Raw genomic sequence first — 57,671 nt, forward strand, 5'->3', positions numbered from 1 at the left:
ATCGACCGGCGCAGCTACCAAGCCACCACCAGTATCGACATCGTCATCCCCGACCCTTGACGACCACACCAACCACTTAACTGAACGGCGTTGCTTCTAGTTCTGCATCGTCGGCGGCCAAGACCCGGACCCGACGATTCCATCGTGGGATGTCGTCGAGCAGGTCGGCTGCGATGGTCGCTTCGCGGTAGCTGCCGACCAGGAGAAGAGCTCGCCGACGGTTGTCATCGCCGATCTGGCGAAGTTCGTCGTCCAGCGGGCTCGATTGGGTAGCGGTCGACTTTCCCAACCGGGTGATCATTTGGCGTAAGACCGCCGGACGTGTCTCGGTGGACGCCCCCGACAATGTCAAGGCCCTGTCGCCGTCGTAGAGGAAGTGGGTCCGGAAACTCGTCTGGCGGATAGCGTCCAGGGCGTCGTCGTGAGGTTTCAGGATGGCTTTCACCGGGACGAGGATGTGCGCGCGGGTCGATGTGCCGGCCCAGCTAGTGCCGGACATGAGGACCACGTGTGGGCCGGATCTGCCGTTGCCGGGATCGGACCCGAGGGCGGACAGATTCAGCAGTAGTTCTCGGCCGACGCCTGCGCAGCGGAAGAACCGCAGGATGCCGCTACGCCGGTCGTCTTTGCCCGGTTCAGGATCGTCGGTCAGGTACTGGAAGCCCAGCACGTTTCCCATGGGGGCTTCGGGCACGACGGGTGCGTAGTCCAGCGGTGGCCGGCGGGCAAGTTCGTTGTCGGTGGAGTCGAGGTGTAGCGCGGCTTCGACCTGCGGCCATAGGAATGTGACCCGGTTGAGGCGGTGATGCAGCGTTGCTAGCAGGAGTGTGAACTCCAGCCGCAGCGCGGTGCGTTCGAACCAGGGCTCGGTTCCCCAGATATCGACCGGGTCGGGGTCTGCCTCGCCCGGCTTGGGACCGGGTTGGGTGAGCGAGTCGTCGAGGATCGGAGCGCCGGTGAGGAGAAGGTCGAGCATGGTACGGACGCGCTTGCGGCTGGCGCTCGCGTCGAGGGTGTGCATGAGGTCATGTGCGCCGGCGATGAGGGTCTGGGTACCAGGTTCGCGGGGTCCGTGGTCGCCGAGCGGATCGTCGCGGAAGGCGTCGAAGATGGCGATGACCTCGCGGCGCCGCCCGGCCCACGGCTCGGTGTCGGGTGTGGGCAGATCAGCGGGGTTCTCGTCGGGGTCCAGTGGGTCGGCTGTTTCGTAGACGTCGTTGTCGGTCTTGTCGTCCCCGGGTGCGGACGGGTCGGTGTGCTGCTCGGGGAACCACTCGGCCATGAGCTTTTCTTGCAATGTCCAAGCACTGAAGTAGTCGGTGTCGGCCCAGTTGCGTAGTGACTCGTCGTTGATGAGCATCGCGTAGATGCGGTTGGTCGCGGAGCTGACAACGTCGAGGGCTTTCGCCCAGCGTTCGACGTCCTCGTCCGACAGCGGCAGGCGGCCCTGGCGAGCGAGTTCGTTAATCTTGTGGGTGTGTAGTTTGTCGAGCCAGGACTCCGGACCGCGGGTGACCAGTGTCGCCGACGGGGCGAAGGCAGCGTCGAGCTGCATCTGAACGCGATCGGCCTCGTCGACGAAGACGATGTCGCTGCGTAGGCATGCCAGCTCCAGCCGGCGCAGCCGTTCTTCGTTGAGGTGGTAGGGCACGCCGCTTTGCAGGAGGCTCGCGGGGTTGGCGACCCAGATCAAGGCGTCGACCATGTCCCGGTCGATGCTGTGGCGGGCGCATTGGTTCCAGATCGGGCATCCGTGGGCCGGGATGCGCTCTTCGTCGGTGTCGTCTCGCGCGGGCGCGCTGGTGAGATAGTCGGTCACGGGATAGGTTTCTGGCAGTTCAGACTTGCCGTCCGGTGACTTCGGCGGGGCGACTGGCCGGAGGCTGACGCAGGGCGCGTCGGCGTAGCGCAGTGGCTCGGCGGCCTCCAGGCCGCGCAGCGCGTCGATGACACATGCGGTGCTCAGGTCATCGAACCCCGGGTGATCATGAGCAAGCAGGGAATTCGAGCCGCGGGCGGCGAGCCGGCGGTGAAGCCGGCCGGTGTGCCGCTCTCTGGTTGTCCCACCCAGGACCGGTGCGGCGCTCAGCCCGAAGTTGCGGAACAGGGTGGTGAGGGTGAGCTGTTCGGCGACGTCTCCGACGACCAGGGTCGTGCGGAGACCCTTTCTCGCGGCCCAGACCGCGACCATGATCATTAGGGTGCTCTTGCCGGCACCGACCATGCCGACGAGGTGCAGCATGCGGTCTAGGCGAAGGATATTCGAACGCTGGAAGGACTTGCCGTCTGCGTTGAGAGTCTCCAGATGGACGTCCTCAAGTCGCTTGACCCAGTGGCCGGACGGGAGCCCGAGCTCGCGTTCGGTGTTCTCCATCCACTGGGCGGTGGCGTGAAGCTCGTCGCGTGAGATGTCCAGAGGCCGGCCGGCGGCGCGGGGTATCACGGACAGGTCGTGACCGGGCATGACCGGGAAGCGCAGCTGCTCGGGAATGTTGACCGAGGTCGGACGTCTGCGATCGCGGAAGAGGTTCGGGCCTGCCGGGGCTAGAGGCAACGCGTGTCGATCGAAGTCGGGAAGCTTCGACAGCGCCTCGTCGTACCGCGTCAGGCGGTCTACGACGATGGTGGCGGCGCCCGGGTAGGCCGTCTTCAGGTCGGGCGAGACGCGGTAGGCGCGTAGCCTTTCGGGCAGGGCACGGTATGCCGCCAGGCGCTGCAGCCAGGTCCGGCGGCGACGCAGCCTCCACAGCAGATGACGTGCGTTCACGATCATGGCGAGCTGTTGAGGATTGGATGCCAGGCCGGTGGCTGTGGCGAACGGGTATCCGCCTAAGAGGGTGTAGATACCGTCCGCGCCGGCGACGCCCGACGCCGGGTCGGCGTCGACCTGGAGGCGCTCCAGCAGCCGCAGGCCCAACTCGACCTGGCACAAGACCGCCGGCTTGAGCGCTGTCGACTCCTCGGGCCATACCCGTCCCAGCTCTTTGGCTATGGGTTGGTACCACCTGCTGCTACTGCGCATCGTAGGCTCCGTTGTCCGGGTCAGGTGCTGCCAGATGTACGCCTGTCTCGCCGCGCAGCCTCGCGTGTACTCGGGCGATCAGGTCACGGTCGGTAAGCAGCGCCAGTCCGGCGGCTTCGGGTGCGCGGTTGCGGTAGAACATGGCCACGTAGCCGCGGTGGGCATCGGCCTGGGCTTGAGGGACGACCCAGCACGCTTCGTCGTAGGGTGGATCGGGTCGCACGGCTCTGGCCGCCCGTCCGAGCAGCCCTGGGTGTTTCCAGTCCTTGACGTCGATGGCCCACACATGCCCGTCCGGGAAGGTCACTCGCAGGTCGTAGGCGTCGAATCCCGGCCACATCCCGATGTCCACCGACGAGCCGCGATGCCGTAGCTGCCCGAGCCGGTTTTCGAGGTCGACCTCGGCACGGCCGGGCCCGGTTACGAACTGCCGTAACGGACGAACCAGCTGGAGCACCTCGCCGGCCTCGGCTTCGACCAGGATTCGGCCCGTAGGCGCGGTTCCGGTACGGCGGCAGGCGTCTCGCTCGCACCACCAGCGTCCGCCGGAAAGCGGGGTGAGCAGGGTGAGGCAGCGCCCACAAGTCCGGTATGCCCCGTCCCTGCGGTAGGCCACAGGTGCCGAGGTGTAGCAGTGACCGATCAGTTCGGCGACTGGCTCGAGGAGCAGATCGGTCGCGACCTGGAATCGTTCATCGCTGTTGAGTACCGGCTTGGCGACCAGGAGTCTGCGGAACGCCGTATAGGACTCCGGTGACGACGCCTGCGAGCACAGCCGCATGGCCGCTCGGACGACATCGCGGTCGAACTTGGTGGCGGCACTGTCGCGGCTCTGCACCCACCACTCGTGACACAACTGGGTGGGCACGAACGCGTCGGGGTCGATGAGGTAGTCGTCGGGGCCGAACGCGTCGGGGGGCAGGTCAAGTGGCCAGTCCTCCAGCGGTCGGGTCCGGCACCAGAAGAGCAGGTCAGGCAGACTGCGAGGGGTCTCCTGCACCCCAGCGAGCAGGCACGCCAGGATCAACCGGTCCAGCGCCCGTTGGGCTTCGGCCGGGTAGGGCATGGTGAACGCGGCCAGTCCGGTGACATCGGCGAGGCGAATCACTGCGCTGGCGATGGTATGCAGCAGTGGAACATGAGGATAAAGGCTCCAGTCCTCATGTTGGTTGAAGGTGGTGGGCATCAGCGTTTCCCGTTCAGGTCGTCAGTGCGCCGAGGTGATCTTGGCCTGGCTGGCACCAGTCGAGGGCTTCGCAGCTGGCGCAGGCTGCTCCGGGCTGGGGCTCATAGGTAGTGTCGCGAATCCACGGCTTCGCCAGGTCGTCGATGACCTGGCGTGCCTCGTCGACGACAGCCGGGCGAGCCGGATCGATCTCTTCCAGGGTCACGTCGTCGGGGGTGAGCAATTCCAGCTCCACCCGAGAGTGCGCGACGATGCCGCCGAGTGCGCCCGCGTTGAGCATGAGCACCGCTAAGGCAAGCTGCGGATATTGGCGCAGCAGCGGCTTTCCTTCGAACAGTTTGCTCGCCGACGTCTTGGTCTCACGCCAGATCCAGCCACCGTCGCGGCTGTGCACCAGGTCCGGCGTGGCCGTGAACACGAGGTTCATTTCGTGATCGAAGCACGTGATCTGTGGCTGGATTAGCACCTTCTCGGAGGTGCTGAGACCGTCCAGGGGGCAGAACCAGCCATGGTGTGCCGCCATGCGTGCGGCCGCGTCCGCGTCAATGGGCGGCAGCGAGAACCGGTCAGCCAGCCACATGCTCACGTCCGGCCCGGATTGGGCGCGGCAGGCAGTGCGGTCGCGGTCCGCGTGACGCTCGTTGAGCCACGCGTCAACGGCCCGTCCCCTCCTGATCGCGTTGCTCTCCGGCCGTGTCGACTTGAGTTTCAGTTGGCGCAGGATGTGGTACTTCGCAGGACAGTCCTCGTAGTAGCGCAGGTCCGACACCGACATGTTCATGCGGCGTCCGCTCGGGTGGCCCGCCGTCAGCGACAGCAACCCCGGTGTTCTCGGCAGAACACTGCACCCTGTTATCGCCTTGCAATCCAGGCAACTCGAGCCGGGCTTGGTCTGCATGTCCCCGACTACCCGCGACAAGACCGGGGCGGCATCGGCAGCGAAGTTGTCATCTACCTGCCTACGATTCCAGTCGGCCAGCACGCTGAACGACCCGTCGGCGCATCCGACGTCGATGACCCGGGCTCTCGAGGGATGTTTCGGCTCACCGATTTGCGGCCGCCTCGCCGGAGTCATTTTGTGTGGAGCCTTCCAGCCGCCTACCGCAGAGCCGCCGAACATTGTCACCTTCGCGGCCGCCGCGGTCTCGCCAGCCGGTCGCTCGGTCTTGGCGCGGCCGAACGAGAGCAGCCACAGTTCACGCACCTCACCGTCGGCGGATGTGTAGCGCCGGCCCCATGCCGTCTGCTCGTACGTCCTGGCGCCCCGCGCGTCGGGCTGGCTCAGCTGCCGCTGGATGACCCACTTGACGTCCACCGCCCGCGTCGTTGGCTCGCCTGCTGCCAAGCGCGCCGCCTGATCGGCCTGGCGAGCCGTGAGGTAGTGCGAGATCGCCAGCTCGGTCCACTTCAGCAGACCGGGGTGAGCCGGAGCCCGACGATGGTTCCTGAATGTCCCGCGCGTCTGCCACATCAGGCTCAGGACTTCTGTCTGGCTGAGTCCGAACCGGGGGAACTCGATCCGGTCCAAGGCCGCCATCAGTGGACCGAGCGCGAAGTCGGCCAGCGGAAGGGTCAGCTCAGGAGCCTCCGGGTCTGCGGTCACCAACGGCCGCGCCTCGAGGCTGCGTCCAAGCGGGCAGTCTTCGTCAGCCTCCCGCGCCGCGGTGAGGTTGGTGCGGATAAGGGTGATCTCGCCAGCGGTTCCGTCCGGCCTATGCCAGGTTGACATAAAGTAACCTCGATGCGGCGTAGAGGCTGACCGATGCCAGTCGACCTGTCAGGACACTCACTCAAGCACACTCGGCGATATCTGTAAACTCAGTACACTCACACAGCGCTCTGAGCGTGGTTCACTGTACGGGACTTCGCTCCCGCGGAGCCGATCCGGCGCGTGCAGCACTCCACTCCACATCAGAGGACGGTCATGAAACCAGGCGACGCGCTGAACCACCGGTACGAGCTGGTCGAGCGCCTCGGCAGCGGCGGCATGGCCGAGGTCTGGAAGGCCTCAGATCGGCGGGAACCACGCCTAGTCGCGGTGAAGATGCTGCGTTCGGACCAGTTCCTCGCGTCCTACGCCGGCGACGATGCTCGCCACGCCGACCTACTCATGGCGCGCCGGCGCTTTCGGCGCGAGGCCAATCTCCTCAAGCAACTGCGCCATCCCGGAATTCCTAGGCAGTTCGACATCGGCAAACACGGCGACGATCCGTATCTCGTCATGGAATACGTTGACGGCGGTTCGCTGCATCAATTCCTAGAGACGAACAATCCCAGCATCAGCACGATAGCGTCGATCGTCGTACAAGTAGCCGCTGCCCTGGACGCCGTACACGCACTGCCCGTCGTCCATCGCGACCTCAAACCACACAACATCCTCATCGCCGCCGACGGTACCGTGAAGTTGATCGACTTTGGTGTCGCGAAGATACTCAGCCCCGGGGCCACCCAATACACCCGGCAAGGCTCCACGGTGGGCAGTAGGGGCTATCAAGCCCCGGAACAAATCCTGGAAGAGCAGGTCACCCCTGCCACCGATCTCTACGCGCTTGGCTGCATCGTGTATAAGATGCTCACCGGCCGCCCACCGTTTGAGGGAGACGGCCTGGCGAAGAAGCATCTACACGAGGCGCCAGCACCTCCCACCGTATACAACTCCCGAATATCCGCAGACATCGAGCACCTCACCCTGGGAATGCTCGGCAAGAGGCCGGAGGATCGGCCCGAGAGCGCTCTTGCGGTACTTGAAGTATTCACTAAATATCTTCCCAAGCCGGGTGATCCCGCCCCTTCGCCGAGGATCAATCCGGATCCGACAGCGTACTTCCGCAACGTACGAACCTCGGACACCTCGCAAAGGGCGATGCCCGCGGCGAAGCAGCCGTCGCACCCTCGGGCGGAAGGCCGCCAGTGGCTCAGTAAGCGAGAAGTCGCGGCGTCGCTGGCCCGGCTCGGCACAGATCCGGTCAAGCTACAGGAGGCTTCCGCCGAACTCTGCGACCTGCTCGCAGCCGCACAGCGCCAGTGGGGAGTACGAGAACAGGTGGTGTCCACCGTACGGCAGCAGGCGTCGGATGCCTTGCGGTTGGCTGGCGACTTCGGCCGTGCTGGCGCTCTCTATCAGGACACGATCGACATCGCCGTCGCCGAGTTCGGCGAGGACCACCCCGACGTATGGGAAGGCCGCCTCGGACTGAGCGAATGCCGCATTCCGTTCGGGGACCTGCAACCCGCTATCGGCCTGCTAAGGGAGATGACCGAACTGGTCCGCACGCTACCCGAGCCACCCGCCAGCCATCTGGCTGAACGAGCCATCGCGGTCGCACAGAGTCTACGAGAGGCAGGCCATACCGAGGCCCAGACGTTCATCGACGCCCTGGTTGACTGGCGTTCAGCCAGCTACAGAGGTTGAAGGGCCAAGGTCCGAACTATCTCGGTGGTTCGGGTTCGAGAGTCATGCCGGTGCTGGCGAGGAAGCCGGCGAGGAGATCGGTCCTTAGCCGACAAGCGCGTAGTCAACGTTGACCAGTTCAGCGAGGTGCTCGACGCCGTGGGCGGCGGTGTTGGTCACGCCGCGTTTCATCCAACGCCAGACGCCTTCGGTGAGGTTGAGGTCCGGGGAGTAGGCGGGTAACCGGATCACGGTCAGCCACGGCCGGACGGCGATCAGGGCGTGCATGCGCGGCTGACGTGGGTGTTCAGGTCGTCCCAGATCAGCACTATCGGTGCCTGCAGTCGCTGGTGGGCCTGGTCGAGGAAGGCGATGTAGTCGTCCTCGCTGAAGCTGCCGCGTTCGCCTTTGCGACCACGTGCAGCCGGGTTCACCACATCAGCTGGCCTCGCCGTCCGGGCTTGAGGCAGACCAGACCGGCAATCGAGACCCGTCCGGAGCCCTTGCCGGAGACCTCGACCACCGCCGTGTGACCGCGCCGGGCCCACGTCTTGGCCACCGGCGGTCGCATGACCTGGCCTGCCTCGTCCTGGAAGCAGATCCAGGCGCCCTGCGCCGCCGCTAACCTCCTACCGACGGCCACCGCCCGCGATGCCAGCCGGCGATCGCTTCCGGATCGCGTTCGATGGCGCGACGAGTGGGGACCTGCTGGCTGTACCCGATGCGATGCAGCAGATAGGACACCCCGCGCAGCGTGTAGGAGACGCCGAAACGGCGCTCGATCACCTCGGCCACCCGCGTGAGGGTCCAGCGGGCATCGTCCCAGCCGTGCAAGATCGGACCTTCATCGAGTATCTCGGCCAGCTGTTTCAGCTGCTCAGCGGAGAGTTTGCAGGCCGAGCCGCCCGGCCCGGCCGACGCCAGAGCCTCTGTTCCGCCAGCGGTCCACTGCCGCCGCCACAGACGCACCGACTTCTCGGAAACCCGCAGATCAGAAGCGATCTGCGCGGTCAGTACGGACTCCTCGAACATCATCGCGGCCTCGATCCGGACCTTCTCACGCCGGACCCCGGGCTGCCGCGTTCAGGCCACCACCAGCCGGATACCTCATACCTCCGGCCTACCGAACCCATCGACCCAAATCACGCAAAAACGCCGACGGACGTCAATCTTTCAACAGCGGCCAGCGTCGGAAGCACACGACCGGTCACCTCACCGCTTCGCGATCAAGGTCTGGGCGATCGCCTCAGTACACGTGAGCACGCCCTGCGGAGAGTTGATCACTGATCCTGGTGACCAGGCCTGTTCCGATCTGATGGAGGCCTAGTAGCGTCTCCTCCAGCCGGGCCACTGCCTGGAACGCGTCGCCGTAGGCGCTCTGCTCAGCGAGCGCCAGCTGTAGTACCTGTAGCTTGCGTACATCGATGCGGCCTGAGGATGTGGCATGCGTGCTCGCCTGTCGCGCGTTAGCTGGAGCTCGGAGACAGCCTGCTAGAAACCACGAGTCGAGCAGCTTCGAATTCACCCGCATCGAGTACAGCTGAGGGCCTATGATCAGCGGCTCACCCATGTGCACCCATGCGCGATATGCGCGCTCAACACCCGCCACGATGACGTCGCCTGCCACGGCCATGGTTAGCAGGCCGGCCTCTACCCCCTTGCGGGCAGCCTCCGGTTCAAGCCATCCCCCTGGACGTCCGGTCAACAACAAATCCCTCACGTGCAGCACGGGGACCGCCCCAGGAAAGCCATCCTCAGAGTCAACGTCTGCTTCGACGGGTTGGCCCGTTCGGAGTTTGAGGGCCTCAGCACGATCCAGATCGCTGACGCTTGTCATGCCGACCGTGCGGTGAGGTTCGGCCGAGAACTGAAGCGAGGACAGGCGCCCCGAGTGCGCATCCAATTCGACTAGGATCTTCTTGAAATCGTTCCACGCTTCGCCTAGGTCGACCTGCTCGCCGGCGCTTAAGGGAACATGACGCCCTGGCGTGAGGTCGACCTGCTCGTCCAGCAGCGTCATCACTGAGATGATCCCACACCCGCTAGGCAGCGGCTTGGTCGTACCTGGCCCACGGCTCCTCCCGCCGCGACTTCGAAGTTCATCGAGCATCTGACCGATATGACCTTGGAGGCGTGGCCAGTCGAAGTCCTGCGGCTTGCCGCCTGGCGACGCAATGAAAGCGGAGGTGTCGCACAGGAGGATCTCCTGAACAGCGTTGTCCTGCGCCTCTTCTGGGGGTGCCTGCAGAATCCACAGGTGAAGTGCCACGCTGTATGGCGGGGCGATACCCGGCGGTAGTGCGATCACCGCCCGGACCGTTCCGGCGCGCAATAGCGCACTCCGGATTCGGCGCCCCGCCCGCCGAGACGCTACCGCAGGCGGCAGCAGAAGTACTGCCACACCGTCCGGCGCCAGCCGGCTCAGTACGTGTTCGACCCAGGCAAGTTCCGACTCGGTCCGAGGCGGGACACCGTACTTCCACCGCGGATCGGTGGCCAGTTCTTCATGGCCCCAGTCTCGCTCGTTGTATGGCGGAGCGGAAATGATCAAGTTGGCCTTGATTTGGCTGGGCGTGTCGGTTCGAAGCGAATCTCCCGGACGGACAGCAACCACAGGCAGCTGACCGCCAGCCGCCGTTCGGGGGACGCGATCGTCGCTCTCTGACATGGCATGCCGTTTGCTGATCTCGAGGCCCAGCCGCGCTGACGTCATCGCGACGGACGTGGGATCGATGTCAGTACCCAATAGTGTGCGCCACCCGCGCCTGGCAGCGGCAAGCAGCAGTTCGCCGCTCCCGCACGCCGGGTCCAGCACCGTGCCGTAGGCTTCCAGTCCGACCGGCACCGACGCCATCGCGGCCGTCACCATCAGCTCGGCAAGCTGCGGTGAAGTCACGCTCATCTGGCGGACATAGGTTTCGAGCCATCGACCGAGCAGAAAATCGAAGGTCTTTCTGGCCCCCTCCTCACATGCGATCTCCACGGCTTGGTCCACTAGCGTGACTGCGGCACTGGGCAAATCTTGCGACGGCGCCAATGTCGGCTCGATTTCCCGCGGCAGGAGTTTGAGGCCGAACTCCGCGATCGCCCTGCCACTCAACGCCCGGTCGCCAAGCACTTCGAAGCGCGGCCAAAGTCGCTCGAGGTGGCCTATGTGCTTGAGCTTGCCGTTCGCCAGCAGCCACGACTCAACCTCGATCAACGAAAATTGAGGATTTGCGTCTGTGCCGCCGATAGCGCGAGGAAACGTCGCATGCCGTCGTCGCCAGTTGCTCACGGCGGCGCGTCCAACGCTGGCGATCCGCGCGATCTCTGCGAGAACGACCGGGGTGTCGGTCTCTTCTGGCATCTGCACTCCCGAGTCAGCTGGACGACCGAGCGGTCGCTCAGCGTCGCTTCGCAGCAACATCAATAGACATGACTGCAGCGAAGCATCTGGTTGACACAGTTTACAGCCATCTGCCGTACGCTTGCCCGACCAGGCCAATGCCTGCGACCGCCCCTCCCCTCGTGCCGTCCACCAGGCGCCCGGTTCCGCAGGTCGCCGCAAGAGTCGCCGTCAACCCGTCCTGCCCACAGACCTGCTGCTACAGCTTGCAAAGCAGAAACCGCCGGCGCAGAAGGCGCCCCGCCGCATCGCCGCACATCCGAACGCGCGCCAGCGAAGGCACTGTTCGCCTGCCTGGCTGACCAGCAGGCACGCCGGACCGCCGCGAGCAACTCCGCGCTGCCGGTGGAGAGGATCATCCGACTGCTCACTGACGCCGACATCGGCGTGGCGGCGGCTGCCAACCCGTCCCTCCCGAGGCGGTGATGCGCGAGCTCGCCGCGCGGCAGATTGAGAGGTCGTCTCGCAGACGCCGACAATCCCGGCCCGAGCCGAGCCGTCTCCGGGTTGCTTCTTTGCACACCTACGTGCGTCGGCTGCCTCGACCGGTGCGATCGTGAGCGAGTCGGGTACGTGAACCCGATTCGCAGGATTGCGCAACCACAGCCGACATCCATCGTTCTACGGATGTGCCCCTCATCGATGTCGTCTCGCCGCCATCACCTTCCAGGACGCCTAATACTCCAGCCGTAGTTGCCTGATCTGGAGTTTTAGCAGCTCACCGGCATGATCGACGCCATAGGTGAGCCTGACGCGTAGCTGCGAGTGTCGATGTTATTCGGTGGTAGGTCGTGTGGTCGCACCATCTGTCTGTTGTGGTCAGTCGCAGGGCCGGGCAGGCTCCCGTGCTTGTGTTGATCGATGAGATCGTGGGCTGGCGGGCAGGTTTGGATGATCTGCTGGCGCGATTCGCGCACCGTTTCGGGCGGGCGGAGCCGCGTCGGCAGGCCCTGAGTTACCTGGTTGGGTTGCTGTCGCCGCTGGCGAGCAAGAACGGCTGGACCCTGGCCGAGGCCGCCGGCGACACCACGCCGGACCGTATGCAACGGCTGCTCGACAAGTCAGCGTGGGACCCGGACGCTGTTCGCGACGACCTGTTCGCCTACGTGTCCGAGCACCTCGGCCATGACGACGGGGTGCTGATCGTCGACGAAACAGGCTTCCTGAAGAAGGGGATCAAATCCGCCGGGGTGCAGCGTCAGTACTCGGGCACGGCCGGGCGGACGGAGAAACTGCCAACTCGGGGTATTCCTGGCCTACGCCAGCCCACACGGGCGCAAGCTGATCGACCGGGAGCTGTATCTGCCCCGCGGCTGGTGCGACAACCTCGCCCGCCATGAGGAAGCCGGCATCGCGGCCAGCGTCGGGTTCGCCACGAAACCCGCACTGGGCCTGCGGATGCTCGAACGCGCCATCACCGCCGGACTGCCGGCAAGGTGGGTCACCGCGGACGAGGCATACGGGCAGGACTCGAAGTTCCGGACATGGCTGCAGCAGCAGCGCATCGATTACGTCCTGGCCGTGCCCCGCAACCAGCGGGTCCCGACCACGGTGGGCAACTCCCGCCCTGACGTCCTCGCCGCCAACGCGCCGGCCCTGGCATGGAAGCGTCGCAGCTGCGGTGCGGGGGCCAAAGGACCGCGATTCTATGACTGGACAGTTGCTTCCCTACCCGGCACCGCCGACGGGCACGGCCACTGGCTGCTGATCCGCCGCAGCATTGCCAACCCCCACGGACCTGGCCTACTACCTGTGCTTCGGCCCTGCCGACACCAGCGACGAGACCCTCATCCGGATCGCCGGGACCCGATGGGCGATCGAGGAATGCTTCCAGACCGCCAAGATCGAGGTCGGCCTGGACCATTATCAGGTGCGTCGCTACGACGCCTGGTACCGCCATATAACACTCGTTCTGTGCGCCCACGCCTACCTCGCCGTCACCGCCGCCCACGCCAAAAAGGGGGCACCGAACCCGACCAGAACGGCCTCATTCCTCTCACCCTCGGCGAGGTCCGACGTCTCCTGGCACACCTGATCACCACCACCCGACCCTTCGACCACGTCCATCGACGGTCACGATGGCGACGACGACACCAGTACTGTGCTAAAACAGCCCACTACCAGCGAAGACCCCATCTCTAGCAGGTGCGGCTGGAGTATTAACCGTCGGCAACACCTGTGCGACCTCGCCGCGCAATAGACGGTCCACGGTCATCTCGAGTTCCGTGTACGCCGTCAGGCCAGCTTCCTGATCGAATCCGCAACCACGTCAAGCGCCTCGGCGACCATTTCAGGCGACCCACTCAGATCCACGGGATGGGTGTGCAGGCGCTGGTTACCCCCGACCACTGTGATGACCCGGTCCGGAGCGAGGTCGGCACGGCAGTAGATGAGCATTCCGCGCGGTAGTCGCAGGGCCGTGGTGTAGGCCAGCAGCTGGTAAAAGTCGCTGGTACGCGCTAGACCTCCCCCGGTCAGCTTGTACTTGACGTCCGCAACGAAAACGACCTCCGCGCCCCGCAGGAAGAGCAGGTCGGGGTTCATGGTGACGCGTGGCGAGGCGCTCAGGGGAACGGCCAACTGCTCGAGGACCTCGATCGTGGGGTAGAGCCTCGCACGTAGCTCGTCCCCGATCCACTTCTCGAATAGCTTGTTCATGTCGACCAGGAAGCTCTGCGCTGTCAGGCCCCCCGCGCCCTGGGTGAGGCCGAAGCCCTCGAGGACCAGTCGAGCAAGTGCAAGAGCCGGATAGTAGTGCTCATTGAGCGGTGTGCGTCGGATTAGGTCGCACTCGGTCAACGCGATCGGCGAGTCGCCCACCCCTTCGAGGCGCTGGAGCAGCTCACCGGCCATGCGACGCAGGGCGGGGCCTACTGGCCACCGCACGACATGCCGAACGGCCGCCAGTAGAACCCGGTTCTCGGGTATGTCCGCGGTGAAGTCGTCGAAGCGGCACGGCACTGGCCAGGAGTCCCACGGCCGTGCGACCAGCTGCTGGACGTCCATGCGTCCACGGATCACCGGGAGTCGCTGGTCGACAGCACGGTAGCCGTGGACAAGCCCTCGGCGGGTCGCCCCGTTGATCGCTCGTAGTAACAGTCCCGCGACGCCTTCGACGAAGTCGCTCCGGTCGTACGCCGCCGCGTCGGTTCCCCACCCGACCAGGCCTGCGCCGGAGGTGAACATGGTCAGAACCGTCCGCAGGTCCCGCACCTTGGGCAGGATCTGGATGGTCAGCCGAGGTAGGACCACGGCGCCTACCCAGGAGGTGGCCTGGAGGAAGTACGAACCGGGCTCGTCCGACGGGTTGAGTTCGAGGCGGCCGCCGGGGATGCCGCGGAGCAGGGACACCTCCGCGACGTTGAGAGCTACGGGCCCCGAGGTCTCGTACTCGCGAAGCCTCACTACGCCGGCGACATGCGATTCAGAAGGAAGACTCATCGGAATCGTCCGAGGTGGCATCTTCGGCCGCGCTCCCCGAAGCGGAGGATGGCCCGTACGCGGCGTGCACCTTCGCCCAGGCGAACTGCTCTAGCTGGTCGGGCCGACCGTACAACTGGTCCTCGATGAAGGGGTAGACGTCGTACTCCCAGATGCGTGCGAGCCGCTCGTCGGTGAGATCCTGTCTCATGAAGTGGCTGTGACCGACCTGCAGGTGCGGTCCTTTCAGCAGGACCCGGAGCCGCTCATTCACCTGATCTACCAGTCCGGCGACCCACACCGGCTCCCCGTTCTTCTTCAACCAGTCGGCGAGCAGCGACCGCATCGCTCCCTCGTGCGGCATGAACGGGATGAAATGGAACCGTCGACGCAGGGCGGCGTCCACCATCGCGATCGACCTGTCGGCGGTGTTCATGGTGCCGATGAAGAAGAGATTGCGCGGCAGCTCGAATGGTTCGTCGGGTCGATAGGCGGTTCGTACGGCCTTGTTCCGGTATTCCAGCAGGAACAGCAGTTCGCCGAAGACGCGCGGCAGGTTGGCGCGATTGATCTCGTCGATGATCAGGTAGTGCGGCACTCCGGGGTTACTTTCCGCCTTCTCCGCCATCAGCGCAAGCGGCCCGGAGCGAAGCTCGTAGGTCAGCTGCCCCCGTTCATCGGTGCGTGGCCGGTAGCCCTCGAAGAAGTCCTCGTACGAGGTGGACGGATGAAACTGGACGAGCATCCGCCGTTCTGGGTCCTGCTGCAAGGCGCTGGCCAGCCGGTCCGCCAGATAGGTCTTGCCCGTGCCCGGAGGGCCGTAGAAGATGAGTTGCCCCTTTTCGTGGAGCAGTTCAGCGAGCTCGCGCAGGAACAGTTCGGGCAAGAGGAGATCCCGCGCGGTCCGGGCGATATGGTCCTCCTCCTCGACCGGCTCCACGGCGTCGTGGTTGAGCATCCAGTAGGCGAACTGACCCTGCCCCCAGGGATCGCCGGGCAGCATCTGCTCGAGGGTTGCCCGCAGCCGATCGTTCGCCTCGACGTGCTGCTGACCGCGGCTCAGTGCGCCGTCCGGCTCCGCGAGCCCTAACCGGCGCAGCATGGCAATCTTGCCCATCGGACCCGTCAGCGGGAAGATCGGCAGGAAGCGCCGGGGGTCGGTGACGGCGAACAGCTTCAGCAGCACGCTCTCGCCCAGCCCCTTCGTGCCGAGGTCCTTCCAATCCAGGCCTCGGTCGATGCGGGCGGCAACCTCTCCATCACCGAAGAGGACCTCACGAAGTTTGTTGGCGAAGGCGTCGAGGGCGACCGAGTCCATGCCCGAAAGGCTGGCGTTTAGCACCGACTGGGGACCCGGGTTGCCGTAGCGCTTGCCGTTGACGAGCAGCCGGAACTGGTCCAGGTCGAAGATGGTCAGGTTCTCAGGTGACAGAGCCTCGGCGAACTGCTGCCGCTGTTCGGCATGCCACTCGTCCTTGTCGTTCGGGTAAGGGCGCTCAGCCTTGAACCTGGCGAGCGCCGCCGCCAGGTTCTCCCCCTCGGGGATCGTCGCCGGCACGGCCTCGCCCTGGCCGGCGACCAGCCTCACCAGAGGCTTGAGCCGACCCACCTCTTCGAGTAGGGCACCCCGCAGGGCGAGGCCCGGGGGAACCTCGCACCAGGGCCACCACTTCCCCACCAACGTGCTCCCACCCGGATCGGCGTCGACCGGAACGAGCCGGTCTCCGGTGAGGTGGGGCCGGATCTCGAAGAACCGGTGACCGGAGGGGAGCGGACCCAGGGCAAGCGCCGCGCCGGCGCCTGGGTTCCGCCAGTCGTACAGGCCGAGCGCAAGCCCCGAACGCGTGGCCCACAGGCGTAGGCCGGCTGCGGACACCGCCCCGGGCAGCGACCAGGTGGCATAGGCATCCGCGCGATACGCGGCCGCCTTGTCCGAAGCAATCCGGTCCTGCGGTTGCGAGGTCTCCAGCTCGAGTCCCGTGGCGGCCCGTAGGTCCGCCAGAAGCCCCTTGGCGGCGATGTGCAGCTCGCCCTTGAGTTGGGCGGCGAGAGCGGCTGCTCGACTCGAACGTTCCTCGTCCGGATAGCGCGCGCCCACCTCGTAGGTGGCCATGATGTCGGTGGCCTCGTCGCACATCTCCCGCACGGCGGGGTTGACTCCCACGAACCCCTGGCGCTCGGAGAGGAACCACATCAATCGCTCGAACCGGTGGACATCGTCGGGATAGAACGCGCGTGCCGCTTCAACCACCGCTAGGTAGCGGTCGGCGTTCTCCCACGTCCGTAGCCAACCCAGCGCCCACATCCGCTCCGGCGCGCTCTTCCACATCACCGGCCAGCCCGGTTGCACGTGGTCCGTTGACCAGAACACTGACAACACGTACGGGATCCGCCCGACGGCCGGTTGCCCCTTACTCGCCAGGTCCCGGGTCACCCGCTCGACCTCGGCGAACAGGGAGCGCGCCTCATCCATCGTGGCCGGCGTGGTGAAGGCGCGGACCAGCACGTTCAGCGCCTCGGGGTCATCGGGCAGGTTGTTGGCGACCTGGTTGAGCCACATCTGACCGAAACCCGAGAAGGCGTTGTACGGACCCTCCTGGCGCGACCACTTGTCCGAGCCTGCCCGGAATGCCGCGAAATCCCGGGTAGCGATGAGCTCCGAAACCAGATTGCGGGCCTCGGCATCCCGGGTGGGCCGCAGCGCATCCGCCTTGGCCCAGCGCTCCTTCACTTCCTCGTCGAGGTCCACGGCCGCCTCGATTTGATCGAGCTTGTGCCGCCAGCGGGGCAGGTCGTCGGGATGAATCACCAGAGTTCACTCGTCCCTGTCATCGGCTCCCATGCCGCAACCACGGCACGCGACAGCATCCCATGATCGTTCCACCAGCTAACAAAGGAGACCAATCGAATTTGGAAGGGCCATGCCGGAACCAGCAACAGGAGAAGATCGCCAACGGGCTTAGCGTTCTGGCTGCCCTGGATCAGGGTGGTGGCAGCACGCTCAAGGCTCTCAAGATAGCCCTTTGGTTGTCGGTATCCCGACACAGTCCACTCTCAGCATGATCGGGATATTGACCTGCCGGAAGGCGCCTGAGAGCCTGACTGGCTTGGTCGCGTGACGAGCACACGTACAGAGCGGTTTTGGAGAGGAGCCGGTGTAGTGGCGCCGGAGAACCTGACGGCATATGGCTCAACCCTCGACGCCGAACAGCAGGGGTTGGCGAACCAATCGCGACGCCCGCCTCGGCCGATGCCGGTGATCGTCCTCGCCGACATCAGCGGAAGCATGGACGGCGAGAAGATCCACGTGCTCAATCGCAGTATCCGGGGCATGCTGCACGCGTTCGCCGCGGAGGACACCGCGCGGGGAGAGATCCACGTTGCGGTGATCGCCTTCGGCGGGGACGAGGCCGTCGTGCACCAGCCGCTGGTGCGCGCCTCACAGGCACAGTGGACCGAACTCACACCGCGGGGCCGGACCCCGATGGGTGGTGCGTTCGACCTGGCCCGGGCGCTGCTCGACGACCCGACCGTCGTGCCGAAGCGGGCCTTTCCGCCCACCCTGGTCCTGGTCTCCGACGGGCTGCCCACGGACGACTGGCAGGCTCCGTTGACGGCATTACTCGGCACCCGTTGGGGTGCGCGGGCACTGCGGCTGGCCATCGGGATCGGCGTCGATCGGACCTCGGAGGCTGACGAGGTGTTGGCCCAGTTCAGCACTCCCGGCACCGCCGTGCTTCGGAGCGACCAGGTGCACGAGATCCCGGCGCAGTTCCGATGGGTGACCGCGACGGTGACCGAACAGCTCCACCAGCGCACCGCTCCGAGAGCCGTCCGGTTGGAGGATCTGGATTGAGCACGGAAGGCTCCGCGTGGCCGAGCAGTGTCCGAGCCGCGAGCAACAACCTGCACCTCGATCTCCTGCTCGACAACCAGTTGGGAAGCGGCGGCGAAGGGGCGGTCTTCCGCACCCGGTACGGCGGCCTGGCCGTGAAACTGTGCGCCCCCGACGATTCCAGCCGGGACCGGATGACCGAGCTCTTCGCCCGCCTCCGGTGGCTGCCACTGGACGGCATTCCCCTCTGCCGCCCGCTGGAGCAACTGGCGCCGCCGCATGTCGGCTATGTCATGGAACTGTTGGAGGACATGGTTCCGCTGCGGGAGCTGTGCGACCCGCCGCAGCAGGACGAGGACGCGTGGTATCTCGGCGGTGGGGGCCTAGGTCGCCGGCTCGTCCTGCTCGCCCGGTGCGCCGGTGTCCTCGCCATCTTGCACGACCGGGGAATCGTCTACAGCGACGTCTCTCCGGGCAACGTGCTGGTCTCCGCCGACCTCGGATACGACGAAGTCCGGCTGATCGACGCGGACAACCTGCAGACGGAGAGCAGCACGGCGGCCCGACGGCTCGGAACGCCCTTCTACACCGCACCGGAGCTCCTGCGCGGGCAGAGCGGCAACACCGTCTTCAGCGACGTCTACTCGTTCGCCGTGCTCGCGTACGAAGTTTTGACCATGAATCACCCGCTGATCGGCGACTACGTCAACGAGGGCGAGGTCGAGCTGGAGGACGACGCCCAGCGCGGGATGGTGCCCTGGATCGACCACTCCACCGACGATCGCAACCGGACCCGGTTCGGCTACCCGGCCGACCGGGTGCTCACCCGGCGCCTGCGGGATCTGTTCCGACGTACCTTCGAGGAGGGGATGACCGACCCGTGGGCGCGCCCCGGCGCCGGGGAGTGGGCGGCGGCCCTGCACGCCGCCGCCGATCGCTGCCTGGTCTGCCCGTGCGGCCAGAGCTTCCTCGCCGCGCACCCCACCTGCCCGTGGTGCCGGGCCGCCCGCCCGCCCGCGCTGACGGTCACCGTGCTCGAACAGTTCCCACGCCTGGCTGAAGGGCCACCACCGTTGCTCCCCCAGGACGACCTGACGCTGGTGCTGCAGGCGCACCGGCCGCTCCTGATCACGAACCGCACGGCGGTACGACACCCGGAGGACCCAACCGTGGCGCTGCTCCGGATGGAGTGGGACGGCGGCGCCGAGGTCCGGGTGCGCAACTGCGGACGGTCGATGGTGCGCCGCGTGCCGCCGCAGGGCGGCAACGGACTCCAGCTCATTCCCGGCTCCGCCGCGGTCGAGCACCTGCGCGCTCCGTGGTGGATCCACTTCGACACCGAATTGCGGCCACACCGGATCCTGGTCCTGCAGTCGATCGAGGCGCCCGATGCGCGCTGACGAACTGACCGTGGGCGACACCCGGCTGATCCGCGTCCACCCGGTGATGGGCGCCGTGGTACCGCCCTGGCTGAAGGCGCTCGCGGAGAAGGATCGCCCGGACCGTGAGATCGAGGTACGCGTGCCCGCGGCGACGGCCGCGTACGACCTGGCGGTGCACCAGGGCCGCCAGTACGGCCCTTTCCGAGCCCAGGTGACGGATCCGGACGCGCGTGACTGGCTCGCCGCAGCCGGACACAGCGTCGTGGCCTGGGTCGCCCACGCGACCGACCGCGAGGTGGACCTCCAATGCCACGGCTTCGCCGGTGCCGACCTCGGCCCGCGGTTGGAGATCGGTGTCGACGACCGGGTCGCCGGGCAGGTCCGCGTCGCCGCCCGGGTACACACCACAGGCTTCGACGAGGTGCGGGACTGGCTGCGACGGGAGTTCTGCTTGCCTCCGCCGGCTGAAGGCGCGCGGGACCGAATCGTGCACAGCGGTGGGCCCCGGGAGCAGCCCGGCGGGAGCGCGTTCACACTGCACGGCACCCGCTGGGTCGCCGACGTCGCGCTGGTCGACAACGTACTTCGGATCACCCGGATGACCGGCGCGGATGCCCGGGGGCGAGGCCGCTGGCACCGGCTGAGTGAGGTGGACGTACGGTTCGTCGACCGGGGCGCGGAGGCGGACGCGTCGGAGGCGATCCGGGCCGCCCTGCTCGGCCTCGAGTCCGACGGACGCACCTACCTCGACTTATGGCAGGCGTACAACAACATCGAGCGGGAGGCCCTGGTTGAGGACGCCAAGCGGCTGCGGTGGGCGAGGTTCCAGTCGTGCAAGGTGACCGCCCGGGGTGACTGGCGGTTCGAGCTTCAGCCCGGCGAGCGGGCCGCACGGTTTCTCGGCACGGTGGCCGCGTACCCGGGGCGGCTGGAGCTGGAAGCGGCCGGGGAGCTTCCCCCGGAACTGGCGGAGAAACGCGGCCGGGCCACCGTGGGGGTGCACGGCGAAGTCCGCGGCGCGGCGGTGGGAAACTGGACGGTGGACCTCGCGGTCGCCGGGGACGAGCCGCCACCCGTGACGGGCTACCTGTTCCGCTCCCTGTCCGGGGACCGGTCCCGGTTGCGGCGGCGGGACACCGCCCGCGAGCGGATCGAGAACGACCAGGCCGAATTGCCCGGCCTGCGACTGCTCATCGAGGGACTCCCGCGGCCCGGCGCGCAGCCACGCGCCGACCCGGCACACGACCGGGCGGTGAACCGGGTCATCGGCGCTGCTGCCGGCGAGAGACCGACGGAGGTGCAGCGGGCCGCTCTCCGGATGGCGCTGCGCACACCGGACATCCTCCTGGTGCAGGGTCCGCCCGGCACCGGCAAGACTCGCTTCATCACCGATCTCCTGCGCTGCCTCGACGAGCTGGGGGACCGAGCGGTGGCGGTGAACCGGACGTTGCTGTCCAGCGTCCAGCACGACGCGGTGGACAACGTGGCCCGCCGGGCCCGACGGCTGGGCCTGCCGCCGACCCGGGTGAGCAACAAACCAGAACGGGACCGGCAGAACACCCGACAGTGGCGGGACGAGACGGTGGCCGCGGTCGACCGCCACCTCGACCGGCACCGTCCCGAGGTGGCCGGCTGGGACCGCGTCGTACGGCTGCGTCAGCTGGCGGCCGCCTACAGCCGGCACCCCGTCGCCGGGCCCGATCTGACGAACCTGCTGACGGAGACGAAGCGGCTGGCCGGGGCGGAATTGCCGGCCGGACTGCGCAGCCGGTTAGACCGGACGTTGGCGGAGCTGCAGGTGACCGGCACGCTCGGCCGGAGCCTGACGGACGAGGAACGGGCTGCGGTGGCTCGTGTCGTCCGGTCGATCCGCGTCACCCCGGTCTCCTTCGCGGACGACGGCCCGGAGCGGGCGGGCGGCGCGCTGCGGCTGCTGACCGATGTGCTCGACGAACCAGCCCAGCTCCTGCTGGGGCGGGCCGCCACCGGGGACGCGGACCAGGCGGCCCTCCTCCCCGACCTGGCGGAGCTGCGGTTGGCGCTGCTCGACCGGCTGGCGGCGGCCACCGGCCTGCTGCACACCCCGCAGCACGATCCGGCCGTCGAGGACCTGCTGATCGAGGTCGCGGAGGCAGTGCACCAGGTTCACGCGGCGTCCACCGACAGCGCCGCCGAGGTGCTTCGCGCGTACCAGGACGACCTGCGGGAGGACCTCGGCCTGGTGGAGCGGACCCTGGCCCGGTATAACGCGGTGCTCGCCTCGACCGTGCAGCACGCCGACTCCCGCGAGATGTCCCGGGTGCTCGACGCGCCGTTGCCGGTCTTCGACACCGTCGTCGTCGACGAAGCAGCCCGCGCCAACCCGCTCGACCTGATGATCCCGATGGCCTTCGCCCGCCGGCGGATCATCCTGGTCGGCGACCACAGACAGCTCCCGCACATGCTGGAGCAGAAGGTGGAGCGGGAGCTGCGCCGCAATCGTTCACTCGACGGGTCCGAGCTGTCCCAGAGCCTCTTCGAACGGTGGTTCGACCTCTTCGCGAGCGAGCGACCCGCGGTGCGGACGATCCGGCTCGACACCCAGTTCCGCATGCACCCCGCCCTGGGGCGGTTCGTCAGCTCGGTGTTCTACGGCGGCCCGGACGTGCTCCAGTCCCACCCCTCCACCCAGGAGCTGACCCACGACCTGAGCCCATGGGCCAGGAAGGTCGCGGGCTGGATCGACGTCCCGCTGGGGGCGGGTGCCGAGGAACGGACCGGATTCAGCCGGACCCGGCGGGTGGAGGCGATCCGGCTGGTGCGGGAGCTGCGGGAGCTGGCCGCACGGGACGAGGCGCGGCAGCTCACCTTCGGCGTGATCACTTTCTACCGCGAGCAGCAGGTCCTGCTGGAGACCGAACTGGTCGATGCGGGACTGGCCGTCCTGGACGACGAGGGAGGGTTCGCACCGGTACCGGCGATGGCCTACACCGCCGAGCCGGTCCCCCGACAGCGGCTCCGGGTGGGCACCGTCGACGCCTTCCAGGGCATGGAGTTCGACGTTGTTCTGCTGTCGGTGACCCGGAGCAGTTCACCGCCTAGGTCCACCCCCGACCCCGCCGAGGCCGTCCGGCGGTACGGGCACCTGCTCAGCGACAGCCGCATGTGCGTGGCGATGAGCCGGCAACGCCGGCTGCTCATCGCGGTGGGTGACGCCGCAATGGCGGAACGGTCGGCGACGCCGGAGGCGCCGGGACGTCCCGGCCGGTCGGTGGCCGAGGGGCTGGTGGCGTTCCGGGAACTCTGCAAGGGGGTGGACGGTGGCGGGATTCGACGTTGACAGCCCGGTGGTCCTACCGGACCACGTCCGGTATCGGGGCGACCAACTGTGGCTGCTGTGGCCAGCCCTGCGCTACCGCGTGGTCGCACCGCTCGTGCACGAGGAACGGCTGAACATCTTCCAGTCGGCGGTGCTCGGGCTGGCCCGGTCCGGATACCGGGAGGTGGGCGAGATGGCGGCGCTGCTCGGCCTCCAGGGTGACCTGGTGAAGATGGTCCGGTCGGACCTGCGGGCGCTGTCCTACCTGGACCGACACGGCGCGGTGACCGACACCGGGCTGCAGGCGTTGCGGGACGGCTTCCCCGACCCGACCCGGACCATCACTACGTATGTCTACCAGGACGTCCTGACCGGATCGCTCTGGCCGGCGTCGACCCTGCAGGCCCGGCTGGCGCAGGCCGACTGGCGGGCCCGGCACCAGGTCTCGCTGCAGCTGCGGACTGCCGGTGCGCCGTTGCGGGTCACCGCATTCCCGGTGCTGCCGGAGGGCTGGACGGGCACCGAGCAGCCCAGCCACGAGGAGGTTGTCGAGGCTGTCTCGCGTGGTGAGCGGGCAAAGCAGGAGCGGGGCCGGGCCCGACGGTGGGACCGGGCCGCCCCGGATCGTGTGGTCTCACGGGTGGCCTTGATGACCTCGGGTGTGCCGGTGTGGATTCCGGTCCCGCTCGTGTCGGATCGCCACGAACCGGCGAGTACCGAGACCGTGAGCTGGGACGCGTTCAGCCCGTTCAACGGCCGGTCCAGCACCTACCTGCGGCGCCTGGTGGCGACCCGGCTGCAACAGGTGCCGGCGCTGCGCGAGCAAGTCGAACGGTTCATCGGCCGGCGCAGCGAAGCGGTGGTGCTGGAGTACGACCGGCTCGACATCGCGTTGCGCCGACGGATCGGCGAGGTCCTGGAGGACCGGTTCGCGGGTCTGGTCCGGGCGCACCGCGACCTCTTCGAGCTGCTGACCCTGCTGGAGCGGGACATGGACCGGGCCCGCCTGACCGGGGACGGCTGCACCGAAATCGGCGACGTGGTCCGAAACGCCTGGCGCCTGCACGAGGTCGTCCTGCGCGACATCGTCGTCCGGCACCCGCCGCCGGCCGACGCGCCCGAACTGACTCCCCACGGGAACCGGTTCGCCGGTCCGCTCGGACGATGCTGCCGGCGACTCGGGATGCCGTTCGGCGAGCACCTCCAGGTCCTCGGGTTCAAAGCGGACGAGTTCCGGAAGGCGGTTCGTCGTCCGGAGAAGGTCTCCAACACGCCGGCGATGCTCGCCGCGGTGCTGGTCTCGGGCGCGCACGGCGGACCGGACCATCCCGTCCGACGACTGGCCGAGGTCCGCCCACACCTGTTCACCGAGCTGAGGCGGTTGTCGAGCGACCGGAACACCGGCGGCGCGCACGCCGCGGTGGTGCCGCTCAACCTCGACACCGGCGAGGCGGCCTGGGCGCTCGCCCAGCACACGACGGCCGCGTACCTGGGCGTCGACCTGCCCGATCTGTCCCGGCCTTCGCGAAAGGACAACCAACCCCATGGGGAAAAGCAAGTCCCGGTCGCCGTACCGCAACCTCGGGGCCCGGTCCCGGCCCCGCGCTGACGAGGTCCAAGCCGATCTGGCGCTCGCCGCGCGCCGCGCGGAGGACGGCTCCGAACTCGTCAACGCGCTGACCACCGAGGCCCTGACGCCCGCGCAGCGGTCCTCGGAGGAGGTGCTGACCACCTACGACAAACTCACCCTGCAGATCGAGGAGTACCGGCGCTGTGCCCTGGCCGCCACGGCGCGGGAGGAGGCGGCACGGACCCGGGAGGAAGCGGCACGGGCCCGCGAGGAGGCGGCACGAGCGCGGGAGGAGGCGGCCGAGGCGGACCGGCAGCGCATCCGGACAGACCTGAACCTCGCGGCACAGGCCCAGGCCGAGGCGGAGGAGATCCGTGGCCGGCTGGCCCGGGCGGAGGCCCGGCTCGACGAACGGGATGCGCAGCTGCGGGACCGGGAGAAGGCGGCCGAGGCGGGCTTCGTGGCGGAGGCGGAGCGGGCCCGGGCGGCGCTCGACGCGGAACTGGCGGAGCTGCGACGGGCCGCGTCGGCGGAGGTGGCCGCCGAGCGCGAGCGGTGGGTGACGGAGCGGACCGAGGCGCTTGCCGAGATCGAGCAGACCCGGCGGGATCGGCTGGCCGACGCGGAACGCGTCCACGCCGAACTCGCCCAGGATCGCCAGCAGCTCACGACCGGGGCACAACAGCTCGACTACGACCAGGGTGCCCTGCGGGGACAGGAGATCCAGCTCGAGCGGCGGGAGCGCGACCTGGAGAGGGAGGTGACCGCCCGGGCCGCCGCGGAGGTGACCGCACTCGACCGGGACCTGCAGGTCCTCCGGATTCAGTACGCGGCGGCCGAGGAGGCGGTCGCCGACCTGCACGGCCGGCTGGCCGAACGGGAGCAGGTGCTACTCAAGATCGGCTCTTCGGATCCCGCTCACGTGCTGGACGAGATGGAACGGCTCCGCGCCCAGAACGCCGAACTGCGGGACAAGCTCGCCGCCCGGATCGGCGACGAGGACCTGGATCGGCTCCGTTGGTTGGAGCAGCAGAATCGCGAGCTGAACAGCGCACGCGAACAGCTCAGCTACGAACTTCAGGAACTCCGGGGCGCGGCCCTCGCCGACCGGATCAACAACCTGCAGGTGAAGCAACTCGCGGACGCCGAACGGCACTTCGAGGTCCTCACCCGCGGGTACGAGGGGCGGATCGCGGAGTTGCGGTCGGCCATCGACGCCCTGTACCAGGACCGCCCTGACCCGGGTACGCCGCTCTTTCCCCGATGCGTGGCGTTGGACGACGACCCCGCGCTCGACGAGCCCGGCGAGGTGTTCGGCGACCTACCGGACCTGGCAGGGTTCGCCCGCTCGCTGCAGACGACGATGTTCGCCGAGCACGACCGCGCGTACCGCCTGAACGACATCTGCGTGCTGCTCGGCGGACTGGCGATGAGCCGCCTGCACCTGCTGGAGGGGATGAGCGGCATCGGCAAGACGTCCCTGCCGAGGGCGCTGGCCGGCGCGCTCGGCACCGACTGTGCGGTAATCGAGGTGCAGGCCGGCTGGCGTGACCGCACCGACCTGTTCGGCCACCACAACACCTTCGAGCGACGATTCGAGGAGACGGAGTTCCTTCAGGCACTCTATCGGGCTCAGACACCACGGCACCGGGACCGGCCGTTCTTCATCGTGCTGGACGAGATGAACCTGTCCCGGCCCGAGCAATACTTCTCGGTGCTCCTGTCGAAGCTGGAGAACGACGACAAGGTGCCAATCCAACTGGTGACCCGCGGGGACGGCCGGGCGCCGCGCCAACTGGTCGGCGGCACGAGCATCGCCCTGCCGCCCAACGTGTGGTTCATCGGCACCGCCAACCAGGACGAGTCCACGTTGGAGTTCGCCGACAAGACGTACAACCGGGCCCACCTCATGGAGTTGCCGGCGCGGCGGCCGCGGCTGGACCGAAGGCCGGTGCCCGCCCTGCCGCCGTACGGGACGGACGCCCTGCGGCGGGCCTTCAAGCAGGCCCGGCAGGCACATCGCGAGGACGAGAAGGCCGTCCTGGCGTTCGTCGAGTACCTCACCGGCGACCTCCAGGAGCATGGCCGGGCCCTCATCGGCCCTCGCGTGGAGAAGCAGTTGCGCACGTTCACGCCGGTGGTGGCCGCGGCCCGGCAGGGCGACCCGACAGGCGAACAGCCCGAGTACGGCGACGCCGACCAGGACGGGCGGTCCCTTGCAGCCGACCACTTCCTCGCGATGAAGGTGCTCCGCACCGTCCGAGGCCGGTACGACGTCACCGTGACGGGCCTCGGCAAGTTGCGGGAGGCGATCCGCACGGCATGGGACCTGCACAACATGGCGGGTGAACCGGTTCGCTGCGTCCGGTTGCTCGACGACGAAGTGCACCGCCGGGAGAGCTGACGTGGCCGATCGGACGGGTGCCGCCGACCCCCTGGTCGTGGGCTCGGTCATCGACACCGCACGGATTCTCGCCCAAGCCGGCGACATCAGCGCTTGGATGACGACGAACATGTTCGTCCCGGACACCGTCGAGCGAGCTTCGCTGCGGGACTTCGACCGGGAGATCCAGCGCGGCCTGGACAACCTCGCGCACATCTGCCTCCGCCCGCACGACCGCCTCGCGCGGACGGAGGAGGTGGTCCGGGCGGACGTCGCTCGTCGGGTCCCACCGGCCGGACTGGCCCGACTCGCCGGGCATCCGGAGGAATGGGCCGGGGTCGAGCACGGACGCATCCATCCGCAGCGAGTGCTGTCCCTGCGCTACGTCGAGGACGTCGACTTCTACGAGAACCGGGTGGCGGCGCAGTTGGTGGACCGGTTGGACGAGTATCTGACCAGACGGATCCACGAACTGACCCTGCTCGGCGCGAGCCTCGCCGACATGAGCGCGTTCGTGGGGGCACTGCACGGCACCAGCTCCTGGCGGCGGCGCGAGCGAATCGCCGAGCTGGTGGCGGTGGCGGTCGCGGACAAGGCAGCGTCGGCCGCCGCCATCGAGGCGACCCACGCGGCACTGACGAACGCGCGGGGCCGGCTACGGACCCTACGCCACTCCCCCGCACTCATCCACGCCGACCGGCGGGCGCGGGTACCCATGCGACTCAGGTGGACGAACCTGTTCACCAACGACCGCCGGTACCGGCGCGTCGGGAAGCTCTGGGAGCGCTGGGCGGTGCAGCAGGCGGCGGATACGGACCAGGCACGGGCCGACAGCCGGGACTTCCCCGCTGCCTACCGAACGTATGTGGCCGCGCTGTCGCTGCGGGCCCTGGCCCTGCTCGGGTATCGGCCAGACGACCCCGACGCCCCCGCTCCGGCAGCGGGCACCCAGCTGCGGCTGCGCGGTCCGGCAGAGGAGTTGACATGGTCGATGAGCGAGGACGGTACGGTCGGCGTACACGCCTGCGGGACGGAAGTGACCCGAATCGTGACCGACCCGCGAGACCTCGGCGCGAAGGTCCCCGAACCGGTCCGGCAGGGCTGGCTCGCCGATCTGGCGACACTGCCCGGTCCGATCGTCGTCGTCTACCCCGGCCTCCGGACCACTAGGTCATCGCTGCCCCGCCCGGTACATCAGGGCTTGCATCCGGCAGGTTTCGGGACGACGGCCTGCCTCGTGCCGATCAGCCCGTTGGAGATCGAGGGCGAGGAGCGGCTGGCGCGGGCCCTCCGGTGGACGCTGCAGGGCCGGTGGTTCAGCCACGGATACCCCCTGCCGGTGGAACTGCCCGCTGGGGTGCCGACGCTGCCGGCCAGGAACTGGCTGCGGCCGGTAGGCGGCCGGCGGGTGCTGCTGCTCCGCCGACCCACCTCCGAGGAGCGGTCGCACCTGATCCGGGAGGCTGTGGACGGGCACCGAGGCCCGAGCCGGGACAGCCAGCTTTTGCCGTCAGAGCTTACGGCCGCCCTGGATGCGGCGGGGGCAACCTTCGGTCGGTTCGACACCTGCCCCATCTGCAAAGAGTCCGGGGCGCGGGTGCACATGCGAGATCGCGATACATTCCAGGCACGGTGCGGCAACTGCGAGGCCATCTGGGGCAGCCGGGACTGCTCCTGCGGTGCCCGGTACCCGGTTCTGTGGCCGTACAACGCGGTCATTGACACTGCCGATGGTGATCGAATCGACCGGACAGCCGGTGCGGATGTGTTGGCAATGCCCTGCACCGCCGCGGAGATCACTCCCGGTTCGCGGTTCCGGTGTCCGAAGTGCCAAGAGTGTGGTGGACGACCGGGATGCACCTGCTGGGCCGACCCCGGAGGGCGTCAGACAGCGGAAGGCCGCATCGAAGCCTCTGCTACAGAGACGTGATGCATCGCCCTGATTCGCACATGGTCGCTACGTCCGCAAGAATCTTGTGCACCGGCCACCACCGTCCTTCATTAGTCGCGGTGCTCCCACGGGGTCCGCCCTTGCCAGTCGGAGAGCCAGGGCCGTCCTACGTTGCGGGCAACGGCGAGGACGTAGCCGTCCGACCCTGCTGCAGCCCGGTCCGGTACTTCGAGTCCTGCCCGTAGGCCTCGTCTGCGGTGACCCACCGCGCCGACGGGCCTGTTGTCAACGCGCGTTCGTGCATCCGCAGGTCCAAGGCGGGTTTCGTGGCGAATTCCACGTCCGCTGCGATGCCGGTTTCCTCGCGGCGGGCAGGGTCATCGCACCCGCCGCACTGCAGACACAGCTCCCGGTCGATCAGCGTGCGTCCGGCCCGGCTGGCGTAATCGAGCGAGCTGGTAATTCTTCGTCCGTTCGCCTAAACAGTGGCGGATGGTCAACTCTGTCTTCGAGGGCTAGATTCGAAGATTATGTCTTTCTTCCATGACTTGCGTCCGCCCGATGACCATTGCGGACAGCTTTGGGCATAGCACCGCCAGTACCAGGAGCCCGCTCCATTGCGGCGGAGGTCAACCGAGTCACCGCCGCAAGCACCGCATCGTGGTGGCTTCGAGAACTCTCTTGCGTGTTCGTGCTCCAAAAGCTTCCGTGCGAAGTGAGCGCCGCGCATCGTCACCATCACCTCACGCGTCCAACTCTGAGATAGCGAGTTGAGGCTGCCGAGAAGCACGGTCTGCTCGTCGATGATGACGATCTTTTGATGCATGACGTTGACCTCGACGACAGCTTGCAATACCGAGCGAAGATCGGTCAGGTACTTCTGGTACGTCGGTTTGCGCTGCAGGTTGTCGCCGGGATCGCGGACGAAGAGGGTCACCCGGACACCCCGTGCGACAGCGTCGGCGAGCGTCGGCAGGATGGACTTGACCCTGGTGGCCGTCCATGGCGCCCAGATCCAGATTGATCGACGTGCCGCCGTGAGATGGTCGGCGAAGACATCGTAGAACGTTCGCTCATCATGGATGTCCGTCAACCGGACGTGTTGCGCCAGAAGCTCGGCCAGTTCTCCGGTGAAAGTGCCTGCGAGCATCGACCGGACTTCGCCAGGAGCCGTGGTTGGGGTGATCAACATCGCGGCCGGAACGACCCTGGCCCGCCGGCTTTGGATCAGGCCGGCGACGATGCTGAGCGGTGTGCCGGCAGGGGCCTCGTTGATCTGGCTCCGGCTTCCGATGAGGTAGAGCCGAGTTTGGGTACGAGTGATCGCGACGTTGAAGAGCCGGATGCCCTCTTGCTCCCAGCTCCCTCCGCCGCGGCTGGCCAGCGCCATCCAGCGCTTGTCGTACTGGTCCTCGACCATGTCGAACACGACGACTGGGAACTCCCGCCCCTGGAAGCGGTGTGCCGTACCGACCTCCGTACCTACGGACGACGTACTCTCGTGGTCGCGCAGGGCCTCCAGGGTGGCTTCAACCTGCTTGCTGTAGGGGGTGACGACCCCGGTTCGTTCCCCGCGCGCCTGGTGATAGTCGGCAAGGACGCGAGCGAGCAGCGCTCCCGCTGGCCACCAACCGCTACGCCGTTTGACCGGTCGGACGCGCGCGATCTCTCCGAGCCCGTCGACGTCGATAAGGACGATCTCTGGGTCATCCTCGGCGTGTTCGCGGATCTTGTCGCCGGGCTTCAAAAGCCCGTCATAGGCGATGGCATTGGCCAGCCTCATGATCTCGGGCCCGAACCGGTGCTGGACGTCCAGCGCGGTGCAACCAGGATGCCTCTCGGCCTCTTGCGGGGAGGTGATCCCGCAGTGCGCGAACACGTCGGGAAGCAGCCATCGGTGGACGTCCGGCCGGTTGGCGCGCTTGACGTCCTCGTTCCGGATCGCTCCAAGCTGCATGAAGTCGCCCAGCAGGACAGCTGCTTGGGCCGCCCGGGAGACCGCGAGCAGGACTTCGGGGAGGTTCGCAGCGCTGACCTCATCAACGAGCACGACGTCGTACGGTCCGTCCATCAAAGCCTTGCTTGTGCGCAGGCGAGCCAGGGTGGTGGCGACCATCCTGGCGCCCTTGATGATCTCACCTTCCTCGTCTCGGCGTAGCCGATCGAAGTCCTCCTGCAGTTTTGCGTGCCGCTGCTCGAGTCGCTCGCGTTCGAGTTCGGTCGCGCTGACCCTGCTGCCAAGAACCCGCATTTGCGCCTCCAAGATCGGAAGCTGACGCTGATCAGCATCCCGGACCAGCGCCCGCTGCGCCTCGGTCGGCGCGCCGGCCTCCGCGGTCAGCAACCTCTGCCGTGCCAGCTCGAGCCGCTCGCTGGCTTCGCGGGCGTTGGTGGTCGCCCGGTCAACGTGCTCGCGCGCCTCGACCACTATTGCCTCGGCGGCCTGAAGGCCCGATCGGCTGCAGATGATGGTGTTGCCGAGCTGGCGAATCCGTTCCTCGGTTTTCGCCTCCTGTCTTTCAGCGAGGCCGCTCGCTTCACGTGCCTTACGCTCCGCGCGATCTGCGTCGGCCCGAGCAGCATCGAGCTGCTTGCCCAGTCGCTGCAGTCGTGTGCGATCACGCAGTCGGGCGAACTTCCGTGTCCCACGCAGGTTCTGAATCTCATTCTCGATGAGATCGGCGGTGTGCCCGGCGGTGAGCGCACGCGCGGCGAGGTTCTCGGCAGCCTCCTTCACCGCGATCAACTCTCGCTTCACCTGATCGATCTCCGCGTACGCCGCGCGTGTCGAATCGAGTTTCGCCAGATCGCCATGTGCTGCGGCAAGCCGTGCTGCCGACTCGACCGCCTGGGTCTCCCTCTCCCGCATTGCCGCTTGCGCGTCTGCGGCGGCAGCGGCAAGTTGGGGAACTGCCGACTCGGCAGCTAAAACCCTCTTGGCCAGCTGGTAGGCCGCCGAGTCGAACCCTGCCAGCTCTTCCTGGAGACCGGCCAGCCGCTCGCCGTCTTCCCTCATCCGGACCAGTCGCTGTTCCACGTCTTGCAGCTGCAGGTCAACCTCACGCAGCCTCTCGCGCACAAGAACGGGCAGGCAGACCTCGGGATGCTTGAGCACGTCGGGATGGTGCGGAGGTCCGACGCGGAGGAGTTCGCCAGCTTGATGCTGCCGCCGTCCAACGACACCGAGGAGGGCGTTGTCGACGGCGATGTTGGTGGCCGACACCAGCAGGACGCGCTTGCCGGCCTGGATCAGCTTACCGATCGCCTCGGTGAGGACGCGGGTCTTGCCTGTTCCCGGCGGTCCCCATACCAGATGCACGCCGCTACCCGTGCACGCTCCGAACGCAGCCATTTGCATCGGCGTGAATCCGGAGATGTCCCGCAGGTTCGTTGGTGTCGGCGCGAGTCGACCGTTAGCCAAGTCGTGCGCCAGCCCTGCATCGGTGAGGCCCGCGATGGCCTCGCGCAGCTTCACGAGGAGGTAGGTCGCGGGTTGTTTGTTCTGCCAAAGGTGGGCATCGGCAAGGTCGACGAACTCGGCAACCCGGAGTCGGACGACTTCACCTTCCTGTACCGCCTCCAGGACCGCGTAAGACGATCCTGCCTCTGGACCATCTGCACCTGACAGGCGGAGGGACTCAAGCTGATCCAGATTGGCTGCCGAGCCACGGAGATCGACCGCGAACCAACCACGCTGGCTTTCCTGACGAGCGCGCCCAATGCGGACGAGACGCTCCTTCTGCTGAGTCCCACCCTCGGAGGCGATCCAGAGGTCCAGTGCGCTGCACACCTCGTCGCGCCAGTCCGGCAAGACCGACCCCCATCGCGTCGCGGCGAATGTCCGCCGTGACATTACCCTCTGCTATCGATCAAGCACCAGTCGCGGTTCCGACTGCCGGCTCTACCAACATCACACGGAGCGAGCGCCAAGGGGAGGTTCCGCCCTGGAGCGCAAGCGGGCTCTCACTCACTCCGGCAACCCCCTGCATGCCATTGCCCGAACCGCCCGGATCTTGCGAGACTTCCCAGCTTCGCAGGACCCTCTGCCGTGTTCAGCGGACTTCACGTCGCTGTCGGTATCTCGACAACACGAGCTTGGGTCACTTTGGCTCGCGCTCGCAACCACCAATCAGATGCAACGCTATCTTCGGCCCGCAGAAAAAGGCGTAGGAGCCTGAATTCTACGAACGCTCTTCTATCTCAGATAAGCGACAGAACACCCCTTCTGAGCGGCCAAAAGCGGAGGAGCCCGGAGAAGGGGCGCCGCGTGGTGTCGACCGGGACGCCGGTACAGTGAAGCAGCGGCATCTTGCCCGGACAGTGTCGACTACGTACCGGCAGCTTGCGTCACTCGGGCATCATGCGGACATGTCTCGTGAACTGGCCGCCCGTACCGAAGCAGGCACACCTGCTCGGCGCAGATGGCCCTGGCCTCTCTCCGACGCAGGAATCGTCATCAGCGCCGCCCTGGTCATCATTGCTGGCGGTGGGTTGGCAGCGGCGATGTGGGCCGTCGCCGACGCTGCAGCGGTGAACGCCCGCCCCGGCATGCACATCGAGGCACTGAAGTACGGTGCCGGATCGGTCGCCGCAGCCGCCGCGGCAGTCGGCCTGCTGCTGTCGCTCCGCAAGCAACGGATGGCCGAGGACGCACACGACCGCGACGGGGAGAAGTTCCAGCTTGCCGTCCAGGCGCAGCGGCACACCGAAGCCGACGCGGCCGCACGCCAGCTAACCGAAACCTACGTCAAGGCCGCCGAACAGTTCGCTTCGGAGAGCGTTGTCGTCCGTCTCGCCGGGCTCTACACCCTCGAACGGGTCGCGCAGGACAATCCCGACCAGCGGCAGAAGATTGTCAACCTGATCTGCGCCTACCTGCGGATGCCGTACACCCCACCAACCGGTAACGACCACGAAAGCGACCGGGAACGCACTTCCCAACTCGAGCTGCAGGTCCGGATAGCCGCGCAGCTATTCCTCTCCGACCACACCTGCATCCCGGCCCGCAGAGACCCTCGCGTCAAGGCCCCGGAGACCTATTGGCCGGATCTGCATCTGGACCTCACCGGCGCGGCCCTGATCGGGTTCTCTATGTGCAACAGCGTCGTCCGGTACGCCAGCTTCGCCAGCTGCGAGTTCGTCGGCGGCGCCACGTTCCGCGGGTCGAAGTTCGACATGGCAGATTTCACGACAGCGCAGTTCACCGCCGGATCTCAACGCTTGGCAACCGGTCGTCTGCCGTCAGGCAACCCTGCGAGCGGGGCCGTGAACTTCAGCGGCGCAGAGTTCCATACCGCCATCTTCACGGGCGCCGACTTTGGTGGCCCGGCCTCGTTCGTCGGTGCCGCTTTCCACGGATCTGCGGACTTCGGCACGCCCGGTCTGGCCTCCTACGACGCGCTCAAAGGCGGCTCGGCGTGCCCTGGACCGAACGTCCGCACCGCCCGATTCCGGGACCAAGCGGTGTTCAGAGGCGCAACGTTTGGTGGCGCTGCATCATTCGGGTACGTCCGGTTCGACGGGCCCGCCGACTTCGCCAGTGTGACCGCTCATCAGGACGTCTACCTGGCCGGTGCACGACAGGCGGTCACGCGTCCCGGCCACACCGCGGTGAGCTCAACCGTATGGCCGCACGGGTGGGAGATGGGCGACGACGGAGTCCTCGTGGCCATACCTCCCGGCCCGGACGGCACCTGGCCGGAGCCGGAGCGCCTGCCTGCCGAAGCCGGAGAGGGAAGACGGCGGCCACGCTCAGGCCCGTGACCGCGTCGCCCAGCAGAATGACGCTGGCCACGCACATGATCCTTGAAGCCTTTCATCCTCGGCAGGTCGGGTTTATCGACCTAATGAAAGACGAGGATTGCCTACACCATCGTGGTGGCCAGGTGCGGAATCCGGCCGCATCGGGTCGAACTTCCGCTGTTCCGCGCGTTGGCCCCCGCCCGGCACAGTGCGCGTTCGTGCCCATGGGCGGATGAGTGTTTCTGGCCGTCGGTGGCTTGCTGCCGCTGCCGGGTTCAGGGCGGGCGGCGACCGCCGGGCGGCGCTCCGAAACGTCCTGCGGCTCTGCTCCGGTGGAGTTCGCCATCTCCGCTCTGCGGCCGACGCGGAGGCATCTCTGGTCGAAGAGTTTACGCAGGTGGATGGCTATTCAAGACAGCCTGAAGGGCGGCCCGTGCAGTGGCTTCTTGCTCGATCGCGTAGCCCCGGTGCAGGCAGCGTTGCGCGAAGGCACCGACCTCATCCGGGCGTTGTGCGAGCTGCTGGAGGCGGCTGCGGCTGTGGGTGTTGAAGGGCCGGCCTTCGTCGTGCGGCACGGTGCCAACGTCTACGACGTGGATGGTGGTATCCGGTGGCAGGTTGTCGTGGATGCGGGCGGTGATGCGGACGCCGCCGAGGTCGGCGTCCGCGCAAATGACGACCGCGGAGGTCTGCTGCGTCGCCTGGACGATCATCGACACGACGGCGTCGGGCGGCTGCCCGTGGCACCAGATGACCGGCAGGTCGGCCCGGGTGTCACAGACCGTTTCGGCCGCCTGCCGGTTCTCCACGACCAGCAGGACATCGCCCGGCCCGGTGACGGTCAGTCGCGGCAGCATGTGGGGGCTCAGCCGGATGTCGTGCGGCCCGGGCATCGCCGACAGGTCGAGGATGGAGCCGTCGGTCGTGTGCAGCAGGATCGGGCCGCCGAGCCCGATGTACGGGTTGCGGGCCACGCCGAGTGCGATGAGTGTCTCGTGGTCGAAGCCCATCGCGGCGAGCAGATGGTTCACGTCGTCGCGGGCTTTCGTGTCCTTGGCGTGACTCTGCACGAAGGCGCGAAGCGAATCGTGGCTGCGGCCCTCGGCCAGGTCGGTGGCGGCGCGCACCGCCCACAGCAACCGGTCGGGATGATCGGTTTCACGGAGTGCCCGGCTGGCATCCGGCCAGTCGTCGGTGATCTCCGACGCGATCTGCTCCGCCCTGGTGCGAAGGGTGCTGGTGTCGTCGCGACGGCGGCTTCGGCGTTCCTGTTCGGCTGCCGTGAGGTCTGGGTGCGGGTACACCCGGCGTGGCGGCTGGGCCAGGGCGTTGCCGTTGAGGGTGTAGCCGATCGTGACGCAGCCGGCTTCGGCGAGTTCCAGCATGATGCGCAGCGCGTCGGTGCCTAACCTGCTGCTGACACCGGCCCAGCTGTGCTCGCTGCGGATGACCCAGCTCCAGTCGCTGTCGCTGAGCAGGCCCTCCGGTCGGCGGGGGGCCTCGCTCGGTTCTGCGGTGCGGAGCCGGGCCGAGCGCGGTCTCGGTCGGCCTCGGCTGTCGCGGGGGTAGCGGCCGCTGGGAGGCAGTGGTGCGTAGGCGACCAGGCCCGGATAGTCGCGGATCCAGCTCAGGGTGATCTCGGGATCCGGCTCCCCGTCAGTGGTGCCGTCGGTGTCGGTCATGTCTGCGGCTCCGGCCGGAACGAGGTCATCCAGTCGGAGAGCAGTTGCACCCGGGCGGTGTCGGCTTCGCTGCCGATGACGATCGGTGCCTGGTTGTACGGCATGACGTCGGACGGGCGGCGCAGCTTGATGTAGAGGCTGGACGCGCCGATCGCGTACCTCTCCATGTCGTCCTGCAGGGCGCCGACGACGCTGATCGCCCGGTCGCGGCCGATGTTCTCGAACAGGGCGACGGCGTCACGGCGGTGTGCCGCGCCGAGGTTGCGGCCGAGTTCGTCGAGGACCAACAGCAGCGGCCGGTCCTGGGCGCCAGCGAGTGCCGCCGCGCAGACGAGCTTCACGGCTTTGTCGTCCATCTGGGCGGTGTTGCCGCGCAGCCGGTACGACGACGGCGGCTTGCCCTCGCCGCGCCGCCAACGTGGGGTGATCGTCCACTGCCACGGCTTCTCCGGGTCGGCGGGGGCCTCCGGTTCCGGGAAGTCGAGGTTGCCGCCGTAGCCGCCGTAGGTCTGGTCGAGCCGGTCGAACTCGTCGGATACCTGCCGCAGCTTCGCCTTGATCGCTTTGGCGGTAGTCGACCGCAACGCCTCCGACGTTCGCCGAGCCTCGTCGAGCGCGGCCTTCGCTCCAGTCAGGGTGATCGTCTTCGCCTGCCGCTCCCGCTGGATCTGGGAGGCGTTCTCCCGGTCGACACGCTCATGATCGGTCAGGAAGTTCCCAACGATCCGCAACACATCGGGGATCAGCCGCACATATGCACCTCCGGTGCGCCGGTCGGCGCGTTGCTCGTCGACGACGCGCAGTTCCTCCGGCCGGTTCTGCTCCGGGTCACCGGGCGGAAAGCACGCGGCGCGCACCTCGTTGGCCAGCCGCGCGCACACCTCGTCCCACTCCGCCGGCGGCCGCATCGCCTCGCTCTCGTCGAGCGTGAGCAGGTGCTGCTCGGCGGTACCCACCGTTCCGGTCCACTGAGCGTTCAGGCGGGGAAGATCGAGATCTGTACGCTGCTGGAGCAGTGCACTCCACTGTCTGCGGTTTTCTTCGAGTTCCTTCTTCAGGGTGGCCAGAGTGCGGCTCGCCGTGTCGATCTGCTGGGCCCGGGCGGCTTTCTCACCGAGAGCGGCCTCGTAGCCGATCTTCGCCTGCCGCAACGGTCCGTCGAGTTTGCTCAGCTCCACTTCGATGGCGGAGTTGCGGTCACGGAGCTTCGTCACCTTGCCTTGAACCGCACCAGCCTCGGCCTCGGCTTTAGCGCCACGCAGGTGCGCGTCAGCGCGGCTCTTGGTCCGATCGGCCTCACGGATCCCCTCGTCAGCCTCGTCGTCCTCGCCGGCGGCTTTCTCCAGTTGATCCTGAGCGGCTCGGATTCGGCCAGCGCGACCGGTCAGGGCCTCCGGGAGACCGGCGATCCCGTGCACACCAGCCACAGGATCGATATGACCGTCAGCACCGGCGCGCTCTGCCAACGCCGCGAGGAATCGACCCACCGGCAGGTCGGGATCCGCGGCGGCCGGCAGGCCTGGCCCGAGCAGGTGGTCGGCCGGGTCTGCTTCGACCAGCAAGCTTCCAGGTAACGCGGCCAGTAGTTGGACGGCTTCCTGAGCTTGGTGGTGAGCGACGGCGACCGCGTGCCGATAGGGCAGCAGCCGAGCTTCCCATACAGGCCGCTGCTGTTCGGTCAAGGAGATCGTGTCGACCAGCGGCGCAGCGGTGATGTCGTTCGCCCGTAGCAACCAGACCTGGGCGACCGCGACATCTTCGCCCTTCTCCGCCGCCGACAGCGCCGCCTTGGCAACCCGCAGCGCGTGCTCGGTACGGCCTTTGATCCGCTCCGCTGCCTGGACCATTCTCCCGGCTTCGGCGATCTCCTCCTCGGCCTGTTCAACGGTGCGCCCGTCAGCGACGGCCGCGACGGCTTGAAGGGTCCGCAGCTGTCCACTGAGGGTTTCGATCGAGCCGACGTTCTGATTCTGCTCGACCTTCAGCGCGCTCTCGACGGCCTTCTGGTCCTCGTACGTCTTGATCCGGGTCCGGCAGCTTTCGTCGAACGCCTTGTCGTCGGACAGCCGATGGACCTTCTCACCGGCTGTCTCGATCTGCGCGTCCAGTTCCTTGCGCCGACGTTCCTTCGCCTCGATGTCCACGGCGATCCGCTCGGACTCGTGGAAGCCGTCGACCAGGTACCGCGCGCAACGGCTTCGCCAGCTGTCACGCGCCTCGGCCAGCAACGTCCGGGCACGCTCCCGTGAGGCGATGCCGTCCTCCACGACCTTCATCCGGTCGTCCCACAGCTCGTACTCCTCCTCGGCCCGCGCGGCCCGCCCGGCATGTTCGTACTCCTCGGCCCGGGACTTCTGTTCCTGTTCGATCTCGGCGGTCAGGCCGGTCAGCGCACCGATGGCCTCGAAGATCCGCTCCGGGGTCAGCTCGTTGAGCGGCTGGGCGAGCAGGTTCGCGGTCGGGCTGGCCCGTACCGAGGTAGACAGGAAGGACACGCACCTGACCGTCGAGCCGTACAGGGTGCGGGCGAGCCGGTTGGCGCGGATGTCGGTGCGGCCGTTGCTGCGCGGCAGCGCGTCCCACAGGCCGTCGGCGCCGCCGGCCCGTTCGTCCTCCGTGTCACCGAACGGCACGTGCAGCCGATGGGCCCACCGCAACTCCACGTGCGGGCTCTGCCGGTTGATCCGCAGCCACACCGTCAACGTCGAGGCATCCAGCTCCTCCGCCGTGGTGGCCTGCGGCGGCACGAACACGCCGATCAGGTAGCCGCGGTCGGCGTTGGCGTGCATCGCCTCCTGACCGGCGAGCTCGGCGGTGAACAGCAACTCGGCCGCGGCCTGCGCCCCCGACTGCAACCGCCATTGCTCGTCGGCGTGCAGCAGGCTCAGTCCGGCGATGAACGACGACTTGCCGGCACCGTTGGAGTCCGAGGGCCCCTGTCCTGCCACGGTGATCAGCCCACGAGCGGTGATCGGCACCGGGTGAGTCGACAGCCGCGAGATGTTGACCATCTGGATGCCGGCGAGGACGCGCGCTCCGACGATGTCCTCGACGACTCCGTCCGACGGCACGGCTACAGACGTCAACGCTGTCCTCCCACGCGGTTGTGCCGGCGTTCCCGGATCGCTGCGGCCAGCGGATGGTCGGGTGCCGCAGCGAGAATCAACTGGTCCTGCAACTGCTCGCGGGCGGCGGGAGTCAGCCGCGACAACTGCGGGCCCGGGACGTATCCGCTGTCGTGGTCGCCGCCGCGAACCGTCCGGAGCAGCCCGCACGCGGTCAGTCGGCCCAGGGCCGCTCTGACCTCGCTGACCGGCACCTTGCTGTCACGGGTGACGTCCTGCAACCTGGTTGGGTACGGGCTCTCCCAAGAGTCCGCAGCGATCTGCTCATCGCTGCGCGGGATCGCCACCGAGTAGACCAGCACCAGGACCAAAACGGCCCGGTCGGCGAGCGACAGCGGCTGCCACCCGGTCTCGGTGAGCTCAGTCCGTACGGCGTCGTCGAACCCGGACGTGAAATGCAACTGATCAACCGTCACCAGTGTCCGGCCGGTTCGGCGAAGTAGCTCTTCCAGCCGTTCACGGCTCGTCGCATCGCTCAGCGCGGGCAGGAACTGCCGGTGCACCGGGCCACTGCTGTGCTCCAGCAGCGCGTACGCGGCGTCGACCAGTTCCCGCTGCCGATCGGGCAATGTCCCGAGCACCTCGTCGAAAATCGCATTCGGGCGGTTCACGACCCCTCCGGCCCGTCCTCAGCGGTGTCGGGGATCAACCGCCACAGCTCCCGAAGCGTGCTCAGTTCCAGCGACCCGAAGGACGCGATCCGCGGACCGATCCGCACCGTGTCCGCTCCCGCCAGCAAAACCCAACCGGATACCGCAAGGCGCCGGAGCCCTGCGGACAGCAGTTGCTGACGACTCACCTTGTTGCGGCCCGGCACAAGCCGTTGCAACACCCGACCGACATGACCGGTCGAGGCCGGCAGCCCGGGCCACGGATCCGTCGCGGGATCGGGCAAGCAACACCGCAAAGTCGCGGCCAGCACTCGCAGCGTTCCCTTGCTGTCCATCATCGAAGAGCCCGGCACCCCGTACTCGATCAGAACAGCCGGTCCCGCGCTGTCGGGCAGGTTCGGGATCAGCCACACCGCCCTGGCGTCAGCCTCCACCAGACGACGCAGCCCGGCCGGTGTCGGTCCACCAGCGGAGACCTGCTGCGGACCGCCGGACCGGATCCGCGCCCACCACAGGGCCGCATCCCGCTCGTTCACGCCGCCTCCTGCTGGTCCCGGCGGAACCAGCCGTCGGAGACCCACGTCCGCGTGGACGTCACATCGACACGCCACCCATCGCCCCAGGTCACCGTGTACGGCAGCTCCGGGCGTAGATGAATCGCGGTCACCTCCGACAACACTCGCCGACTGGTCGGCCAGTCACCCGCGTCGGCGAGAAGCTGCGCCACCGTGACCACATCCCGCCCGGCAAGCAACTCCTCCGCGCGCTGAGCCAACAGCGTCGCCTCTGGGTCGACGTCGACCTCCGTCGGCGGAGGCTCCTCGTCGACACGCGGTCGCGGCGGCGGCACCCGGCCACTATCGGACTGCAGCCCTTCCTCCACCGCGTCCAGCAGATCGTCGGCGGTGAAGAACGGCTCCGGCGCGTCGAACAGCAAACCGTCCAGCGCCTGCGCCAGCCCCTCGGTACTGCTGTCCCGCGCGAACGTGCGCCACCGCTCGGTCGGCAGCAACCCCAACGCACGCGTCTTACCAGCGTGCGCCAGCAACCGCCCGGCCGCGGTGTTCAACGCGTCGCGATAGGCCGCCAACGCCATCCGGAGCTGCGTGCACTCCGGCAACAACTGCGGATGCCGGTCCGCGGCCGCATTGTGATACACCCGCGCCTTGTCGACCAGGTCGCTGTTACCCAGCAGCGGCTGCGCCTGCGTCCGCAAGGACTCGACCGTCGCCGACTTCGCCAACTGCATGATCGGATTCGCCAGCAGCCGGAAAACCGTCGTCATCTCCAGCAACTGCTCGCGCACCACCTCCGGGGTCGTGTCATCGTCGTCCAGCGCCAGCCGGGCCATCGACAACATCCGATGCAGCTCCGCCTGGCCCCCGGTCTGCGACAACCGGCGCAGAAAAAGCAACATCACGTACGGCGCGAACGTCGCCTGGTAGAACATCTCGTGCGGCCGCTCGTTGACCCGGGTCACCGCACGGTACGACCGCAGCACCTCGAACCGGCGCCGGACCACATCCGCCGGCACCTCCGGACATGCAAGCACGGCCTGTTCGATCGTCATCCCGGCTGGCCCCGCGTCAGCGAACGCCTGCAAGATCGACTCGTCGACCCCGACCGAGTCCGCGTCGTCCACCATCGCGTTGGCGTTCCGCGCCAACACCGCGAAGACCTGCCGGTAGATCCCGAGAACAGCCGATTCGGCAGCGTAGTCATCGAACGTCAAGGCCGCTGCATCGCTCATAGGAGGTCGACAATATCGCGGTAGGCCAGCAAGCAGGAGAACCTGCGTACGCCAAAGCTACCGGATGCTCCCCCGGCCTTCGACTGCGAGATCATCGGACAGCTCATAGGCCGCGAAGGTATTTGAGGACTTCCAGGACGAGTGTCATGGTCGCGCCGAAGGCCGCGCCGCCCGCGATCACCGCCGTGGAGGGGTCAGCTCCGCTGTGGTGGAACAGCACGGCTGCGACGACCCCGACACAGCCGGAAATCACTACGGCGACCGCGACAGACCGGTGTTCGCGGGAGAGGTTGCGTCTGGTCATCGGGCACCGCCAAACAGCCGGCGGACTACCACATCGCGGGTCTCGGCGACCCGGGCGGCCAGGTCGCGCGCCGCCACGACCTCCTCGTCAAGTGCGCGTAGCGCTGCGACCAGCGACTGCTGCCGAGCCTGCGGCGGCAACGGGATCTTCATCGCCGCGACGTCCGCTGCGGTCACGTATGCGGTCACGGTAGCCCGTGCGAACGCCTTCATCCCATCCGTGCCCGCTGCGGAGCGCAGATATGCGTACAGGTAGTAGGGGTTGAGGACGTCGGGGTCTGAGACTCGCAGACGCAGCAAGTTTGTGCTCAGGAGCCAATTCGACTCGGTCGGCCGCACGATGGCGGGTGCCGTGAGTGCCCCGGTCCGCACGCAGAGCACATCGTCGGTGCGTAGCCAGTAGTCCTCCAATGCCTTGGCGGTCGCTCGCGGGGCTCGCGGCGGTTTGTCCGCCACGATTCTCCCGTCACGCAGGTGCCGCGGCAGAACGATGGGGACTCCCTGCTCGTCGGATCGCTCTTCAGCTCGCAGCCGCGAGTATGAATAGCCCGCCTTGACGTCGCAGACGTCGCCAAGACGGACGATCTGCGCGCCGAGCGGCTGGGAAGCAACGACCGCTGCATCCTCGGCCGCCCTGCGGCAGTGGAAGGCCCGCGAGTAAGTCGCGCTCAGGCCGGCGCGGGCGGCTTCGGCGTCGGGGACACGGAGCCCTATCGTGCCTGGTAAGTACTCCGCCGGGTTGAGCGAGTAGGACTCCGGCCGGATGACGGCCTTGGTGACGGCGGCACTCAGACTCTCGATGCCCGGGTGTGGCCGACCGGCCGCACGGTCGACAAGGAACGATCGCCATGCTCTCAGGATGTCGGCCTGACCTCCCTCATCGAGCAACGCGCGGCCACCGCTTGACACACCGAGGTTCACCGCGTCGACGAACAGGATCGGCTGGTCCGACCCGGGTGCACGCCGGACGATCCAGACACTGGTGGCAACGGACGTGCCGGCATACAGGCCGGGTGGGAGGGCAATGACCGCTTCCACCATGGAATCGTCGACCAGTCGGCGGCGGATTTCCCGCTCGCGGGCATTGGCCGAGACGGCGGCTATCCGTGGCATGATGATTGCAGCCCGACCATCGTCGCTCAACTGCTCGATGCAATGCAGGAGCCAGCGAAAGGCGGATCGGGCTGGCGGTGGTGGGAATGGCTGCCAGTCGGTGTTGGGGCGCCGGTCGAGCCACGAATCGCTCCCGAACGGCGGATTGGCAAGGACGTGCGTGACCGTTGCGCGCCGAGCTTGTGCCGCCAAACGCAGGTCGGCTGGTTCGCCTAGGGCCAGCAGGGTGAGTCCAGAGAGGCTCAGAGCCGCAGCATCGGGGCCGAGCCCGTGCAGCCGTAGGGTCCCCGGCCGGGCCGCCACGTCGGCCGCAGCGATAAGCAGCTCGCCAGCTCGCAAGTACGGGTCGTAAACGGACTCGGCAGAATCGTCGATCACTGCCTTGGCAAGGAGGGCCGCAACCGTGCGCGGGGTGAGGAAGCCGCCCGGGGGCAGGGCGGCCTCGTACGCGTCAACGAGGGTGTGCACGTTCGCAGCGCCGAGTTCCGAGCTGCCGGACATGAGTCCCCGGACCTCAGGGACGCCTTCCGGGGTCAGCCGCCGCAGTGCGGCGAAGACCTCGGGCGAGACGCCGTGACGCCGCGCCGCCTTCCCGGCGGTTGTCGCGATGCGGTCGATGAGCCATCGCGCCCCTTCGGCCCCTACATCCGGCGCGATCAGATCGTTCAGTCCGGCCCAACCCTGCGGGTCCCGCTCGCGCAGAAAGATCAACGTGAGGCGCAGAATGAGGTTGTCGATCTCGACGGTCGTGGGATCGCCGGGCAGGTTCATGCCAGGCATGTGGCTGGGCGTCGCCGCGGCGAGGCTCCGCCGGATCCGGTCGGCGTAGCTGTACTCGGTCCCGTCGTCGGCCGCGCGAATCGAGCCGTGTACCTGGCGGGACTCGAGCCACTCCAGCACCTCGGGAAGCGCGAAGCGGTTCTCCCCGACGGGACGTGGGAAGTCGCGGCGCTTGGCCCATGAGGTCACCGCCGCGCGGCTGACCCCGGCCAGCCTGGCAATCTCCGAACGTGTGACTTGCTGCATCTCTCTCCCCGGCCATCGCAAGTGGACTTGATCGAAGGTAGAGGACACCGGGGACACCGGCAACCGTGAGCACCCGCAGATGCTCATCCGCCTTTTCGTTGACAGAAAGCCACGACCAGGGTTTTTCTAGGGCCTGGACCGCAGAAAACGGGCGCTAAAAAGACTTCGTTAACTCTCCAGGTGTTAACCCGCCAAGGGACTGGGTTGCTGAAACGATAGGTGACGCTTCGCCGCATTCAGCCCGCTTCGTGGCAGTGGGGCCGGCCGGCCCCGCCCATACTGGAGACCGTTCCCGGCCGCTCGACATCCGGCTGTCGGAGGTACGGCCTCGGCTTGGAACCACCGGCGGCGAGCCAGGTCGCCGGGCTCAGGTTGGCGGCTGGCGGGTCGCGTCACGCGGAGACGGTTCCGTGGGGTTGGATTCAGGGCGTCGCCGTGTGTCTGGGAGCGCCGCCGTGAATCCGTATGATCAGCTTGCTGGCCTTGACCTTCCGACCCTTCAGGTGTTGGAGGCGGCTCTGGCGTTGGGTGGCCTGGTCACCGAGGTGGAGGTGTCGGCGTTGGTCGGTGCCGACGCGACGCCGTACCTGCAGCGTGCCGCCGATGCAGGGCTTGTCGCGCGGCTGCGGGGCCGGCTCACGGTAAACGGCGTACTGCGGGAGGTCTTCGCCCGTCCGCTGGGTGTCGGCCCGGCCGCTGGTCAGCTCGCCGCCGTGTTGAGCGTCGATGATCTGAAGGTGGTGGCGAACAACCTCGGGCTGCCCACGAAAGGCCGCAAGGCGGACCTACTGGAGGCAGTCGCGGAGTTCTTCCTCGACCCGGACAACGTGCACGCTCTGGTCAAGCGGATGCCGGCCGCGACGCGGACGGTGTTGGAGGAGGCTGACCGCGACGCTGGACGGATCCGTCGCCATGGCGGAAGCGGCATCGCACATCGGAGTCGGTACACGAGCCGCTATCGGCAGGTGCATCCGCTGGACTGGGCCGAGGAGCACGGGCTGGTCTACCGGGTGACCTGGGAGGACTATCAGTTGGCGGGTCAGGTTGCGCTCGCTATGCGAGGAGCGGACTACCGGGCGCCGTTCCAGCCGCAGGAACCACCGGTCACCTGGCGTGCGCTGAATCCCCCGGCAGTGCGCCGCGACGCCCAGGCCCAGGGCATCGCCGTGGTCGGGCTGCTGTCGGCGCTGCTGGACGGGGCTGGACGTGAGCCGCTAGTCACGGTCAAGGCCGGCGGCGTGGGCGTGCGCGAGCTGACCCGGACGGCGAAGACGCTGGGAGTGACGGTTCCGACCGTGCGGCTGCTGCTAGCGGTCGCCCAGGGGGCCAGGCTGGCCGACCTCGACGATCGCGTGGTCCCGACGGCCGCGTACGACCGCTGGCTCAAGCTCGGTCTGGACCGGCGGCTCGCGGTGATGCTGAAGGCGTGGCGCGAGCTGGAATATCTGCCGTCGTCGCAGACTGGGCCGTGGGTTCCGGAGCACCGCCAAAGCTGGTCTGCGCAAGCCCGGATCGCCGCACTGCGGGCGTTGGGCGACCGGGCGACGACGAACCTCGATCAGGCCGCCCAGTGGATGTGGTGGCAGCAGCCGCTGACCTTCGGCGGCACCACGACCGTACGCGGCGTGCTGGACGAGGCCGCAACCCTGGGAATCATCGGCGCGGGCGCTGTCAGCCCTGCCGGGCATGCGCTGCTGGCCGACACGGACATCGCCGAGGCAGTCGGCGACCTGGGTGAGGTCGCCCGCACCGCCCGGCTGCAGGCCGACCTGACCGCGGTCGTGGCGGGAACACCGAGCCCGGATCTAGCTGAGCTCCTCGGTGCGGCCGCCGTCGTCGAGTCTCGCGGCACGGCCACGACCTGGCGCTTCAGCCCCGCGGCGGTACGTGGCGCGTACGACGCAGGCTGGACCGAGCAGCGCTTGTCAAAGGCCCTGACGAAGATCGCCGAAGGCGGACTGCCGCAACCACTGGTCTACCTGCTCGCCGACGTCGCCCGCCAACACGGGTCGGTACGGGTCGCGCCCTTGGCAAGCACCCTGGTCAGCGACGACACCGCGCTGCTGGCGCAGATCTGCGCCGACAAGCGGCTGGACAAGCTCAACCTGCGTCTGCTCGCCCCGACCGTGCTGGCCAGCCAAGCCACCACGGCTGACACGATGGCCGCCCTGCGCAAAGCCGGCCACGCGCCACGCCAGCAGAACGCCGACGGCCGCGACGTCATCGAGAAGGCCCGCCGCCACCGCGCCTGACGGGCTGGAGAGCGCCATGCTGATCGTACGCGCGACCAAGAAACTCCTCGATCACACCCACCCGCCTCGGGCTGTCGAAGGAGACCACGACACGACCCTGCTGGGCCCGTGGTACGCCACCGCGCTGTTCTGGCGGCCCCGGCTGGCGCTGCTGGTCAACGAGCGAACCCTGCTACCGGTCCTGCTGCCCCTGGCACCAGCGCGCAGCCTTCCCGCCCGCGTCCCCGACGAGATCGCGACGGTCCTCGACGCCCACCCGGTGCCCAGGGCCTTCATCGCCGACGAGCTACGGCACATGCAGGACTGCCGATTCGCCACGACGGCCAACCGCAGCGTCGTCGGGATCATGAACGAATTCACCAAGCTCGCCGAGATCTACACCGACGATTCCGCTCACCCCAACCTCGTCACACTCTCGCTGCGGCTGGCCACGACGCCCTGCAGCCCCCTGTACGCCACGAACGTCAGCCCCGACCGCGAACTGGCAGCACTGGTGGGCGCTGCCGGATCAGGGAAGGGGGTCGACGGCGTGCAACATGGCGAGTAGACCGTCGATCGCCCCCCACTCGCTCGGGATGGGGTCCGGCGAGAAGTGCATCATCTTGTTACGGATGTCGGCGACGTCCTTGACCTGCTGAACGAACTGGGCGTGGTCGAGCGGCCAGTCGAGGAGCAGGAAGTGCTTCTCGTCCTTGAAGACGTGGACGTAGGCTCCGAGGGTCAAGCTGCCGGCGTCCTTGTGTCTCTTGTTCGTGGCGGCCTCGATGATGTCCGCGGCGATCCTCTTCACCCTACGGCGCAGCCGGCGCTCACATTCCTCGATCATGGTGAAGGGTCTGGCGATCTCACCAAATCGGTTGGTCAGGTCGGCAGCTGTGACGATCCCCGCGATCGTCTTGCCGTCTCTCGACCGGATGAAGATGAAGCCGCGGCTGGAGATCTCGTCGATGCGTGGCAACACCAGCTCGTCGTAGGCGGCGTCTGGCACGGTCTGCTTCGCCTGATCGACCGTCGGCACTGCCTGATGTGCCATCTGCGCCTTTGCGATCGACTCCCAGCTGATGGCCCCCTGGAACGTGCCGTCATCGTCGATCACTGCGAGTTGCGAGTAGTTGTACCGCAGCATCAGTGTCCGGGCCAACACGATCGAATCCGTGGGGCGCACCGATACCACTGCGGTGTCCGTCCGCAGCAGGTTACCGAACCGCAGGGTGAACGGCTTGTCCGGGACGAGTTCGTCGTCGGCAGGCTCGTCAGAATCGGGTTGAGCACTGTCCTCATCGTCGATCAGCTTTCGGCTGCAGTCTCGTCTGTGGAGTCGTCGGCCTCGGCGCCAGACTTGAAGACGCGGATGCTGCTGCCGATCCAGCCCTCAGTGAAGGGCGGAACCGTGGTGAGACCGTTCTCGCTGAGATCGCGTTGGATGACAGCTACAGCGGAGCTTGTCCGTCGCCCGGCGTCCCACTGTCGAAGGAGCTCCCGGATGGTTAACTCCAGGCCGTCCTCAGCTGCGACGGCGCGGGCGATGAAGTCGTCCGGGGTCACCCACTCGTTGCTGGACATCTCCTCAGCGGTCGGACCGGGGTCGACGCCAGTCTCGGCGAGTGCAGCGATCCGTCTCGCGGCTCCGTTACGCCGAAGCTGACAGATGGTCAGCAGTGACCCCAGGCTGTAGAGCAGATCCTGCCCGATGGCCGATCGCGGCAGCGCCCGTTGAATCCAGATGACCGGGCGCACGTGGCGCCGATCCGCTGCGGCATCGCGGCGGTAACGGTATCCGCCGGCGATCCGGCCGATGGCGACGTGGTCCGGCACGGTCTTCAGTGGCAGCACTACGTAATCGTCGACCTCCATGACCTGGATGAGACGCCATAGCTGCCCAGTCCAGTTCGCCACCACGGTTCGCGAGCGGTTCGGGTATGCAGCGCGAACAACCGCGTGTAGTTCTCTGCGCGTCGCCACCTGGCTGAGGTCGCCCACCTCCGGCCAGCCGGCAATGATGAGGGACTGTTCAAGGGCGTCCGCCTCGCGCTCGCCCTCGCGTCCTGCTCGAACCATCCACGCCGTCGTCATCGGCCCCCCAGATATCGCGCGAGACGTAAGGGAGATACTCGTCTTTCTGCCCGGCAGGGGACAACGCGTTCCGCACCGCCACAGTCACACCGGCAGGACCATGTGGGCAGTGGCGTCGAGCCAGCGGCACCAGGACAGCCTACGCAGGCTTTCAGAGGGCCAAGCGGTCTTCAACCCTCTGACGAGACTGTCCCGAATTTGATGGACTCGATGTTCCTGGGGCGGTTCACTCGGCCTAGATCGGCGGTCCTCGCCGGAACGCTGGGGTGAGCGCGGCTGTTCGGCTGTGGCAGGGCCACGTCGTTGCCCGCCGCTCGACGCCGTCAGCGCGTGCGGATCGCCGTCGCCTCGCTGGTCGGGACCGTCTCCGCAGGTCCGCTGCCGTCGCACGCTTCCCACGCCGCCGGTACCGTCATCAGATCATGCAAGAACCTCGTGCGCCTGGCGGCCTTCCTCGAACTGTCAAGGCGATCGACACCAGCGGCCTCATCCGATTGGAGGCCGAAGCGATCGCGTATCGGTTCAACCGCAACCACGGAGCCGGCTGGCTGACCGAGTACGCCGCTCCGCACGCCACGCACTACCTGCGCCCCGTGCTCGTGCACCGTGCCGCCCATCGACCCGAGCACTCTCCGCACTGGCGGTGCACGCTCCTGCTGACAATGCGCGACGGTCAAGAGGTCTTCTCCCTGCTGGATACCTGGCCACCCTCCTTTGGTGAAATACCCGACACCCTGAGCCCGGCCACCAAAGAAGCGATCGCCCACCGGCTGGAACGTGGGCAACTCTTGACCTCAGCACAGTGGGCCGACCTCAACATCTAATGGCCGCACGGGGCGACCGCCGCGCGGAGGTCGCTGCGAGGTTCCAGCCAGTGGCGCGCCGTCATTGTCCGGAGCGGCTACTCGCCGGCCAACCGGCGAGCTGCTGGCTGGTCTCCGCCCCGAGTGCCGCCGCCGCTCGGGGCGCCGACGGCGACGTGGCCGCTATCGCGGCGGTAATGGCGATGCGGTGGAGCCTGCTGGTGCCGCACACTCGCTCGCATGGTCACGTCAGTGAGCAGCGTCGCCGAGTTGAGCGGCGCGGTGCGTGCGGGTGCCCGGGTGAAGTTCCTGTTCTTCTGGGGCCACCAGCCGCAGCGCGACGGCAGCATCGGGGCCGGATGCTTGAGCCAGTGGTGGCCGGCGCCGTTCACCCTCAACGGCCAGCGCTTCGCCACCACCGAGCATCACATGATGTGGCGCAAGGCCACCCTGTTCGGCGATCACGCGACGGCCACCAAGATTCTCACGGTGGCGCACCCGCACGCGGCAAAGACCCTCGACCGTCAGGTCACCGACTTCGACCAGCAGACATGGGAGCAGCACCGCTACGACATCGTGGTGGCCGGCAACACGGCGAAGTTCGACCAGCATCCGACGCTGCGTACCTACCTGCTCGGCACCGGCAAGCGAGTGCTCGTGGAGGCCAGCCCACTCGACCGAGTGTGGGGCATCGGCCTGGCTGCCGACCACCCACACGCCACCGTCCCCGCACGCTGGCGCGGGCTGAACCTGCTCGGCTTCGCCCTCATGCAAACCCGCACGATCCTGCTGGAACAGGAACCGACCGACGGGTAAGCCGCCGGACCTGGTTGCCGCCGAGTACGCGCTGGGCAGCGTCGATGTCGAGCGGATGCCCTGGTACGCGGCGGAGTGGCTCGCCGACGGACACGACGGGCCGGTCCTGCGTGAACTGGCCGGACTCGACGGTACCGACACCCGACTGATCGGGGAACTCCTGCCCGACGCCCTCAGCGAGGTGGGCGTGCGTGTTCCGTCCGCAGCGCAAGCGGCGGACACCTGGCTGGCCACGCTGGCGCAACGGCTGATCGACGGTGAGGTCGACGAACCGTCAGCGAGCACGTCTCGGCGTTCGTCTCCTGGCAACTCGACGTCGACGAGATCTGGCGCAGCCCATTCACCGACCTGCACGTGCTGGTTGACGAGTGGGATCAGGGCTGGGGACGCGGCAATCAGGAACTGGCGACGACGGTTCGTCAGCTATGCCGTGATCACATTTCCCGCGTGCCGGCTTCGCCGGGGATTGACCTCACGAGCCTCGCCCACGGCAGCGCAGAGCAGCAAACGGGCGGCCTTCGCCGGCTGCTCAACGCGTGGGACTTCATCGGCGTACACGACCCACGGACCAACGTCGACGAGTACGACTGCCTGATCGCACCGCTGCTGACGAGACTGACGAACGGTGCCGGTGCCGCCGATCTCAGCGAGTACCTGTCGGCTGAGATCCGTGGCCACTTCGGGATGACCGTCAGCGACACGGAGACCCGGGCCTTCGCGCGACGTCTACTGACCTGGTGGGGCACCGAGCAGGGGGCCCGGTAAACGCTCCTGATAGCACCCATGGTGGACCCTCTGCGCGAGCCGGACTAATCGAAGGGTTGCAGCTCGGGTTCGAGCCCGACCTGCGCGAGCACCTCGTCCGCCCGGGCCGTCGGAACCCCGATGATCCTGGCGGCCAGCCGGATCGTTCCGCGTAGGGTCCGCTCGGGGTGCAGGCCGCTCGCATCCAACGAGACGCCCACGGTCCGCCCCGGGGTCGGCAGATCGCGGTATGGAACCCCGTCGATCGTGGCCAGACCGCGTGTCGGTGAGACCAGACCCAGCAGCATCTTGAGAATCGTGGACTTGCCCGCACCGTTGGGGCCGAGGAGCCCAGTGATGGTTCCGGGGACGCAGTCAAAGCTCACGTCCTTGACCGCGGGCCGCCGGCCGAAGTCTTTGCAGATGTCGGTGACCGCGATCAACGGGTGGCCTCGCTGGCGGTGCTGAACTCCGGCGGTACCCGGTGATCGGCGATGATTGCCGCGATCACGACCACCACCTGGATGGCGAGCAGCACAAAGATCACTCGCACGGAGCCCACTTGCAGGTGTGTCTCGCGAGTCATCGTCAAAATGAAGTCGACGGCGGTGATGGCGATCGCGATCGCCAGGCAGCCGATGGCCAGCCGAGTGGGCAACGACCGGACCGTGCCCTTGGGGAACTTCTCGGCGTAGGTCGCGGCCGGCCCGAACTGCTGCTCCGGCTCCTGACCTGATTCCTGGGAAAGCGCTCGCACCTCTCGCAGGACTTCGACGATCTTGGGCTCCGGGACCCGCCGAAGTCGAAGGTTGAACGCAAGGCTGCCGTAGTAGCTCACTTTTTCTCCATCTCGGGAGTCGGGTGGGACAGCGCCGACGCGACGGTGGTGTTGAGCCGCCGCCACTCACTCGCCAGGCGTTCGAACTCCCGCCGCCCTGTGTCGGTCAACCAGAACACTTTGCGCGCCGGACCTGGCGAGTCGATCTCCCACCGATGGTCGACAAGGCCCAACTCCTGCTGCCGGGCCAGGAAGGGGTAGAGCGTGCCGCCCTTGACGGAACCGAATCCCAGCGACCCCAGGGTTCGGAGGATCACGTACCCGTGCGCCTCACCCCTGGCGAGGATGCTCAGCGACACCAAGGGCAGGACCGCCCGCAACCAGCCGGATGACCATTCAGTCTCATCCATGGCCGTAGCTTAGCAACTATCTAAGTAGAGTCGCGACCTAAGTAGCCACTCTTATTTTCATGTCAGCATCTGCCGCCTGCTCATTCCTCCCCGCGACCGGGCCGGCAGCCATGTCGCGGAGAAGTTCCTCGGCCAGCGGGACACCGGCGAGCCGCCGACTCGACAGCGCCAGACCCGCACCTGCCCAGGCCAGCACGACGACCAAGGCGAGGATCGGCAGAGAACCCGCGGCACCGAGGCCACCGAACGGCGGCGTGAGGAGGAGAAGAAACGCGACCGAATGCAGCAGGTAGAGCGTGAGGCTGCGCTGCCCGAGAGTGGCGAGGATGCGAACCTCGAACGAGGCACACAGGCCAGTCCACTTCCCGGCGATCGCCCACCAGCAGGCCAGGGCCCTCAGCAAACCACCGATCTGCGCCGCCACCAGGTGCCATGGATGGGCGGCCACGGCCTGAAGGTCTCCCCAATGTTCCGCCAGAACGGCGGCGTACGGCAGGCAGAGCGCAAAGGATCCGACGAGCAACACGACGACCAGCGGGAAGAACCTGCTCGTCGGACGATCGCCCCGGGATCTGTCGCGCAGGACGAGCGCGGCCGAACGGTAGCCGACCAGCATCGGGAACAAGAGTCCACTGCTCAGGAAGGGCATGGACAAGACGTACAGCAACCACTCGATCCAACGCGACCCCAGGGCCACCGAGGCAGAGCCGGCCAGCACCGACGCGGTAGCCTTGTCGCCCGCTGTCATCAGAAGCGTTGATGGCAGGACCAACGTCTGGAGCAGGAACAGGACGCCACTGGCCCAGAGGTCCTACATCACCGCTCCGGTGGTCTCGTGATGGGCCAACGCTTCCTCTGAACCACTCGACGCGGCGAGTCAACCGAACCCGGGCAGTCCCGACCGTCGTCATCTTCGCTGGAACCTCACCGGTCCGGATCAAGGGAGTCAGCTGGCCGCGCCCGGCAGGCGGTAGGGCAGGCCACCCTGAGCGGCTGATGCATAGGCGGCTGTGATCGCATGTGCGACAACGAGTGCGGGTCGCGCCAGCTCTGCTTCCATAGCAGGCGAGGCCACCTGGCGGAGTACATCATCGGCGAGGGCGGGTAGCCAGTCGTCGTGGGCGTGGCGACTCCGTGGCGTCTCGGCCAGTCGCCAGGTTCGCCGCCCGGCGGGGCTGTCCTCGACGAGGGTGTCGTCGTTCAGGACGACCGTGCCGTGTGTGCCGGTGAGGCTGTAGGTGTTCCTCCGGTGCGGGGCTCTCCATGAGAGCAGGATGTGGACTTCGATCTTGCCGCTCATGTCGAGCACCAACTCGACGTGGTCCTCTACCCCCAGGGTGCTGTATCCCATCGTGCAGCCGACCAGGAGGACATGCATCCCGGTCAGCCATTCGGCAAGGTATACACAGTGCGGGCCATGATCGACAAGGACACCTCCCCCGGAGACTGCGGGGTTGCGGCGCCACGACGGGTTCCAGTCCGGAGATCCGCTTGCCGACGTGGGGCGTTCGATTCTCATGTCGAGGCGCTGAAGGGGTCCGATTCGTTCGGGAGCGCCGAGTTCGCGGAGACGCTGTAGCAGCGGCGAGTGCACGTAGTTGTGGCCGGGGTAGATGATCCTGTTACGTTGCCGGGCAAGCGTGATCAACTTCGCTCCGTTGCCGGGGTCGAGGAAAGTGGGCTTCTCACAGAACACGTGGGCGTCGCGCATGAGCGCCTGCTTGGTGTAGGCCTCGTGGCTGGTCGGCGGCGTGCAAATCAGCGCCAGGTCGATATCCACGTCGATGTCGTCGAGAGTGGCTGCCACGGCGGCGTGCGGGAAGCGGGCTCGTGCGGCGTCGCGCCGTGGTGGCGTGGGGTCGAGGATGGCTACGATCCGGGTCTGAGGCATGGTGTCGTAGCACCGGGCGTGGGCTTCGCCTGCCCGCCCATATCCGATGACACCAACGTTGATCATGCCGGGGCCTTGTAGCGCTGTAGCACTGACACGAGGGTGTCCACGGCTGCGGTGAGTTCGGTCTCGTCGGCGGTTAGCGGCGGGTAGAGCCGTAGGGTGTGCCCTCCGGTCATGACCAATACTCCGGCGGCTACGAGCTGCTGGAACACCTCGCGCAGCTGCTCCTTGCCGGTGACGTTCAAGCTGATCCCGATCGCCATGCCGATACCATGGACGCTGCTGACCAGCGCCAGCCCGGCGAGGTCCTGGCGCAGCCGGGTGAGCGTCCGAGCCCCCACCTCGCCCGCTCTGTCTGCCAGCTGCTGCCTGTGTACGGTCTGGGCCACGACGGCGACGGCACGGCATGCGAGCGGAAAGCCGCCGTAGCTGGAGGAGCTGGCGCTGGGGGCTCCGAATGGGCCGCGCTGCATGAGGTCCGTCGGGGCGCAGATGGCGGAGACGGGATAACCGTTGCCGAGGCCCTTGCCGAGTACGACGACGTCGGGGCGTACGTCTGGTTGGTCGCTGGCGAGGATAGTGCCCGTGCGGCCCATGCCGGTCATGGACTCGTCGGCGATGAGCAGTGCGCCATGTTCGTCGGCGAGGCGGCGCAGGGCACGGAGGTAGCCCGTAGGCGGCACCACGTTGCCTGCGCGGCCTTGAATGGGTTCGACCAGGATCGCTGCGAGGGATCCGGTGGACTGCTCACGCAGGATGTCGCGGGCGAGGTCGACGCAGGCGAACCCGCAGGCTGGCGAGGTCAGGCGCAGGGGGCAACGTGAGCAGTCCGCGTATGGGGCGCTGATGCTCCCGGGTGCGGTGGGTCCGAGGCCCGTGCGTGCCCCGCTGGTGTGCGCGAGGCTGCCCAGTGTGCGGCCGTGGAAGGACTGCCAGAAGGAGAGGATCTCGAAGCGGCCGGTCGCGGACTTCGCCAGCCGGATGGCCGATTCGACGGCCTCGCTGCCGCTGCTGTAGAGCTGTATGCGGTCAAGGTGAGCCGGCAGCAGTTGCCGGAGCAGGCGCGTCATCTCCAGCCGGGCGTCGCTGGCGTGCGCTCCGATCATCCAGCTGCCTATCTGTCGGGTCAGGGCTTCGACATACGCCGGATGCGAATGGCCGAGGAGGTTGACGCCGGCGGCGCCCATGAGGTCGGCGATCCTGCGCCCGCTGGTGTCTGTGAGGTGCATGCCCGCCGCTTCGGTGACGGCGAGACCTGCCCACCGGACCGCCTCGGAGATGCCCGGTCCGAGGACGGTCAGCTCCTCATCCCAATGCGCCTGGCCGCTCACGACGTCGTCTCCCTGGCGTTGGTGGACGCCACCCTGAACCCGCCCGCGGGGTGGCGATCGGTGGCGAGCATGCGATTGCGGGTGAACGAGTTCGCGCACTCGGTGGCGTAGTAGAAGGCTCCGCCGCGGATGACGTATCGCTCCCCCGGTCGGGTGCTGGCCATCTCGCGTCCGTCGTCGTGGCGATAGGGATAGCCGAATGTCGGTTGGTGTCCGCTATGCCCCCAGAGGCTGCGGGTCCATTCCCAGACGTTGCCGATCAGATCCTGGCAGCCGGCCTCGTTGTCGCCGTCCGGGGAGAACCTGCCGGGGGCGACGACCGCGCCGATGCCGGTGGCGCGGATGTTGGCCCGACGTGGATCGGGTACGTCTCCCCAGGGGTGTCGCCCGCCTCGGTCGTTGCCTGCGGATGCCTCCCACTGCGCTTCGCTGGGCAGGACGATGCGCTGGTCCGGAGCCAACACCCTGGTGTGATGCAGGTGGCGGGTCAGCCAGGCGCAGTAGCGCGAGGCGTCGAGCCAGGACACCATGACCACGGGAAGGTCGTCCCGCCACAGCGAGTCGTCGGCCTGCCAGTGGTCGGGGCAGGGGCCGCCCTCGGCTGCGAGGAAGGCAAGATATTGGCGGTTGGTCACTACGGTGCGGGCCAGCCGGTACGGCTGTAGGCGAACTGTGTGTCGCGGGCGGCAGTCGTCCTGTCCGTCCGGTGCGTCGACGCCGAGGATCACCTCGCCGCCGGTGTGCGGCAGCAGGTCGGGTACCGCCGGTTCCTTCAGCGCTGCTTCGTGGACCTCGCGTGGGATGACGCCGTCGGCCAGCAACTGACGCAGCGACGGCTGCCGGTCCTGCCGTGACATCGTGTCCGCATAGCTGCGGACGGCCTCGGCACGGTCGCTAGCCGCCAGCCGCAGGAGGCTGGCGCGCGCGAACGGGGTAGATGCGGCCAGCGCGGCGAGTTCGGTGACCGCGTCGAGGCGGGAACCCGAGTCGGGCGATATGAGATCCTCGCGGACGTAATCGGGCAGTTGCTCGCTGACGTACCGGGACGTGATCGCAGCCTGGCTCGCGCCGACGGCGAGGTGAGGGCTCCCGCCTGCTGCGACGACGCGTTGCCGGGCGAGGTCCAGCAGTTGCGGCACTGCCTGCTGGGTTCCCGAGGCTGCGAGGTCGCCGAGGACCGCAGCGAGGGCATCGTGGCAGGTGCTCTCGGGCCTTGTATCCGCGGCGGATGGCGATGCGAGCACGAAGGCACCCGCAAACGCGAGGGCGACGGCGCCCACCGTGTCGCGAGCGGAGACGAGGTCTGCGCAGACGATCACCGGCTTTCCCGCTTCTGGAAGAACGACCGCCGACAGCTCATCGATCCGAAGCATGCTGTTGGGGCGTCCCGGAACGGAGCCGGGCAGGGCCAACGCGGTGATATCGCCGTCGCGCCGGGTGAACTTGACAGCGTGGCCCGCCAGGCAGACCAGCAGCACATCCTGCCCGCCGAGAGCCTTCCTGGCATCGTCGATGGCGCGGCGGGCGGCGGCAGGGTTGCCGAGTCGCCGGTCGGCAATCACGATGATCTTGCTGTCGAAGTGGTGGTCGACCTGCCAGCGCAGCTCGGCCTGCATCTCGCCGTGCGCCGCCCAGCCGATCGTCGGCAGGTGCCGGTAGGTGGTCGGCGCGAGAAATAGTGCGCCGATACTTACAGGTATTCGCGGAGCCATGTCACCGTCTCGCGGTACACGATTTCCCGTTCCTGCGGTTCTTCGAGGCAGTGATCGCCGTCGGGCACCCCGACTACCTTGTGCGGTCCTGAGACCAGGTCGGCCGCGCGTACGCTCTGCCCGAATGGCACCTCGCCGTCGGCTTCTCCGTGAACGAAGAGCACCGGCGTGGACGAGCCGCGCAGCGGTGCGCTGACGTCCTGCACGTCCTGCAGCTCGTCGAGGAACGCCACGCCGATCTGCTCGCCGTCGAGATCCACATAACCGTCGCGCCGTGCCGCGCTGAGGTTCTCCTCACTCACGTAGGATTCGAACGCGCCGTCGAGCAGCCAGATGGCCGGCCACAGCAGCACGACCGCCCGGTATGCCGGGTCGTAGCCGGCCAGGCCGACGGTGGCGCCGAAGCTCTCCCCTATCAGCGCCCAGGCAGTCGGCTGATACCTGCCATCGACGAAACTGCGGACCGCTCGCAGGTCCTCAACCTGGCGGGCGATGGTCATGTCCCGGTAGCTGCCGGTGCTTTCGCCGCAGCCGCGGAAGTCGAAGCGCACGGACGCGATCCCGGCAGCGCCGAGACGCGCGGCAAGGTCGACGTAGAGGTCAGCCGGCCCGTCCTTCTGCCCACCCGGTCCGCCGTGCAGCATCATGACCATGCGTTGCGGCGACCCGGTGGTCGGTGTCGCGACGACGGCAGCGAGCTCGTCATTGCCCACACCGATCCGGTGACGTGTCTGCTGGAT

At 67.6% G+C, this 57,671-nt stretch carries 41 protein-coding genes and 2 pseudogenes; 14 read left to right on the forward strand and 29 right to left on the reverse strand.

The window, feature by feature from the left end; all coding sequences use genetic code 11:
* Positions 1–76: 76 nt before the first annotated feature.
* The 3 genes from AB0C20_RS04970 to AB0C20_RS04980 are packed head-to-tail and all read right to left on the reverse strand — an operon-like array spanning position 77 to position 5,937.
* On the reverse strand, positions 77–3,022 hold the full coding sequence (locus AB0C20_RS04970; RefSeq protein WP_357567378.1) for a signal recognition particle: 2,946 nt from the start codon (positions 3,020–3,022) through the stop codon (positions 77–79).
* The gene (locus AB0C20_RS04975; RefSeq protein ID WP_357567379.1) at positions 3,012–4,208 is read right to left on the reverse strand and encodes a hypothetical protein; all 1,197 of its coding nucleotides are present in this window, start codon (positions 4,206–4,208) and stop codon (positions 3,012–3,014) included. Before AB0C20_RS04975 ends, AB0C20_RS04970 begins: the two co-directional genes overlap by 11 nt.
* A gap of 13 nt (positions 4,209–4,221) precedes the next feature.
* The gene (locus AB0C20_RS04980) at positions 4,222–5,937 is read right to left on the reverse strand and encodes a PD-(D/E)XK nuclease family protein (RefSeq protein ID WP_357567380.1); all 1,716 of its coding nucleotides are present in this window, start codon (positions 5,935–5,937) and stop codon (positions 4,222–4,224) included.
* Positions 5,938–6,132: 195 nt separating this feature from the next.
* Between AB0C20_RS04980 and AB0C20_RS04985 the strand changes: the two genes are divergently transcribed.
* The gene (locus AB0C20_RS04985) at positions 6,133–7,620 is read left to right on the forward strand and encodes a serine/threonine-protein kinase (RefSeq protein ID WP_357567381.1); all 1,488 of its coding nucleotides are present in this window, start codon (positions 6,133–6,135) and stop codon (positions 7,618–7,620) included.
* Positions 7,621–7,704: 84 nt separating this feature from the next.
* Here the strand turns inward: AB0C20_RS04985 and AB0C20_RS04990 are convergent, their stop codons facing one another.
* The 5 genes and pseudogenes from AB0C20_RS04990 to AB0C20_RS05010 all read right to left on the reverse strand — a co-directional run bounded on the left by AB0C20_RS04990 (position 7,705) and on the right by AB0C20_RS05010 (position 10,948).
* Complete coding sequence (locus AB0C20_RS04990; RefSeq protein ID WP_357567382.1) at positions 7,705–7,887, reverse strand: transposase; 183 nt, start codon at positions 7,885–7,887, stop codon at positions 7,705–7,707.
* Positions 7,875–8,033 carry a hypothetical protein gene (locus AB0C20_RS04995; protein ID WP_357567383.1) on the reverse strand — a complete coding sequence of 53 codons (159 nt, stop codon included), beginning with the start codon at positions 8,031–8,033 and terminating at the stop codon, positions 7,875–7,877. The genes AB0C20_RS04990 and AB0C20_RS04995 overlap by 13 nt, the downstream gene beginning before the upstream one ends.
* Positions 8,030–8,170: a hypothetical protein gene (locus AB0C20_RS05000; protein ID WP_357567384.1), complete on the reverse strand. Its 141-nt coding sequence runs from the start codon at positions 8,168–8,170 to the stop codon at positions 8,030–8,032. Before AB0C20_RS05000 ends, AB0C20_RS04995 begins: the two co-directional genes overlap by 4 nt.
* A 50-nt stretch (positions 8,171–8,220) precedes the next feature.
* A pseudogene (locus tag AB0C20_RS05005) lies at positions 8,221–8,649 on the reverse strand (winged helix-turn-helix domain-containing protein); the annotation flags it as partial.
* A gap of 196 nt (positions 8,650–8,845) precedes the next feature.
* The gene (locus AB0C20_RS05010) at positions 8,846–10,948 is read right to left on the reverse strand and encodes an N-6 DNA methylase (protein WP_357567385.1); all 2,103 of its coding nucleotides are present in this window, start codon (positions 10,946–10,948) and stop codon (positions 8,846–8,848) included.
* An 890-nt stretch (positions 10,949–11,838) separates the two neighbouring features.
* On the opposite strand from AB0C20_RS05010, the pseudogene AB0C20_RS05015 reads away from it, so the two are divergent.
* Positions 11,839–13,022: pseudogene (locus AB0C20_RS05015) on the forward strand (IS701 family transposase).
* 200 nt (positions 13,023–13,222) lie between these two features.
* Here the strand turns inward: AB0C20_RS05015 and AB0C20_RS05020 are convergent.
* A complete protein-coding gene (locus tag AB0C20_RS05020) occupies positions 13,223–14,338 on the reverse strand; it encodes a hypothetical protein (RefSeq protein WP_357567386.1) in 1,116 nt (371 codons plus the stop codon).
* Positions 14,339–14,411: 73 nt separating this feature from the next.
* Positions 14,412–17,216 carry an AAA family ATPase gene (locus tag AB0C20_RS05025; protein WP_357567387.1) on the reverse strand — a complete coding sequence of 935 codons (2,805 nt, stop codon included), beginning with the start codon at positions 17,214–17,216 and terminating at the stop codon, positions 14,412–14,414.
* Positions 17,217–17,657: 441 nt separating this feature from the next.
* Between AB0C20_RS05025 and AB0C20_RS05030 the strand changes: the two genes are divergently transcribed.
* The 6 genes from AB0C20_RS05030 to AB0C20_RS05055 are packed head-to-tail and all read left to right on the forward strand — an operon-like array spanning position 17,658 to position 28,805.
* Positions 17,658–18,263 carry a VWA domain-containing protein gene (locus AB0C20_RS05030; protein WP_357567388.1) on the forward strand — a complete coding sequence of 202 codons (606 nt, stop codon included), beginning with the start codon at positions 17,658–17,660 and terminating at the stop codon, positions 18,261–18,263.
* Positions 18,260–19,642, forward strand: coding sequence for a protein kinase (locus tag AB0C20_RS05035; protein WP_357567389.1), 1,383 nt, complete (start codon positions 18,260–18,262; stop codon positions 19,640–19,642). Before AB0C20_RS05030 ends, AB0C20_RS05035 begins: the two co-directional genes overlap by 4 nt.
* The gene (locus AB0C20_RS05040; protein ID WP_357567390.1) at positions 19,632–22,943 is read left to right on the forward strand and encodes an AAA domain-containing protein; all 3,312 of its coding nucleotides are present in this window, start codon (positions 19,632–19,634) and stop codon (positions 22,941–22,943) included. Before AB0C20_RS05035 ends, AB0C20_RS05040 begins: the two co-directional genes overlap by 11 nt.
* Positions 22,924–24,531: a hypothetical protein gene (locus AB0C20_RS05045; RefSeq protein ID WP_357567391.1), complete on the forward strand. Its 1,608-nt coding sequence runs from the start codon at positions 22,924–22,926 to the stop codon at positions 24,529–24,531. The genes AB0C20_RS05040 and AB0C20_RS05045 overlap by 20 nt, the downstream gene beginning before the upstream one ends.
* Complete coding sequence (locus tag AB0C20_RS05050; protein ID WP_357567392.1) at positions 24,467–26,896, forward strand: AAA family ATPase; 2,430 nt, start codon at positions 24,467–24,469, stop codon at positions 26,894–26,896. The genes AB0C20_RS05045 and AB0C20_RS05050 overlap by 65 nt, the downstream gene beginning before the upstream one ends.
* 1 nt (position 26,897) lies before the next feature.
* A complete protein-coding gene (locus AB0C20_RS05055; RefSeq protein WP_357567393.1) occupies positions 26,898–28,805 on the forward strand; it encodes a DUF2357 domain-containing protein in 1,908 nt (635 codons plus the stop codon).
* 127 nt (positions 28,806–28,932) lie between these two features.
* Here AB0C20_RS05055 and AB0C20_RS05060 read toward each other — a convergent pair whose 3' ends face one another.
* A complete protein-coding gene (locus tag AB0C20_RS05060) occupies positions 28,933–29,229 on the reverse strand; it encodes a transposase (RefSeq protein WP_357567427.1) in 297 nt (98 codons plus the stop codon).
* Positions 29,230–29,262: 33 nt separating this feature from the next.
* Positions 29,263–32,577 carry an AAA domain-containing protein gene (locus tag AB0C20_RS05065; protein ID WP_357567394.1) on the reverse strand — a complete coding sequence of 1,105 codons (3,315 nt, stop codon included), beginning with the start codon at positions 32,575–32,577 and terminating at the stop codon, positions 29,263–29,265.
* A 557-nt stretch (positions 32,578–33,134) separates the two neighbouring features.
* On the opposite strand from AB0C20_RS05065, the gene AB0C20_RS05070 reads away from it, so the two are divergent.
* A complete protein-coding gene (locus AB0C20_RS05070; RefSeq protein WP_357567395.1) occupies positions 33,135–34,529 on the forward strand; it encodes a pentapeptide repeat-containing protein in 1,395 nt (464 codons plus the stop codon).
* Between the two features lie 368 nt (positions 34,530–34,897).
* Here AB0C20_RS05070 and AB0C20_RS05075 read toward each other — a convergent pair whose 3' ends face one another.
* The 7 genes from AB0C20_RS05075 to AB0C20_RS05105 form a co-directional block, all read right to left on the reverse strand.
* Entirely contained in the window at positions 34,898–35,893 is a 996-nt protein-coding gene (locus AB0C20_RS05075; RefSeq protein WP_357567396.1) for a Wadjet anti-phage system protein JetD domain-containing protein, read from the reverse strand.
* Between the two features lie 293 nt (positions 35,894–36,186).
* Positions 36,187–39,201 carry a hypothetical protein gene (locus AB0C20_RS05080; protein WP_357567428.1) on the reverse strand — a complete coding sequence of 1,005 codons (3,015 nt, stop codon included), beginning with the start codon at positions 39,199–39,201 and terminating at the stop codon, positions 36,187–36,189.
* A 71-nt stretch (positions 39,202–39,272) separates the two neighbouring features.
* Positions 39,273–39,926: a hypothetical protein gene (locus AB0C20_RS05085; protein WP_357567397.1), complete on the reverse strand. Its 654-nt coding sequence runs from the start codon at positions 39,924–39,926 to the stop codon at positions 39,273–39,275.
* On the reverse strand, positions 39,923–40,360 hold the full coding sequence (locus AB0C20_RS05090) for a hypothetical protein (RefSeq protein ID WP_357567398.1): 438 nt from the start codon (positions 40,358–40,360) through the stop codon (positions 39,923–39,925). The genes AB0C20_RS05085 and AB0C20_RS05090 overlap by 4 nt, the downstream gene beginning before the upstream one ends.
* Before the next feature lie 98 nt (positions 40,361–40,458).
* The gene (locus AB0C20_RS05095) at positions 40,459–41,658 is read right to left on the reverse strand and encodes a hypothetical protein (RefSeq protein WP_357567399.1); all 1,200 of its coding nucleotides are present in this window, start codon (positions 41,656–41,658) and stop codon (positions 40,459–40,461) included.
* A 121-nt stretch (positions 41,659–41,779) separates the two neighbouring features.
* Complete coding sequence (locus AB0C20_RS05100; RefSeq protein ID WP_026273626.1) at positions 41,780–41,980, reverse strand: hypothetical protein; 201 nt, start codon at positions 41,978–41,980, stop codon at positions 41,780–41,782.
* On the reverse strand, positions 41,977–44,118 hold the full coding sequence (locus tag AB0C20_RS05105) for an N-6 DNA methylase (protein WP_357567400.1): 2,142 nt from the start codon (positions 44,116–44,118) through the stop codon (positions 41,977–41,979). The genes AB0C20_RS05100 and AB0C20_RS05105 overlap by 4 nt, the downstream gene beginning before the upstream one ends.
* 455 nt (positions 44,119–44,573) lie before the next feature.
* On the opposite strand from AB0C20_RS05105, the gene AB0C20_RS05110 reads away from it, so the two are divergent.
* Positions 44,574–46,370, forward strand: a complete 1,797-nt coding sequence (locus AB0C20_RS05110; protein WP_357567401.1) for a helicase-associated domain-containing protein — start codon at positions 44,574–44,576, stop codon at positions 46,368–46,370.
* Between the two features lie 16 nt (positions 46,371–46,386).
* Complete coding sequence (locus AB0C20_RS05115) at positions 46,387–46,917, forward strand: hypothetical protein (RefSeq protein ID WP_357567402.1); 531 nt, start codon at positions 46,387–46,389, stop codon at positions 46,915–46,917.
* Here AB0C20_RS05115 and AB0C20_RS05120 read toward each other — a convergent pair.
* Positions 46,879–47,544, reverse strand: coding sequence for a CBS domain-containing protein (locus AB0C20_RS05120; protein ID WP_357567403.1), 666 nt, complete (start codon positions 47,542–47,544; stop codon positions 46,879–46,881). The genes AB0C20_RS05115 and AB0C20_RS05120 overlap by 39 nt on opposite strands.
* Positions 47,545–47,657: 113 nt before the next feature.
* Positions 47,658–48,443: a hypothetical protein gene (locus AB0C20_RS05125; protein ID WP_357567404.1), complete on the reverse strand. Its 786-nt coding sequence runs from the start codon at positions 48,441–48,443 to the stop codon at positions 47,658–47,660.
* A 422-nt stretch (positions 48,444–48,865) separates the two neighbouring features.
* Here AB0C20_RS05125 and AB0C20_RS05130 point away from each other — a divergent pair, with 422 nt between their 5' ends.
* The 3 genes from AB0C20_RS05130 to AB0C20_RS05140 all read left to right on the forward strand — a co-directional run bounded on the left by AB0C20_RS05130 (position 48,866) and on the right by AB0C20_RS05140 (position 50,827).
* Positions 48,866–49,267, forward strand: coding sequence for a hypothetical protein (locus tag AB0C20_RS05130; protein WP_357567405.1), 402 nt, complete (start codon positions 48,866–48,868; stop codon positions 49,265–49,267).
* Between the two features lie 219 nt (positions 49,268–49,486).
* Entirely contained in the window at positions 49,487–50,062 is a 576-nt protein-coding gene (locus AB0C20_RS05135; protein ID WP_357567406.1) for an NADAR family protein, read from the forward strand.
* A gap of 354 nt (positions 50,063–50,416) precedes the next feature.
* Positions 50,417–50,827 (forward strand): hypothetical protein, encoded by a 411-nt coding sequence (locus tag AB0C20_RS05140; protein WP_357567407.1) that lies wholly within the window; start codon positions 50,417–50,419, stop codon positions 50,825–50,827.
* Positions 50,828–50,871: 44 nt separating this feature from the next.
* Here the strand turns inward: AB0C20_RS05140 and AB0C20_RS05145 are convergent, their stop codons facing one another.
* The 8 genes from AB0C20_RS05145 to AB0C20_RS05180 all read right to left on the reverse strand — a co-directional run bounded on the left by AB0C20_RS05145 (position 50,872) and on the right by AB0C20_RS05180 (position 57,584).
* Entirely contained in the window at positions 50,872–51,249 is a 378-nt protein-coding gene (locus tag AB0C20_RS05145) for an ATP-binding cassette domain-containing protein (protein WP_357567408.1), read from the reverse strand.
* Positions 51,246–51,644, reverse strand: coding sequence for a hypothetical protein (locus AB0C20_RS05150; protein WP_357567409.1), 399 nt, complete (start codon positions 51,642–51,644; stop codon positions 51,246–51,248). The genes AB0C20_RS05145 and AB0C20_RS05150 overlap by 4 nt, the downstream gene beginning before the upstream one ends.
* Positions 51,641–51,994, reverse strand: coding sequence for a PadR family transcriptional regulator (locus AB0C20_RS05155; RefSeq protein WP_357567410.1), 354 nt, complete (start codon positions 51,992–51,994; stop codon positions 51,641–51,643). The genes AB0C20_RS05150 and AB0C20_RS05155 overlap by 4 nt, the downstream gene beginning before the upstream one ends.
* Positions 51,995–52,031: 37 nt before the next feature.
* Positions 52,032–52,742, reverse strand: a complete 711-nt coding sequence (locus AB0C20_RS05160) for a DUF418 domain-containing protein (RefSeq protein WP_357567411.1) — start codon at positions 52,740–52,742, stop codon at positions 52,032–52,034.
* 198 nt (positions 52,743–52,940) lie between these two features.
* A complete protein-coding gene (locus AB0C20_RS05165) occupies positions 52,941–53,951 on the reverse strand; it encodes a Gfo/Idh/MocA family oxidoreductase (RefSeq protein ID WP_357567412.1) in 1,011 nt (336 codons plus the stop codon).
* Positions 53,948–55,219 carry an aspartate aminotransferase family protein gene (locus AB0C20_RS05170; protein ID WP_357567413.1) on the reverse strand — a complete coding sequence of 424 codons (1,272 nt, stop codon included), beginning with the start codon at positions 55,217–55,219 and terminating at the stop codon, positions 53,948–53,950. The genes AB0C20_RS05165 and AB0C20_RS05170 overlap by 4 nt, the downstream gene beginning before the upstream one ends.
* Entirely contained in the window at positions 55,216–56,931 is a 1,716-nt protein-coding gene (locus AB0C20_RS05175) for an SUMF1/EgtB/PvdO family nonheme iron enzyme (protein WP_357567414.1), read from the reverse strand. The genes AB0C20_RS05170 and AB0C20_RS05175 overlap by 4 nt, the downstream gene beginning before the upstream one ends.
* Entirely contained in the window at positions 56,910–57,584 is a 675-nt protein-coding gene (locus AB0C20_RS05180; protein ID WP_357567415.1) for an alpha/beta fold hydrolase, read from the reverse strand. Before AB0C20_RS05180 ends, AB0C20_RS05175 begins: the two co-directional genes overlap by 22 nt.
* Positions 57,585–57,671 lie beyond the last annotated feature (87 nt).

It is taken from the genome of Micromonospora sp. NPDC048843, assembly GCF_040649965.1.
In the GTDB taxonomy this organism is placed as follows: domain Bacteria; phylum Actinomycetota; class Actinomycetes; order Mycobacteriales; family Micromonosporaceae; genus Micromonospora; species Micromonospora hortensis.

What these genes read in the sequence shown, in the direction of transcription:
- AB0C20_RS05125 (WP_357567404.1), bottom strand. Translation starts at nt 48,443, where the DNA reads ATGACGACGGCGTGGATGGTTCGAGCAGGACGCGAGGGCGAGCGCGAG.
- AB0C20_RS05165 (WP_357567412.1), bottom strand. Translation starts at nt 53,951, where the DNA reads ATGATCAACGTTGGTGTCATCGGATATGGGCGGGCAGGCGAAGCCCAC.
- AB0C20_RS05160 (WP_357567411.1), bottom strand. Translation starts at nt 52,742, where the DNA reads ATGACAGCGGGCGACAAGGCTACCGCGTCGGTGCTGGCCGGCTCTGCC.
- AB0C20_RS05180 (WP_357567415.1), bottom strand. Translation starts at nt 57,584, where the DNA reads ATGGTCATGATGCTGCACGGCGGACCGGGTGGGCAGAAGGACGGGCCG.
- AB0C20_RS05135 (WP_357567406.1), top strand. Translation starts at nt 49,487, where the DNA reads ATGGTCACGTCAGTGAGCAGCGTCGCCGAGTTGAGCGGCGCGGTGCGT.
- AB0C20_RS04980 (WP_357567380.1), bottom strand. Translation starts at nt 5,937, where the DNA reads ATGTCAACCTGGCATAGGCCGGACGGAACCGCTGGCGAGATCACCCTT.
- AB0C20_RS05050 (WP_357567392.1), top strand. Translation starts at nt 24,467, where the DNA reads ATGGGGAAAAGCAAGTCCCGGTCGCCGTACCGCAACCTCGGGGCCCGG.
- AB0C20_RS05115 (WP_357567402.1), top strand. Translation starts at nt 46,387, where the DNA reads ATGCTGATCGTACGCGCGACCAAGAAACTCCTCGATCACACCCACCCG.
- AB0C20_RS05080 (WP_357567428.1), bottom strand. Translation starts at nt 39,201, where the DNA reads ATGGTCAACATCTCGCGGCTGTCGACTCACCCGGTGCCGATCACCGCT.
- AB0C20_RS05010 (WP_357567385.1), bottom strand. Translation starts at nt 10,948, where the DNA reads ATGCCAGAAGAGACCGACACCCCGGTCGTTCTCGCAGAGATCGCGCGG.
- AB0C20_RS05000 (WP_357567384.1), bottom strand. Translation starts at nt 8,170, where the DNA reads ATGCGACCGCCGGTGGCCAAGACGTGGGCCCGGCGCGGTCACACGGCG.
- AB0C20_RS05175 (WP_357567414.1), bottom strand. Translation starts at nt 56,931, where the DNA reads ATGGCTCCGCGAATACCTGTAAGTATCGGCGCACTATTTCTCGCGCCG.
- AB0C20_RS05155 (WP_357567410.1), bottom strand. Translation starts at nt 51,994, where the DNA reads ATGGATGAGACTGAATGGTCATCCGGCTGGTTGCGGGCGGTCCTGCCC.
- AB0C20_RS05030 (WP_357567388.1), top strand. Translation starts at nt 17,658, where the DNA reads ATGCCGGTGATCGTCCTCGCCGACATCAGCGGAAGCATGGACGGCGAG.
- AB0C20_RS05075 (WP_357567396.1), bottom strand. Translation starts at nt 35,893, where the DNA reads ATGCTGGAACTCGCCGAAGCCGGCTGCGTCACGATCGGCTACACCCTC.
- AB0C20_RS04985 (WP_357567381.1), top strand. Translation starts at nt 6,133, where the DNA reads ATGAAACCAGGCGACGCGCTGAACCACCGGTACGAGCTGGTCGAGCGC.
- AB0C20_RS05105 (WP_357567400.1), bottom strand. Translation starts at nt 44,118, where the DNA reads ATGCAGCAAGTCACACGTTCGGAGATTGCCAGGCTGGCCGGGGTCAGC.
- AB0C20_RS05040 (WP_357567390.1), top strand. Translation starts at nt 19,632, where the DNA reads ATGCGCGCTGACGAACTGACCGTGGGCGACACCCGGCTGATCCGCGTC.
- AB0C20_RS04990 (WP_357567382.1), bottom strand. Translation starts at nt 7,887, where the DNA reads ATGCACGCCCTGATCGCCGTCCGGCCGTGGCTGACCGTGATCCGGTTA.
- AB0C20_RS05130 (WP_357567405.1), top strand. Translation starts at nt 48,866, where the DNA reads ATGCAAGAACCTCGTGCGCCTGGCGGCCTTCCTCGAACTGTCAAGGCG.
- AB0C20_RS04975 (WP_357567379.1), bottom strand. Translation starts at nt 4,208, where the DNA reads ATGCCCACCACCTTCAACCAACATGAGGACTGGAGCCTTTATCCTCAT.
- AB0C20_RS04970 (WP_357567378.1), bottom strand. Translation starts at nt 3,022, where the DNA reads ATGCGCAGTAGCAGCAGGTGGTACCAACCCATAGCCAAAGAGCTGGGA.
- AB0C20_RS05100 (WP_026273626.1), bottom strand. Translation starts at nt 41,980, where the DNA reads ATGACCAGACGCAACCTCTCCCGCGAACACCGGTCTGTCGCGGTCGCC.
- AB0C20_RS05070 (WP_357567395.1), top strand. Translation starts at nt 33,135, where the DNA reads ATGTCTCGTGAACTGGCCGCCCGTACCGAAGCAGGCACACCTGCTCGG.